At 64.9% G+C, this 46,694-nt stretch carries 47 protein-coding genes, 1 tRNA gene, 1 pseudogene and 1 riboswitch (1 of these 50 only partly in view); of the genes and pseudogenes, 30 read left to right on the top strand and 19 right to left on the bottom strand.

Annotated features, from left to right (window positions below; genetic code table 11):
* From JNJ68_RS00820 to JNJ68_RS00785, 8 genes are all read left to right on the top strand, one after another.
* Window positions 1-2,020, top strand: a 2,020-nt coding sequence (locus JNJ68_RS00820) for an AMP-binding protein (protein WP_294977792.1), incomplete at its 5' end; no start/stop codon positions are given.
* Window positions 2,021-2,159: 139 nt separating this feature from the next.
* Window positions 2,160-3,815 (top strand): energy-dependent translational throttle protein EttA, encoded by a 1,656-nt coding sequence (gene ettA / locus JNJ68_RS00815; RefSeq protein WP_294977790.1) that lies wholly within the window; start codon window positions 2,160-2,162, stop codon window positions 3,813-3,815.
* Window positions 3,812-4,114 (top strand): hypothetical protein, encoded by a 303-nt coding sequence (locus JNJ68_RS00810; protein WP_294977788.1) that lies wholly within the window; start codon window positions 3,812-3,814, stop codon window positions 4,112-4,114. The genes ettA and JNJ68_RS00810 overlap by 4 nt, the downstream gene beginning before the upstream one ends.
* 278 nt (window positions 4,115-4,392) lie before the next feature.
* Entirely contained in the window at window positions 4,393-5,298 is a 906-nt protein-coding gene (locus JNJ68_RS00805; protein ID WP_294977787.1) for an alpha/beta hydrolase, read from the top strand.
* A complete protein-coding gene (locus JNJ68_RS00800; RefSeq protein ID WP_294977786.1) occupies window positions 5,295-6,242 on the top strand; it encodes a hypothetical protein in 948 nt (315 codons plus the stop codon). The genes JNJ68_RS00805 and JNJ68_RS00800 overlap by 4 nt, the downstream gene beginning before the upstream one ends.
* Before the next feature lie 221 nt (window positions 6,243-6,463).
* Window positions 6,464-7,375 carry an alpha/beta hydrolase gene (locus tag JNJ68_RS00795; protein ID WP_294977785.1) on the top strand — a complete coding sequence of 304 codons (912 nt, stop codon included), beginning with the start codon at window positions 6,464-6,466 and terminating at the stop codon, window positions 7,373-7,375.
* A 212-nt stretch (window positions 7,376-7,587) separates the two neighbouring features.
* Window positions 7,588-7,746 (top strand): DUF3309 family protein, encoded by a 159-nt coding sequence (locus JNJ68_RS00790; protein ID WP_294977783.1) that lies wholly within the window; start codon window positions 7,588-7,590, stop codon window positions 7,744-7,746.
* A gap of 146 nt (window positions 7,747-7,892) precedes the next feature.
* On the top strand, window positions 7,893-8,045 hold the full coding sequence (locus JNJ68_RS00785; RefSeq protein ID WP_294977781.1) for a hypothetical protein: 153 nt from the start codon (window positions 7,893-7,895) through the stop codon (window positions 8,043-8,045).
* An 18-nt stretch (window positions 8,046-8,063) separates the two neighbouring features.
* Here JNJ68_RS00785 and aroA read toward each other — a convergent pair whose 3' ends face one another.
* The 11 genes from aroA to JNJ68_RS00730 form a co-directional block, all read right to left on the bottom strand.
* Window positions 8,064-9,410: a 3-phosphoshikimate 1-carboxyvinyltransferase gene (gene aroA / locus JNJ68_RS00780; RefSeq protein WP_294977779.1), complete on the bottom strand. Its 1,347-nt coding sequence runs from the start codon at window positions 9,408-9,410 to the stop codon at window positions 8,064-8,066.
* A gap of 104 nt (window positions 9,411-9,514) precedes the next feature.
* Entirely contained in the window at window positions 9,515-10,201 is a 687-nt protein-coding gene (locus tag JNJ68_RS00775) for a tRNA (guanine(46)-N(7))-methyltransferase TrmB (protein ID WP_294977778.1), read from the bottom strand.
* A gap of 124 nt (window positions 10,202-10,325) precedes the next feature.
* Window positions 10,326-11,492 (bottom strand): methionine adenosyltransferase, encoded by a 1,167-nt coding sequence (gene metK / locus JNJ68_RS00770; protein WP_294977777.1) that lies wholly within the window; start codon window positions 11,490-11,492, stop codon window positions 10,326-10,328.
* A 6-nt stretch (window positions 11,493-11,498) separates the two neighbouring features.
* Window positions 11,499-11,547, bottom strand: a riboswitch (SAM-SAH riboswitch).
* Between the two features lie 36 nt (window positions 11,548-11,583).
* On the bottom strand, window positions 11,584-13,056 hold the full coding sequence (lnt, locus tag JNJ68_RS00765) for an apolipoprotein N-acyltransferase (protein ID WP_294977775.1): 1,473 nt from the start codon (window positions 13,054-13,056) through the stop codon (window positions 11,584-11,586).
* 3 nt (window positions 13,057-13,059) lie between these two features.
* Complete coding sequence (locus JNJ68_RS00760; RefSeq protein ID WP_294977773.1) at window positions 13,060-13,938, bottom strand: hemolysin family protein; 879 nt, start codon at window positions 13,936-13,938, stop codon at window positions 13,060-13,062.
* Window positions 13,939-13,980: 42 nt separating this feature from the next.
* Window positions 13,981-14,481, bottom strand: a complete 501-nt coding sequence (ybeY, locus tag JNJ68_RS00755) for an rRNA maturation RNase YbeY (RefSeq protein WP_294977771.1) — start codon at window positions 14,479-14,481, stop codon at window positions 13,981-13,983.
* A 171-nt stretch (window positions 14,482-14,652) separates the two neighbouring features.
* Complete coding sequence (locus JNJ68_RS00750) at window positions 14,653-15,654, bottom strand: PhoH family protein (RefSeq protein WP_294977769.1); 1,002 nt, start codon at window positions 15,652-15,654, stop codon at window positions 14,653-14,655.
* A gap of 183 nt (window positions 15,655-15,837) precedes the next feature.
* On the bottom strand, window positions 15,838-16,266 hold the full coding sequence (locus JNJ68_RS00745) for a hypothetical protein (protein WP_294977767.1): 429 nt from the start codon (window positions 16,264-16,266) through the stop codon (window positions 15,838-15,840).
* Window positions 16,267-16,271: 5 nt separating this feature from the next.
* Entirely contained in the window at window positions 16,272-16,826 is a 555-nt protein-coding gene (locus tag JNJ68_RS00740) for an OmpA family protein (RefSeq protein WP_294977765.1), read from the bottom strand.
* A gap of 183 nt (window positions 16,827-17,009) precedes the next feature.
* On the bottom strand, window positions 17,010-18,329 hold the full coding sequence (gene miaB / locus JNJ68_RS00735; RefSeq protein WP_294977763.1) for a tRNA (N6-isopentenyl adenosine(37)-C2)-methylthiotransferase MiaB: 1,320 nt from the start codon (window positions 18,327-18,329) through the stop codon (window positions 17,010-17,012).
* Window positions 18,330-18,396: 67 nt separating this feature from the next.
* Window positions 18,397-18,816, bottom strand: a complete 420-nt coding sequence (locus tag JNJ68_RS00730) for a GFA family protein (protein WP_294977761.1) — start codon at window positions 18,814-18,816, stop codon at window positions 18,397-18,399.
* Window positions 18,817-18,960: 144 nt separating this feature from the next.
* Here JNJ68_RS00730 and JNJ68_RS00725 point away from each other — a divergent pair, with 144 nt between their 5' ends.
* The gene (locus JNJ68_RS00725; protein WP_294977803.1) at window positions 18,961-19,830 is read left to right on the top strand and encodes a hypothetical protein; all 870 of its coding nucleotides are present in this window, start codon (window positions 18,961-18,963) and stop codon (window positions 19,828-19,830) included.
* 4 nt (window positions 19,831-19,834) lie between these two features.
* Here JNJ68_RS00725 and irrA read toward each other — a convergent pair whose 3' ends face one another.
* Complete coding sequence (irrA, locus tag JNJ68_RS00720) at window positions 19,835-20,245, bottom strand: iron response transcriptional regulator IrrA (RefSeq protein WP_294977758.1); 411 nt, start codon at window positions 20,243-20,245, stop codon at window positions 19,835-19,837.
* An 85-nt stretch (window positions 20,246-20,330) separates the two neighbouring features.
* Window positions 20,331-21,581 (bottom strand): MFS transporter, encoded by a 1,251-nt coding sequence (locus JNJ68_RS00715; RefSeq protein WP_294977756.1) that lies wholly within the window; start codon window positions 21,579-21,581, stop codon window positions 20,331-20,333.
* An 88-nt stretch (window positions 21,582-21,669) separates the two neighbouring features.
* Between JNJ68_RS00715 and fabA the strand changes: the two genes are divergently transcribed.
* The 5 genes from fabA (at window position 21,670) to JNJ68_RS00690 (ending at window position 25,574) form a co-directional block, all read left to right on the top strand.
* Window positions 21,670-22,179 carry a bifunctional 3-hydroxydecanoyl-ACP dehydratase/trans-2-decenoyl-ACP isomerase gene (fabA, locus tag JNJ68_RS00710; protein ID WP_294977754.1) on the top strand — a complete coding sequence of 170 codons (510 nt, stop codon included), beginning with the start codon at window positions 21,670-21,672 and terminating at the stop codon, window positions 22,177-22,179.
* Between the two features lie 85 nt (window positions 22,180-22,264).
* Window positions 22,265-22,627 carry a hypothetical protein gene (locus JNJ68_RS00705; protein WP_294977752.1) on the top strand — a complete coding sequence of 121 codons (363 nt, stop codon included), beginning with the start codon at window positions 22,265-22,267 and terminating at the stop codon, window positions 22,625-22,627.
* A gap of 92 nt (window positions 22,628-22,719) precedes the next feature.
* A complete protein-coding gene (gene fabB, locus JNJ68_RS00700) occupies window positions 22,720-23,949 on the top strand; it encodes a beta-ketoacyl-ACP synthase I (RefSeq protein WP_294977750.1) in 1,230 nt (409 codons plus the stop codon).
* 6 nt (window positions 23,950-23,955) lie between these two features.
* Window positions 23,956-24,744 carry an enoyl-ACP reductase gene (locus JNJ68_RS00695; RefSeq protein ID WP_294977748.1) on the top strand — a complete coding sequence of 263 codons (789 nt, stop codon included), beginning with the start codon at window positions 23,956-23,958 and terminating at the stop codon, window positions 24,742-24,744.
* A 23-nt stretch (window positions 24,745-24,767) separates the two neighbouring features.
* On the top strand, window positions 24,768-25,574 hold the full coding sequence (locus JNJ68_RS00690; protein WP_294977746.1) for a hypothetical protein: 807 nt from the start codon (window positions 24,768-24,770) through the stop codon (window positions 25,572-25,574).
* Here the strand turns inward: JNJ68_RS00690 and JNJ68_RS00685 are convergent.
* The 3 genes from JNJ68_RS00685 to JNJ68_RS00675 form a co-directional block, all read right to left on the bottom strand.
* Window positions 25,538-26,359 carry an intradiol ring-cleavage dioxygenase gene (locus tag JNJ68_RS00685; protein ID WP_294977744.1) on the bottom strand — a complete coding sequence of 274 codons (822 nt, stop codon included), beginning with the start codon at window positions 26,357-26,359 and terminating at the stop codon, window positions 25,538-25,540. The genes JNJ68_RS00690 and JNJ68_RS00685 overlap by 37 nt on opposite strands.
* A 183-nt stretch (window positions 26,360-26,542) precedes the next feature.
* A tRNA-Gly gene (locus JNJ68_RS00680) sits at window positions 26,543-26,616 on the bottom strand.
* Between the two features lie 273 nt (window positions 26,617-26,889).
* Window positions 26,890-27,849, bottom strand: coding sequence for an alpha/beta fold hydrolase (locus JNJ68_RS00675; RefSeq protein ID WP_294977742.1), 960 nt, complete (start codon window positions 27,847-27,849; stop codon window positions 26,890-26,892).
* 101 nt (window positions 27,850-27,950) lie between these two features.
* Here JNJ68_RS00675 and JNJ68_RS00670 point away from each other — a divergent pair, with 101 nt between their 5' ends.
* The 7 genes from JNJ68_RS00670 to urtE all read left to right on the top strand — a co-directional run bounded on the left by JNJ68_RS00670 (window position 27,951) and on the right by urtE (window position 36,220).
* The gene (locus JNJ68_RS00670; protein ID WP_294977740.1) at window positions 27,951-28,601 is read left to right on the top strand and encodes a TetR/AcrR family transcriptional regulator; all 651 of its coding nucleotides are present in this window, start codon (window positions 27,951-27,953) and stop codon (window positions 28,599-28,601) included.
* Window positions 28,598-29,653 (top strand): saccharopine dehydrogenase NADP-binding domain-containing protein, encoded by a 1,056-nt coding sequence (locus tag JNJ68_RS00665; RefSeq protein ID WP_294977738.1) that lies wholly within the window; start codon window positions 28,598-28,600, stop codon window positions 29,651-29,653. Before JNJ68_RS00670 ends, JNJ68_RS00665 begins: the two co-directional genes overlap by 4 nt.
* A gap of 659 nt (window positions 29,654-30,312) precedes the next feature.
* Window positions 30,313-31,548 (top strand): urea ABC transporter substrate-binding protein, encoded by a 1,236-nt coding sequence (gene urtA, locus JNJ68_RS00660; protein WP_294977801.1) that lies wholly within the window; start codon window positions 30,313-30,315, stop codon window positions 31,546-31,548.
* Window positions 31,549-31,610: 62 nt separating this feature from the next.
* Window positions 31,611-33,551: an urea ABC transporter permease subunit UrtB gene (gene urtB / locus JNJ68_RS00655; RefSeq protein WP_294977736.1), complete on the top strand. Its 1,941-nt coding sequence runs from the start codon at window positions 31,611-31,613 to the stop codon at window positions 33,549-33,551.
* 1 nt (window position 33,552) lies between these two features.
* Window positions 33,553-34,785, top strand: a complete 1,233-nt coding sequence (gene urtC / locus JNJ68_RS00650) for an urea ABC transporter permease subunit UrtC (protein ID WP_294977735.1) — start codon at window positions 33,553-33,555, stop codon at window positions 34,783-34,785.
* Window positions 34,782-35,525 (top strand): urea ABC transporter ATP-binding protein UrtD, encoded by a 744-nt coding sequence (urtD, locus tag JNJ68_RS00645; protein ID WP_294977734.1) that lies wholly within the window; start codon window positions 34,782-34,784, stop codon window positions 35,523-35,525. The genes urtC and urtD overlap by 4 nt, the downstream gene beginning before the upstream one ends.
* Entirely contained in the window at window positions 35,525-36,220 is a 696-nt protein-coding gene (gene urtE / locus JNJ68_RS00640; protein WP_294977732.1) for an urea ABC transporter ATP-binding subunit UrtE, read from the top strand. Before urtD ends, urtE begins: the two co-directional genes overlap by 1 nt.
* 161 nt (window positions 36,221-36,381) lie before the next feature.
* Here urtE and JNJ68_RS00635 read toward each other — a convergent pair whose 3' ends face one another.
* Window positions 36,382-37,386: a LacI family DNA-binding transcriptional regulator gene (locus tag JNJ68_RS00635; protein WP_294977730.1), complete on the bottom strand. Its 1,005-nt coding sequence runs from the start codon at window positions 37,384-37,386 to the stop codon at window positions 36,382-36,384.
* A 311-nt stretch (window positions 37,387-37,697) separates the two neighbouring features.
* Between JNJ68_RS00635 and JNJ68_RS00630 the strand changes: the two genes are divergently transcribed.
* The 9 genes from JNJ68_RS00630 to JNJ68_RS00590 all read left to right on the top strand — a co-directional run bounded on the left by JNJ68_RS00630 (window position 37,698) and on the right by JNJ68_RS00590 (window position 46,152).
* On the top strand, window positions 37,698-38,669 hold the full coding sequence (locus tag JNJ68_RS00630) for a substrate-binding domain-containing protein (RefSeq protein WP_294977728.1): 972 nt from the start codon (window positions 37,698-37,700) through the stop codon (window positions 38,667-38,669).
* A gap of 94 nt (window positions 38,670-38,763) precedes the next feature.
* Entirely contained in the window at window positions 38,764-39,822 is a 1,059-nt protein-coding gene (locus JNJ68_RS00625) for an ABC transporter permease (protein ID WP_294977727.1), read from the top strand.
* 6 nt (window positions 39,823-39,828) lie between these two features.
* A complete protein-coding gene (locus JNJ68_RS00620; protein ID WP_294977725.1) occupies window positions 39,829-40,620 on the top strand; it encodes an ATP-binding cassette domain-containing protein in 792 nt (263 codons plus the stop codon).
* A 41-nt stretch (window positions 40,621-40,661) separates the two neighbouring features.
* Window positions 40,662-41,843, top strand: a complete 1,182-nt coding sequence (locus tag JNJ68_RS00615) for a Gfo/Idh/MocA family oxidoreductase (protein WP_294977723.1) — start codon at window positions 40,662-40,664, stop codon at window positions 41,841-41,843.
* 10 nt (window positions 41,844-41,853) lie between these two features.
* Entirely contained in the window at window positions 41,854-42,753 is a 900-nt protein-coding gene (locus JNJ68_RS00610; RefSeq protein WP_294977721.1) for a sugar phosphate isomerase/epimerase, read from the top strand.
* A 10-nt stretch (window positions 42,754-42,763) separates the two neighbouring features.
* On the top strand, window positions 42,764-43,771 hold the full coding sequence (locus JNJ68_RS00605; RefSeq protein ID WP_294977719.1) for a sterol desaturase family protein: 1,008 nt from the start codon (window positions 42,764-42,766) through the stop codon (window positions 43,769-43,771).
* Window positions 43,772-43,862: 91 nt separating this feature from the next.
* Window positions 43,863-44,987, top strand: a complete 1,125-nt coding sequence (locus JNJ68_RS00600; RefSeq protein ID WP_294977717.1) for a fatty acid desaturase family protein — start codon at window positions 43,863-43,865, stop codon at window positions 44,985-44,987.
* A 31-nt stretch (window positions 44,988-45,018) separates the two neighbouring features.
* Window positions 45,019-45,330, top strand: a complete 312-nt coding sequence (locus tag JNJ68_RS00595) for a MocE family 2Fe-2S type ferredoxin (RefSeq protein ID WP_294977716.1) — start codon at window positions 45,019-45,021, stop codon at window positions 45,328-45,330.
* Between the two features lie 12 nt (window positions 45,331-45,342).
* Window positions 45,343-46,152: a 3-methyl-2-oxobutanoate hydroxymethyltransferase gene (locus tag JNJ68_RS00590; RefSeq protein WP_294977715.1), complete on the top strand. Its 810-nt coding sequence runs from the start codon at window positions 45,343-45,345 to the stop codon at window positions 46,150-46,152.
* Between the two features lie 185 nt (window positions 46,153-46,337).
* Here the strand turns inward: JNJ68_RS00590 and JNJ68_RS00585 are convergent.
* Window positions 46,338-46,578, bottom strand: a pseudogene (locus JNJ68_RS00585) (transposase); the annotation flags it as partial.
* A gap of 104 nt (window positions 46,579-46,682) precedes the next feature.
* Window positions 46,683-46,694, bottom strand: the 3' portion of a protein-coding gene (locus tag JNJ68_RS00580) for a PfkB family carbohydrate kinase (RefSeq protein ID WP_294977713.1). 492 nt of this gene lie beyond the right edge of the window; 12 of the gene's 504 nt are visible here — the last part of the coding sequence; its start codon lies off the right edge, out of view; its stop codon occupies window positions 46,683-46,685.

Raw genomic sequence — 46,694 nt, 5'->3', positions numbered from 1 at the left:
GCGCGGCTTCGACCCGATGGAACTCGCGCGCATGCTGGATTCGGGCGCGGTAAACGCGCTCTCGGCCGTGCCCACACTCTTGCGCATCCTCTTGGCCGACCCTTCGGTGATCGGAAAGGCGGGCAAAGCGCTGCGCTGGCTGGAGATCGGCTCGCAGCCCATGACGACCAAAGAGAAGCGCGGCATTCGCCTGATGTTTCCCAACGCCCGAATTGTCCAGCACTACGGGTTGACCGAAGCGTCCCGCGGCACCTTCCTGCAGATATCCGACGTTTCCGACGATGCACTCGACTCGGTCGGACGGACGGTCGGCCTAAGCGAGATTGACCTATCTGCCGATGGCCGCATCCGGATCCGCGGCCCACATGTTGCGCGCCACCGCATCGACGAAAATGGTCTGCATCCCCTGACCGATGCCGAGGGCTGGCTACAGACCAACGACCTCGGACATTTGCGGAACGGCTACCTTTACTTCGTCGGGCGTGCGGACGATCTCATCAACTGCGGCGGCCAGAAGATCGTGCCCGATCAGCTGGAGGACCGGATACGCGAACGCGCAGGCGCTGGCCTTGAGGTTGCTGTCGCAAAGGTTCCGGATGCCCAGCGAGGAGAAGGCATACTCGTCGCCGTCGTCGGAGCGCAGAGCGAAACGGTCCGGGTCAAGGACATTGCCGCAGCCGCGCTGCAAGAGATGGGCATCGCCGCCGGTTCGGCGCTCCATGTCATGGCTGTCAAGGCGCTGCCCGTCACCGGAACCGGCAAAGTCCAGCGCAGGATCCTTGCCGACCAGTTTGCGTCTCTCTCTCTGTCTGCGCCTGCACCAACCCGCGCGCACTCGGATCAGATTGACGACGTCCTGTCGCTGTTCCGGCACGAGTTTCCCGGTCAGGACGTCCAGCCTGACGACACGTTCGAATCCCTGGGTGGCGACTCGCTGCACTACATCCAGGTCTCGCTCGACTTCGAAGGCCGCTTTGGTCCTCTGCCCGACGACTGGGAGAAGATGACCATTGCCAGCCTGCAAAGCCTGCAGTCGGACACAGTGCCGACGATCTGGCGCAAGCTGGAAGTCGCGACACTCACGCGCGCCTTCTTCATGATCTGTATCGTTGCACTGCACACCGAAGCGTTCATCTACAGCTCCAACTGGGGCGCGGCCTATTTCCTCGTCGTTCTTGCGGGCTATTCCGTTGCGCGTTTCCAGCTGCCGGAAATCCTTCGGTCTGGCAGCGTGATGACCCTTCTAGGCACGATCCGCTTCGTCGCGATCCCGACTATCCTGACCGATGCCTTCCTCGAACTGGTGAGCCACAAGTTCGAACTCCCCTCGCTGGTCTTGGTCTCGAATTTCCAGAATCCGCGAAACATTTTGGGCTTCACCTTCTATTTCATCGAGATTTACATTCAGCTCTTTCTGATCGCAGCACTCCTCTTCTCGATTCCGAAAGTGAGATCCGCCTTCCAGGCCAGGCCGATGCTTTGCTCCATCCTCCTGTTCCTCGCTTTCGTGGCCGTCGATCGCACCATCGAAGCCAACTGGGATGGCAACTACAACTATCACCGCACGCCGTGGCACTACGGCTGGTGCTTTGCCCTTGGCATGGTCATCGCAACCGCCAAGGACCTGCGCGCCAAGCTCTTTGCGCTTGGGATGGTCATCGCCTCGGTGCTTGCAGTGTGGGAGTTCACCTCTGCAGCCTACTATGTCGCCGGGGGCTGCGCGCTGTTGATCTTCGTCCGCTATGTCATCGTTCCCGCCCCGGTGAAGATTATCCTGGGCGAAATCGCCGGCGCCTCGATGTTCATCTATCTTTGCCACTATGAATTGCTGACAGTTGTAACCAAGAAGTTGGGGGAGCCGTATCCCTGGCTCTCCCTGACCCTGTCGATCATCCTCGGTATCATCGGCGCGCATGTCTACATCTGGCTCGAACGCACGGTTCTCCAGCTCTGGCGCCGCCACGCCTCAGGCTTTGCCGGCAAGTCCGACAAAGGCGCTCCGAAAAGCCCGGCGGCCTGATCTGCCCGTCTGTCTTGCCACCTTCGCGGGGCGGCCCTGGGCGGCCCCTGGCCTTGGCTGGTGCTGCTGACCGCTCCCGTTGCCCTTGGCCGGAACAATCGCTACATACGCGCCAACCCAAGGATCCCCGGAGTACGTCATGGCCAGCTATCAATACGTCTACCACATGGAGAACGTCTCCAAGACCTACCCGGGCGGCAAGACCTGCTTCGAGAACATCCACCTGAACTTCCTGCCCGGCGTGAAGATCGGCGTCGTCGGCGTCAACGGCGCGGGGAAATCCACGCTCTTGAAGATCATGGCCGGGATGGACAAGGACTTCAAAGGCGAGGCCTGGGCCGCAAAAGGGGCAAAGGTCGGCTACCTCGCGCAGGAGCCACATCTCGACCCCAAGCTCACCGCCAAGGAAAACGTCATGCTTGGCGTGGCCGAACAGCAGGCGATCCTCGACCGCTACAACGAACTCGCCATGAACTACTCGGACGAAACCGCCGACGAGATGGCCGCCCTGCAGGACCAGATCGACGCCGGCAACCTGTGGGAGCTTGAGGCGACCGTCGGCGTCGCGATGGACGCCCTCCGCTGCCCGCCCGATGATGCCGATGTCACCACCCTTTCGGGCGGGGAACGCCGCCGCGTCGCGCTCTGCAAGCTCCTCCTCGAAAAGCCCGACATGCTGCTTCTCGACGAACCGACCAACCACCTTGACGCCGAATCCATCGCCTGGCTGCAAAAGCACCTGATCGACTACAAGGGCACGATCCTGATCGTCACCCACGACCGCTATTTCCTGGACGACATCACCGGCTGGATCCTGGAGTTGGACCGCGGCCGGGGCATTCCTTACGAAGGCAACTACTCTGCCTGGCTGGACCAGAAGGCCAAGCGGATGCAGCAGGAAGCGCGTGAGGACAAGACCAAGCAGAAGGCCCTGGAAAAGGAGTTGGAGTGGATCCGCTCTGGTGCCAAGGCCCGTCAGGCCAAGGGCAAGGCCCGTCTCAACCGCTATAACGAGATGGCCGGCCAGACCGTCACCGAACGCGCCACCACCGCGCAGATCATCATCCCGAACGGCGAGCGCCTTGGGAACAAGGTGATCGAGGTTACGGGCCTGAAGAAACACATGGGCGACAAGCTTCTGATCGAGGACCTGTCCTTCACCGTCCCGCCGGGCGCCATCGTCGGCGTCATCGGCCCGAACGGCGCGGGGAAATCCACCCTCTTCCGCATGATCACCGGGCAGGAACCCCCGGATGAAGGCACGATCAAGCTGGGCGAGACGGTGAAGCTCGCCTACGTCGACCAGTCCCGCGACGCTTTGGACCCAGCGAAGAACGTCTGGGAGGAAATCTCCGGCGGCGCCGAGGTCATCCACCTGGGCGACATGGCGATGAACTCCCGCGTCTATACGGGCGCGTTCAACTTCAAGGGCACCGACCAGCAGAAGAAGGTCGGCCTGTTGTCGGGCGGCGAACGCAACCGCGTCCACATGGCCAAGCTGTTGAAGTCGGGCGGCAACGTGTTGCTGCTCGACGAACCGACCAACGACCTGGACGTGGAAACGCTGCAGGCGCTGGAGGCCGCCATCGAAGACTTCGCCGGCTGCGCGATCATCATCAGCCACGACCGCTTCTTCCTCGACCGGCTCTGCACCCATATCCTCGCCTTCGAGGGCGATGCCCATGTCGAATGGTTCGAAGGCAACTTCCAGGCCTATGAGGACGACAAGGTCCGCCGCCTGGGCCCCGACGCGCTGGAGCCGAAGCGGGTGAAGTACAAGCGGTTCGCGAGGTGAGGGCCCTCGCCCTCTCCGCCGCGGTCGCTCTGGGCGCGGCCTCCCCCGCCCTCGCGCAGGACGCCGAAACGACGCAGCTCCTCCAGGACGAGGCCACGCTGAACACCCGCTGCCGCGGCGGTTCGGGCGATGATACCGAAACCTGGCAGGCCTGCGGCGCCCGCGACTATGTCGGCTACCTCCTCTTCCGGCGCGGCTGGTGCCTTGGCAAGGAGGGCCAGGCGGGGTTCGAGATGGAGTGGCACCAGTGCACCACCGGCTCGCTGGACTTCCCAAAACCGGATTTCGCCCAGCCGTAGGTCGGGGTTCACCCCGACTCTCTCGCGTGGGGGTCTACCCCACCTCCCCCAGGCTCCGCTTCAGCGCTCCATCACCCCGACTGTCCGTAGCGTGCGATCATCATCGGCCACGACAGCGTCTTTCCCGACCGCCTCTGCACCTACAATTTGGCTTTCGGAGGCGATGCGCCTGTGGAATGGTTCGGGGGCAACTTCGACGCTTGCGAGAACGACAGAGTTCGGAGTCTGCGACCGGATGTGCTGGAGCCTAAGCGTATGACATACAAGCGGCTCGCCATATGAGACTGGCCTGTACGGCACCGGCGCTTTTCGCGATGGTGCTGTCCGCCTGTGCCGCTCGCCCGGTTGATGTGACGCCGCCGCTCTACACCGCTGCGGCCCAAACCCCGACGCAGCCCCGGACGATCACTTTCCTGCTGCCGGGCGCACTGACGACCGCCGAAATCTTTCGCCCGGCGCAGGATTGGGCCGGACCCGAGCATCTGGTGGTCGAATACCGCCTGCCGGGAATGCAGGGGCAGCCAGTTTCACCCGGTCTCGATGTCCAACGATCTGCCGGCTGGGTCGCCGACTATGCGAACCGCTATCCCGACGCACGGATCAACCTGCTCGGATATTCCACCGGCTCGGCCATCGCGCTTGAGGCGGCCTGGCGCATCTCGGACGGCAAGCGGGTGACGGTGGCCGCCGTCTCCTCTCCCACCCCGTTTCCCGGTGCGATTCTCGCGGCGCTGCGCGGCGGTGTCACGGTTGCTGCGGGCGCGATCCGGATCGGCAGTCTCGAGAAGCAGGCAATCTGGGAAGAGTATTACAAGACGCTCTATCTCGGCACCGGTTGGCGCAAGATGCCCGAGAAGCGCGCGATGGCCAACCGGCTCGAGGATATCCTGCTGGGACGGGTCGTGGCCCCCGGCGAAGGTAAGGGGCGCGCCCAGTCCGGCAGTCTCCTCTTCTGGACGCTCTCGCCGCAGGCGACCGGAACCCAGGCACGGATCGCCTTCTTCCACGGCGCAAGGGACCCGGTCTTTCCGCCATCCGGCGCCGAGCGGCTGGCCCGGCGTTTCGATGCCGCCCTTTGCCTTCTGCCAGAAGACGGGCATCTCGTCTTCCAATCAAATTCTGACATCCTGATGCGAATCGGCTCATACTTCGCCGCAGAAGGAGACAGCGGACCCTGCGGATGAAGAAGCCCAAATCGGACCCTCGGGACAAACGCGTCGTCAACCGGCTCCGCCGAGCCTCGAACCTTTCCGATTGGCTGATCTCGACCGGGCTCTTCGCAATCGTCGCACAATGGGCACTTGGTTATCCGGGGGTGTTCGACGGCTTCGATCTCGACGATTTCGACCATTCCCTGCTGATCTTCACCGCAACGAACTACTGGTTTCTGCTCGACCAGTGGCCCGGAATCTTTCTCGCGTTCTCGCTCTACTTCTGGCTCTGGAGCTACCGTGCGCACACCCTGAACGAGATGGACATCCTTGACGGTCTTTACCCGGAAGGACAGTCCCCCACCGATTGGGAAAAGGTGACAAACAAGCGCTACGTCAAGGTTCTGGCCGTCGGAATTGTCGTCGTCTTCGTCCTGCTGGCTGCGCTTTTGAACTATCCATCGCTCTTCGCCCTCGCAATGCTCGCCCTGTCTTGTCAGGACATCTTCGGCAACGAGATCATGCGCGAGAACCTGCGCCGGATCTTCGCGGAATTCGAGTGCGATCTGCCGGAAGAGGATCCCCGCTGCGCGTTGCACCTTGGGCGACAGGCAGCCGCCCGGCACTATTGGCTTGAACGTCCGCACCTCCTTCGCATTGCCTGCATGATGGTGGCAACACTGCTGATCCTCGCTCTGACCGTGCTTCCCGTCTCATTTCCCGAGCATCTCGCCGGCATCGGGATGACGGCGGCCAACTCCAAGATCATTGCAACCCTGGCTCTGATCGCCATCATTCTTGCCAATGAAACGGTCATGCACCGATGGCGCGCGGCGCGGGATGAAGAACTGCTCGCGGTGGAGATAGCCTTTGACGATGCTCAGGCCGCGCGCGCCGCTGCCGCGACGGGTGATCCCGTCGGACCGGTCGCCGGGGAATCGGCTGAGAACGAGGGGGGACCAGGCTCGGCTGCCTGAAGGCGCGCGGTTGCACTTTTGCACGGGCGCAGACCTGTCGGGCGAACGTGCCTTGTGCGCCCGTGCACCTTGCCATTGGCCCTGTTTGCTCTTCAATGGCCCCAACCCTTAACCCCGCCCTAACGCCCACACCCAACCCCTTGATTTCCCTGACCTCGAAATCCTGTCCACCGTGGACAGCCCCCCTTGCGGCCCCTACACTCCGAGGAACGGAGGCTCCCATGACCGACTACCAGACCCTCATCGACGCCCCCACCTGGGCCTTCATCGAGAAAACCAACGCCTCCTACCCGCCCGACACCGCCACCCTCTCCATCGCCGAGCAGCGGGCGATCTACGACCGGATGTGCGCCGCCTTCGACGCCCCCTACCCGCCCGGCGTCACCTCCCACGACCAGCCCATCGCCGGCGTCCCCTGCCGCATCTACCCGGGCCAGGAACCCACCGTCCTCTACCTCCACGGCGGCGGTTTCGTCGTCGGAGGCCTCCACTCCCACGACGGCATCTGCGCCGACATAAGGGCGGCCACCGGCCTGACCGTCGTCGCCGCCGACTACCGCCTCTCCCCCGAGCACCTTCACCCCGCCGCCTTCGACGACGCCTGCGCCGTGGCCCGTGCCCTGGCCGCAAGGGGCCCGCTGATCCTGGCGGGAGACAGCGCCGGAGCCAACCTTGCCGCCGCCGCCTGCCATGCCCTCCGCAAGGAGACCAGACAGATCAAGGGCCAGGTCCTGATCTACCCCGGCCTCGGCGGCGACGAGAACCGCGGCAGCTACCTGATCCACGCCAGCGCCCCGATGCTGACGCGCGACGACGTGCTCTTCTACAAGGTCGTCCGGCATGGCGGGCCCCCGCCCGAAGCCGACCCGACCGTCAGCCCGCTTCGGGATACCGATTTCACCGGCCTGCCGATGACCCTTGCGATCTCTGCCGAATGCGACCCCCTCGCCGACGACGCGAAAGAGTACGCGCAGAAGATCGTCACCGCCGGAGGCCGCGCAGCTTCATGCGTCGACAAGGGCCTCGTCCACGGCCACCTCCGCGCGCGCCACTCTGTCCCGCGCGCGGCAGCAAGTTTCCGGCGGATCACCGAAACGATCACCGCCTTCGCCAAAGACCGCTGGCCGTTCTAGAACCGGCCCCGCAGTGGCCGCAGGGAGCATCGCGCGGTCGGAGTATTTCGGAGACACCTCACCGCGCCTGGCGCTGCCCCTGAGCCCGGCCGAGGGCCCCGACGCCCCGGCGGATGGGTGCGGCCCATCGCCTGCCCGGAACCCATTCCTACCCCTGCGCGTTCTTCCGCCGACCCGGACGCTGTCCGGCCCCAAGCGAAAGGCGACCATCCATGTCTCTCGGTACCATCCTCCTGATCGTGCTGATCCTGATCCTCATCGGCGCGCTGCCGAACTGGGGCTATTCCAGCGGCTGGGGCTATGGCCCCTCCGGTGCGGTGGGGGTGATCGTCGTCATCCTGCTGATCCTCGTCCTGATGGGCCGGGTCTAGCGGTCCTCCAAGCCCCCGAACGCAAACGGGCGCGCCTCACCGGCGCGCCCGCTTTGCTGTCTGCACCACAGATGACAAACCTTAACCCCACCCTAACGGCCGCGATCAACCTGTTGGTGTTGCTTTGAAATCCGGAATTGTCCACCGTGGACACAGCCAAGGGAACCGCCCCGCATCACCCCGCGTTGATCCGGCAACCAACCATCCGAAGGAGTCACCCCATGAAAGGCGTCCTCGCCTGGCTGATCGGCATCCCGATCCCGATCATCATCATCCTCTACCTGCTCGACGTCTTCTGACGCCGGGGCGGGCCGAGGTCAGCCCCGCTCGATCTCGGCCCCAAGGCCCCGCATCAACCCCTCGAAGACCGGGAAAGAGGTCTGGATCGGCGAGCCGTCGTCCACCCCGACCGGGGCCTTCGCCGCCAGCCCGCAGACCAGGAACGACATCGCGATCCGGTGGTCGATATGGGTGGCGCAGGTTGCCCCCCCCGGCACGCCGCCGGGTCCCATCCCGTGCACGATCAGCGTGTCCTCGTCTTCCTCGATCCGCACGCCGCAGGCCTCCAGCCCCCGCGCCATCGCATCGATCCGGTCGCTTTCCTTGACCCGCAGTTCCTTGACCCCCCGCATCACCGTCTTGCCATGCGAGAAGGCCGCGACCACCGACAGGACCGGGTATTCGTCGATCATCGACGGCGCCCGCTCCGGCGGCACCTCGATCCCCTTCATGTTCCCGCTGAACCGCACCCGAAGGTCGGCGACCGGCTCGCCCCCCTCTTCGCGGGGTTGAAGGAACTCGATCTCCGCGCCCATCTCGACCAGCGTCAGGTACAGCCCGTTCCGCGTCAGGTTCTGGCTGACCCCCGGCACCAGGATATCCGACCCCTCGACGACCAGCGCCGCGCAGACCGGGAAGGCTGCCGAGGACGGATCGCGCGGCACTTCCACCGTCTGCGGCCGCAGCTCGGGCTGGCCGGTCAGGGTGATGACATGCCCCTCCCCGGTCTTCTCGACCGACAGCCGCGCCCCGAAGCCGATGAGCATCCGCTCCGAATGGTCCCGCGTCGATTCCTTCTCGATCACCACCGTCTCGCCCGGCGCGTTCAGGCCGGCCAGCAGTACCGCCGACTTCACCTGCGCCGAGGCCACCGGCAGGGCATAGCGCACCGGCACCGGGTTCGCCGCGCCCACCACCGTCATCGGCAGCCGCCCGCCCTGCCGCCCATAGGCGCGGGTCCCGAACAGCGACAGCGGGTCCGTCACCCGGCCCATCGGCCGCTTGCGCAAGGATGCGTCCCCGGTGAAGGTCGCGGTGATCGGCGTCGTCGCCATCGTCCCCATGATCAGCCGCACCCCCGTGCCGGAATTGCCGCAGTCGATCACATCCGCCGGTTCGCGGAAGCCCCCGACCCCCACGCCGTTCACGGTCCAGGCCCCCTCGCCATGCCGCGTGACCGTGGCCCCGAAGGCCCGCATTGCCTTCGCGGTATCCAGCACGTCCTGTCCTTCCAGAAGCCCGGTGATCCGCGTCTCGCCCACCGCCATCGCCCCGAAGATCAGCGAGCGGTGCGAGATCGACTTGTCCCCCGGCACCTCGGCCACGCCGCGCAACGGCCCGGACTTGCGGGATTTCATCGGTTGCGCGTCACCATGGCCGGACATCGTCGTCTCCCCTTGCTTCCGGGATGCCTGATAGCGCAAGCGGATGCGGGGCGCGACCCCGATTTCTTCGAGGAAATCAGTCCGGAGTTTTCGAAACCGGCGGGTCAGGCCCGGTGGAAGGTCAGGTAATGCGGCTCGCGACCCTCGCGCAGGGCCTTCTGCTCGTAGCGGGTGGAAAACCAGTCGTCCCAGGCCCCGCCCGGCCCCGCCTGCCGCACCAGATCGAACCCTGCGGGCGGCACCTCCTCCAGCGTCTGGCGCACGTAGTCGGGGATGTCGGTCGCCACACGGAACTCCGACCCCGGCTTGGTGATACGGGCCAGGGGTAATAGGTAATCGGGTGTCACGAAGCGGCGGCGGTGATGGCGGGCCTTTGGCCAGGGGTCGGGGTAGTTGAGGAAGACCTTCGACAGGCAGGCATCGGGCAGCACGTCGAAGAGGTCGCGCACATCGCCGGGGTGGAGCCACAGGTTCTTCACCCCCGCCCCCCGGATCTTGCCCAGAAGCATCGCGATGCCGTTCACGAAGGGTTCGGCCCCGAGGATCGTCACATCGGGGTTCCGCGCCGCCATATGCACCAGATGCTCGCCGCCGCCGAAACCGACCTCCAGCCACAGCGGACCCTTGACGAAGCCCAGGTCCAGGACCGATCGTGCGGGGTTCTCGGCCACCGTCACCCCGCGCAGGGTCAGCGGACCCAGATCCTCGGCCAGATAGTCCTTCTGGCTGGCGCGCAGGGTCTTGCCGTGGATGCGGCCATAGAAGTTGCGGCGGGTGCCGGTGTCGGACATGAGAAAGGCCCCGGAAGTGATCCGGGGCCTTCAAGCAGAGCACGGGCCAAGGGTCAAGCGCGACCGGAGCCCGAAGTGGCGACGCCGTCCGAGGGGCTCGATGCCCCGAGGACGGCTTCCCGGATCACACCGCTTTTTTCAGCGCCTCGACCAGATCGGTCCGCTCCCAGCTGAAACCGCCGTCCGCGTCCGGGGCGCGGCCAAAGTGCCCATAGGCGGCGGTGCGCTGGTAGACGGGCTTGTTCAGCTCCAGATGCGTGCGGATGCCGCGCGGGGTCAGGTCCATCACCTCGGCCACCGCCTTCTCGATGCGGGAGGCCTCGACCTGGCCGGTGCCATGGGTGTCGACGTAGATCGAGAGCGGCTTGGCCACGCCGATGGCATAGGAGACCTGCAAGGTGCAACGCTCGGCGAGGCCCGCCGCGACCACGTTCTTCGCCAGATAGCGCGCGGCATAGGCGGCCGAGCGGTCAACCTTGGTCGGATCCTTGCCGGAGAACGCGCCGCCGCCATGCGGGGCAGCCCCGCCATAGGTGTCGACGATGATCTTGCGCCCGGTGAGGCCCGCATCCCCGTCAGGTCCGCCAATGACGAAAGTTCCCGTGGGGTTCACATGCCATTCGGTCTTGCGGGTGATCCAACCGTCCGGCAGCACCTCGCGGATATAGGGCTCCACGATCTTGCGGATCACCTTCGAGGTCTGCCGTTTGGAGGTGTGCTGGGTCGAGAGCACGATGGAGGTCACTTCCACCGGCTTGCCATTCGCATAGCGCAGCGTCAGCTGGCTTTTCGCGTCCGGGCCCAGCGTCGGCTCGGCGCCCGATTTCCGCACTTCGGCCAGGCGGCGCAGGATCGCATGGGCATACTGGATCGGCGCGGGCATGAATTCCGGCGTTTCCAGCGTGGCATAGCCGAACATGATGCCCTGGTCGCCCGCCCCGTCGCGATCCACGCCCTGCGCGATATGGGCGGATTGTTCGTGCAGGTAGTTGTGGACCTTGATCTTGTCCCAGTGGAACTTCTTCTGCTCGTAGCCGATGTCCTTGACGCAGTCGCGGACGATGCCGTCGATCCGGCCCATCATCGCCTTGGTCGCCTCTTTCGAGGACAGGCCGACCTCGCCGCCGACCACCACGCGGTTCGTGGTGGCGAAAGTCTCGCAGGCGACGCGGGCGTTCGGCTCTTCCTTCAGGAAGGCGTCGAGGACGGCATCCGAAATGCGGTCGCAGACCTTGTCGGGGTGGCCCTCGGAGACGGACTCCGAAGTGAAGACGTAATCCTTGCGGCTCATGGAAAGTGCTCCGTTGGGTTCATCCCGCCACGCCAGGAAGCCGTTGTGGGGGGTTCAAGATGCGCCTGACTAGACGGGAGGTGAGGTGCCGTCAATGGGCAGCGCGCCGCCTGCGGTTGAACGCCACGGCGGCGAGGCCCGCCAGCAACAGCGCCAGCGGCCCGTCGCCCCAACGGGACCAGGGCGTCGGCGGAAGCGCGCCGGGCACCTGCGTGTCCAGCGCCGCCATCGTGCCGAAGGGCAGCTCCTGCACCACCCGGCCATGCGCATCGACCACCGCCGTCACGCCGGTATTCGCCACCCGGATCAAGGGCAGCCCCTGCTCGATGGCGCGCAGCCGCGCTTGCGCGAAATGCTGGAACGGGCCGGTGCGGATGCCAAACCAGGCGTCGTTGGTGATCTGGAGTATCCAGTCCGCGCGCTCCGGCATCGCGTTCACCTCGCGCGGGAAGATCGCCTCGTAGCAGATCAGCGGCAGCACCTTGCCGAAGGACCCGAGATCCAGCACCTGCGGCCCAGGTCCGTCCGAATAGGTGTTGCCCGCCTGGGCAGCAAAGGCCTTGAGCCCGAACCAGTCATAGGCCAGGTCGCCGAAGGGGATGTATTCGCCGAAGGGCACCAGATGCGCCTTGTCGTATCGCGCGGTTTCGACCGCAGCGCCTTCCAGCACGCGCAGGCTGTTGTAGAAGCGGTCCCCCTCGGCGCGCTGGATGCCCAGGGCGACCGGCTTGCCGCCCGAGGCGCGCACGACCATCCCCGCCACTTCCGGGGCATATTCCAGCATGTAGGGCACCGAGGTTTCCGGCCAGACCGTCAGATCGGCCGGACTGCCCTTCGCGGTCAGGGTCAGAAGCCGGTCGAGGAATTCGCGCGCCCGCGCGGCCTCCCATTTCATCGACTGCTCGGCATTGGGCTGCACCAGCCGCAGCATGCCCGGTCGCGGGTCGGGCAAGGGCTGGTTCAGCCGCCAGAGGCCGAAACCCAGCGCCGCCGCCAGGATCAGCGCCGACCCCGCCGCGCCCCGCCAGCGCCAGAGGACCGGCAGGGCCGCCGCCAGCAGGGTGACAAGGCTGAGGACCGACGGCCCCCCCAGGGCGGCCAGCTGATCGAGCGGCGTGCCGATCCAGACATGGCCCAGCATCGCCCAGGGAAAGCCGGTCAGGATCACCCCGCGCAGCCATTCCAGCGCGACGAAGGCCACGACGAAACCCAGGGCGGGCCGAGGGAACAGGCGCGCCAGCACAGCCGCAGCGCCCCAGAAAAGGCCAAGGCCCGCGGAAAGCAGCACGACCGCGAACGGCGCCATCCAGCCGGTCGCCGCGATGTCGATCAGAAAAGGCTCGACGATCCAGCTCAGCGCCAGGGCGAAATAGCCCGTCCCGGCGCAAAGCCCGGTCCAGAAGGCCCCGCGCCGATCCACCACCCGTTCCAGCAGCCAGATCAGCACCGCCATCGCGGCCAACGTCGCCCACCAGAACCCCCAGGGCGCCTGCCCCAGCGCGGCCAATGCGCCCAGCCCGAAGGCCAGCGCCCCCCGGCGTTTGCCCGTCAGCCAGTCAATCATGCGTCACGCAGCGCCCTGCACCGGCGCCCGCACCCGCAGCCGCTTGATCCGGCGCGGATCGGCATCGACGATCTCGAACTGGACGCCGCTTTCGTGGCCGATCACCTCGCCCCGCGCCGGCACCCGTCCCGAGCGCAGGAAGACCAGCCCGCCCAGCGTGTCGATCTCCTCATCCTCCTCGCCCGCCCTGAGGGGAATGCCCAGCGCGGCCTCGATCTCCTCCAGGGGCGCGGTGGACTGCGCGAGGATCACGCCGGGCTTCTCCTCTTTCCAGAGCGCGCCCTCGGCCTCGTCATGCTCGTCCTCGATCTCGCCGATGACCGTCTCGATCAGGTCCTCGATGGTGACAAGCCCGTCGACCCCGCCGTATTCGTCGATGACCAGCGCCATGTGGACGCGCTCCTTCTGCATCTTCTGCAGAAGGACGCCGGTCGGCATCGAGGGCGGCGCATAGAGGATCGGGCGCAGAAGCCGCTTCAGGCTGAACCGCCCCGTCGCCCCGAAGCCGTGCTGCAAGGCAAGGTCCTTCAAGAGCACCAGCCCCTGCGGATGGTCGAGCGTGCCCTTGTAGACCGGCACCCGGCTGAAACCGTGCTGGCGGAAGACCTCGACCAGTTCGTCCTTGCCGATGTCCTGCGGCACTGCCACGATCTCGGCCTTGGGAATGGCCACATCGTCCACCCGCATCCTTCGCAGGACATGCAGGCCCGGAGGCGCGGCGGACGTGCCGGGCGCCGCTTCGGTGGCGGTCGCGTCGGACCCGGGGCTGAAGGCGGAAAGGAGCCTGCCGAAAAAGCCGCGCTGGCCTTCCGAGGCGGGTTCATCGGTCTCGTCCGGCGGCGCGCTCTGCGCTGCGGGAGACCCGTCGGTGCTACTGCCCATCGGTCCTTTGTCCAGATACCACCCGTCTCGCGGGCGCGGCCCCTAATATGGGTCAGAAACCCCGAGGCTGGCAAGTATCCGCACCTCCAGCCCCTCCATCAGCGCGGCGTCCTCGTCCTCGACGTGGTCGTAGCCCAGCAGATGCAATACGCCATGCACCAGAAGATGCGTGACATGATCCGCCATCGGCTTGCCCTGCGCCTCCGCCTCGCGCGCGCAGGTCTCCCAGGCAATGGCGATATCACCGAGGGGTTGGGGGTCATCCGCGTCCCCCGCCTCCGGCACCTCCGGCGCCTCGCCCGCAAATTCCGCCCCGCGCTCCTCGGAGGGCCAGCTCAGCACATTGGTGGGCACCGGCTTGCCCCGGAAATCCGCGTTCAGCACGGCGATCCGGGTATCGTCGCAGCCCATCAGGCTGATCGCGAAGCCGTCGACAGGCAGTCCCAGCCCGACGAGAACCCCCCGCCCGGCGCGCTCGGCCAGGGCCTCCAGCCCGAAGCCCTCCCACCGCGCATCCTCGATCACAGTCTCGACCAGTTCCATGCGCCCGGCCTAGCCCGAAGCCCTGACAGGCTCAACCCCCCCCACAAAGCCTTGCTCTTTTCGAAATACTCTGGGGGTTTGGGGGTGAAACCCCCATCGCCCGAGGAGGAGGCGAAGCCCGACGACGAGACAAAAGCCTCGCGCGCCAGCGCTCCGCTCAACAACCGCCCCTCACCCCTGCGCTTCGTCGGCCTCGTAAGCCTCGATGATCCGGCCGACCAGCGGGTGACGCACCACGTCCTTCGAGGTGAAGTAGTTGAAGCTCACGCCCTTCACCCCCTTCAGGATCCGCTCGGCATCCGAAAGCCCCGAAGCCGTGCCGCGCGGCAGGTCGACCTGGGTCCGGTCGCCGGTGATCACCATGCGGCTGCCCTCGCCAAGGCGGGTCAGGAACATCTTCATCTGCATCGTCGTGGCGTTCTGCGCCTCGTCCAGCACGATGAAGGCGTTCGACAGTGTTCGCCCGCGCATGAAGGCCAGCGGCGCGATCTCGATCCGCTTCTCCTGCATCAGCTTTTCCACCTGCTTCGCAGGCAGGAAATCGTTCAGCGCGTCATAGAGCGGCTGCATGTAGGGATCGACCTTCTCCTTCGCATCCCCCGGCAGGAAACCCAGCCGCTCCCCCGCCTCCACCGCCGGGCGGCTGAGGATGATCTTCTCCACCGCGCCCGAGATGAACATGGTCACGCCCACGGCGACGGCGAGATAGGTCTTCCCCGTCCCCGCCGGGCCGATGCCGAAGCCCAGCTCGTGCTGGAAGAGGTTGGCGACATAGGCCTTCTGCGCCTCGGTCCGCGGCTCGATCGGCTTTTTCCGGGTCCGCAGCTCCATCCCGGTCGAGAACAGCTCGATCTGTTCCGCGCTGTCCGCGTCCACAGGGCGGCCCATCCGCATCGCGCCGTCGATATCGCCCGCCGCCACGTTGCGCCCCGATTCCAGCCGGGCGTAAAGCGAGCGCAACACTGCTGCTGCCTGTTCCCGCGCCGTCTTGTCGCCGATCACCGCCAGGCGGTTGCCGCGCCGCAGGATGTGAACCCCCATCTGGTGCTCGATCTGCGCAAGGTTGCGGTCGAATTCGCCGCACAGGTCGATCAGCAATCGGTTGTCGGGAAATTCGAGGACGGTTTCCACGATGTCCTCGGCGGACGGGGGGGTCAGCGCGCTGATGCCCAATGGGCGCTCCTTATGTTAAGGGCCATGACGGAAAGTCTGCAACCGGCCACGTCATCTGGCAAGTGAAACCCGATGACTGCACTAACTGTTGTATGGAAACATGCCATTTTCATGTCGGTTCCCGAAACCTGCCAAAGAAAAAGGCCCCGGACCAGCCGGGGCCTTCCGACGGAAGTCGTCCGTTCAGGTCTTCGGCTTTTGCTTCGCCGGTCCCGACACCCGGTCCGGTCCGGGCGCGCTGTCGGTCTCGTAGGGGCCAAGCACAGTTCCCGGCGGATATTTGCCGTCGCAGACCGGCAGTCCGGTCTTCGGGTCGAAACGCGGCGAGGAATAGCCCTCGACGCCGTCGTCGATAATCCACACCTGGCAGCCGTCCGGGTCATAGGCGATGGCCGCCTGACCGTCGACCAGGCCCGCATTGTCCTCGCCATAATCCTCGGCGGTGGCGATCACCGAATCCGGACCCGAATAGGGCTGCGTGCCCTCGAACACCTCATAGAACGACCGTCCGCAGCCGGAGACACCCGTCGCGACCAGAAGCGCGAGCCCCAGGCGCGTGAACCGCGTGCCGGTGCCCGTCCGAACCAGATCCGTCCTGTCTGCAAGCGTCATCACGGTCAGCCTTTCTTGCAGAGCACTTCGACACGGCGGTTCTTCGCCATGCCCTTCGCCGTCGCATTCGACGCTGCGGGCTGGCTTTCACCCAGGCCCGTGACGCTGTCGACCACCGCGCCGACCGAACGCGCGACATCGGCCACCGCCGCAGCCCGGGCTTCAGAGAGGCCCTGGTTGTAGGCGTCCGAGCCGCGGCTGTCGGTGTGCCCGGTGATCGCATAGGAGAAAGCCGCGGTCTGGCGGAAATACTGCTCCAGCTTCGAGCGCCCGGACGCCGTCAGGGTGGCGCTGGCGGTGGCGAAGTAGGTGTCGGTGCTTTCGGTCAGGCAGCTGACCTGTTTCAGGCAGACGGGCTTGCCGGTCTTCGGGTCGCGGCGCGGCACCATGTAGCCCTCGGTCCCGCCATCGGCCCACCAGTGCTGGCAGCCATCGCGGTCGATCCAGACGCCCCATTCGATCTTGCCCGAGACAGCGGGCTCGTTGCCCTCGGCCTCAGCCGTCGGTGCCAGGGCCAGGCAACCGCCGACCACACAGGCAGCCAGGGCGTGCCGAAGCATGCTCCTCAGATTCATCAATGCCCACACTCCTCGATCTCGACCCGGCCGAGTCATTCCTGGTGTCGGAGGCAATAAAGCAGATCAATTCGGTCAGCGAGAAGGAATTCTTCGGGCAAGCGATCTTTTTGCGGCGATTTTTCGCAGCACACCGACAATCATGCGCTTGAGCAACAGTCCACCGGATCAGCTTGCGGGACCGACCGGCTCTGCCGCGAGCGAATTGGCCGCCGAAGCGGTCACCCGCACCCGCTGAAGCTGGCCTACCCGGCCTTCGGGATGCTCGACATGCACCGCGTGCAGGTGATCGGACTTGCCGACCATCTGTCCGGGCTTCCGTCCCGTCTTTTCGTACAACACCTGCACCTCGCGCCCGACCATCGCCTCCTGCGCCGCGTGTTGCTGGGCGGTGATCAGCCCCTGCAATTCCTGGAGCCTGGCATCCGCCTCCTCGGCTGCGACCGGAGGCTTTTCCGCCGCCGGGGTGCCGGGCCGCGCCGAATACTTGAAACTGAAGGCCGCCCCGAAGCCGACCGCGCGGATCAGGTCAAGCGTCGCCCGGAAATCGGCGTCCGTCTCGCCGGGGAAGCCGACGATGAAGTCCGAGGACAGCAAGATATCGGGCCGCGCGGCACGGATGCGATCCACCAGACGCAGATAGGATTCGGCGGTATGCTTGCGGTTCATCGCCTTCAGGATGCGGTCCGATCCCGACTGCACCGGGAGATGCAGGTAGGGCATCAGTTCGCGCAGATCGCCATGCGCGGCGATCAGGTCGTCGTCCATGTCGTTCGGGTGGCTGGTGGTGTAGCGGATGCGCGCAAGTCCCTCGACCTTGGCCAGTTCCCGTACAAGCCGGGCAAGACCCCAGCTGCCCCCCGGTCCCTCGCCATGGTAGGCGTTGACGTTCTGGCCCAAGAGCGTGATCTCGCGCACCCCCTGCATCACCAGCCCCCGTGCCTCGTCCAGAAGACGCGCGACCGGGCGGCTGACCTCCGCCCCGCGGGTATAGGGCACCACGCAGAAGGCGCAAAACTTGTCGCAGCCCTCCTGAACGGTCAGGAAGGCTGTCGGCCCCCGCAGGGCCTTCCTTTCGGGCAGCAGCGTAAACTTGTCCTCGACCGGGAAGTCGGTGTCCACGACACGCCCGCCGCCTTCCACCATCGCCGGCAGGCGATGATAGGCCTGCGGCCCCACAACAAGGTCCACCACCGGCGACCGGCGCAGGATCTCCTCGCCCTCGGCCTGCGCCACGCAGCCTGCGACGCCGACCTTCATCCCCGGCCTTTCCGCCTTCAGCGCCCGCAGGCGCCCGAGGTCGGAATACAGCTTCTCGGACGCCTTTTCCCGGATATGGCAAGTGTTCAGAAGCACCATGTCGGCCTCTTCCACCACATCGGTCGTGACATAGCCCTTCGCGCCCAGCGCTTCCGCCATGCGCTCGCTGTCATAGACGTTCATCTGGCAGCCGTAGGTCTTGACGAAAAGCTTCTTCACATCGGTCATGCGGGTCGCACCATCAGGGGATGGACCGGGCATCTACACCCATCCGCCCGGACCGGCAACGCCGCGATCAGCCCGCCGCCGTCACCACGCCCGGCCCGTCTCCAGCATACTGCGGCAACCCGTCGTCGATCCGGTAGAACTCCGGCCGCCCCTCGGTGCAGATGTGATAGCCCGGATGCAGGCAGTCCGGCCGGTCGAAGGCCCCGGCGAGCACGGCGTAGCGCGCCTCGCCGTTCGGCTTCCAGAACAGGAGCGTCCCGCAGGTGGCACAGAAGCCCCGCTTCGCAAAACCCGAGGCCGCGAACCAGGTGATGTGCTCGGCGCCCGACAGGTCCAGCGCCACCGCCGCCACGCTGGTCGCAGCGAAATAGAGGCCCGACTGCCTCCGGCACTGCGAGCAGTGGCAGAAGATCACCTCGCGCAGCGGCCCCCTCGTGGTGAACCGCACCTTGCCGCAGAGGCATCCGCCCCTCTCGACCTGATCCATCGCATCCTCCCTGATCCGCCCCCCAGTGTCACCCGGTCCGCGCGGGACAGCCTGTCGCCGCCGACCGATCCCGATGCCTTCGCGACACCTTGCATCGCCGGCCCGGATCGCCGACTCTGCCGCTCGACCCCGACCGGACCCATGATGCGCTATCCCAGCCTTGCCGACCTTCTCGACCGAAAGCGCGCCGATCTGGGCCGCGGCCCGCTGTCGCTGGTCCTGGCCGAGGATAATGTCGCCCTGGACGAAACCCTTGCCCACCAGCAGAAATGCGGCTTCCGCGACGTGGTTCTGCTGGCCCCCGAAGGCGTCATCGTCGCGGCCGGTCTCGAAGATCGAATCCACATCGTCACCCATGACGTCTTCGCCGAAGGCGCGCTGGTCCAGGCGGTGAACGCGGTGATCGCCCGGCTTCCCGGTACCTGGCTGCACTACTGCCACAACGCCGAATTCCTGTTCTTCCCCTTCCGCGAGACGCGCCGAATCCGCGAACTCCTTACCTTCCACGCCGAGGAGCGGCGCGAGGCGATGCTGACCTATGTGATCGATCTCTATGCGGGCGACCTGGACCGGAACCCCGACGGGGTCGCGCTGGACGATGCCTGGCTCGACCGGAAGGGCTATTACGCGCTGGCCCGCAAGGACCCCGCGAACGACTGGCAGCCCAAGGACCGGCAACTCGATTTCTTCGGCGGGTTGCGCTGGCGGTTCGAAGAGCACATCCCCCATGCCCGGCGCCGGATCGACCGCATCTCGCTCTTCCGCGCCAAGCCGGGCTTGAGGCTTTTGCCCGACTTCACGCTCAATGACGAGGAGATGAACACCTATTCCTGCCGCTGGCACCACAATCTGACCGCCGCGGTCTGCTCCTTCCGCACCGCCAAGGCGCTGCGCACCAACCCCGGCTCGCGCCATGCGATCCCGACCTTCCGCTGGCCGAATTCGGTCAGGTTCGACTGGACCAGCCAGCAGTTGATGGATCTTGGCCTGATGGAACCCGGCCAGTGGTTCTGAGGCCTCAGGCCTTGCGCAGGCGGATCACCACATCGACGCGGCTGACCGCCATGCCCGCAGGGACCTGCGGCAGAGCGGCGATCTCCAGCTCTTCCGCCGGGGCGTCGGTCAGCGTGTGGCTGTCTTCCCAATAAAAATGCGGATGGTCATCGGTGCGGGTGTCGAAATAGCTTTTCGAGCCGTCAACCACCACCTCGTTCATCAACCCGGCGTCGCAGAAGGCGCGCAGCGTGTTGTAGACCGTGGCCAGGCTGACCTTCTCGTCCGCGCCCAGGGACAGCGCATACAGACTTTCCGCGGTCACGTGACGGTTCATGCCGTCGCCGACCAGCAGTTCGGCCAGCGCAAGCCGCTGCCGCGTGGGGCGCAGGCCCCCCGCCTTCAACCACTCTGCGCTGCGTTCCGTTCCGGTCAAACGCCCGTCCCCAAGGTCGCCCCTGACGTTGCTTTCCCTGATATAGGGCCGCAAACCCGACTGTTTCAATGCGGAATCGTCCGGATCAGCGGGAAATTGCGGCAAATCCGCGCGCAATCGCCCGCCAGACCAGGAGCGTGACCAGAACAGAACCCACTCCGGCCACCCAGAACGGCAGCACCAGCGCCGTGCCACGGGGAACGACCGCCTCGCCCAGCGACACCACCAGCCCGGACAGGACCAGCCCCAGCGGCATCATCCCCCAGGCCAGAAGCCGGTAAAGACTGTTCACCCGGCCCAGCAGCGCATCCGGGATCAACCGCTGCCGCGTGCTGACCGAGACGACGTTCCAGACGAAGCTGCAGAACTCCATCGCCGCGAAGGCCAGGCCCAGCGTCCAGGCCCCCGGCGCCAGACCCATCGCCAGAAAGCTTGGCCCGGACACCGCTAGCATCGCCTGCATCGTCCGCACCGGCCCCAGCCGTGCTGCGATCCGCTCGCCCAGAAGGCTTCCCAGGATGCCCCCCACCGCGCCTCCCGCCAGAGTCAGGCCATAGACCTGCGCCGAAAGCCCCAGGTTCTCCTGCGCGTGGAGGACCAGCGCGACGGCGATCATGTTTCCGAACAGGTTCCAGAACCCCGTCGTCAGCGCCAGCACCTGCAACAGCGGCACCCCGCGCAGGAAGGCGATCCCCTCGCCCAGCTCGGCCCGCCAGCCCCGCCGGTCCGCCCGCACCGCCCGGAACTGCCCCGCCAGCCCCGCCACCAGCAGCATCGCCAGCCCATAGGCCGCCGCGTTCAGCCCGAAGGCCAAGGGCAGCCAGAGCCCGATCAGGAATGCCCCCAGCGCCGGGCCTATCAACGCATTGGTCAGCAACTCCGCGCTCCAGAGCTGGCCGTTCGCCCGTTCCAGCCTCCCGGGCGGCACCAGTGCAGGCAGCATGGTCTGTGCCGCATTGTCGCGAAAGACCTCGGCGCCGCCCACGACGAAGGCCGCCAGCAGCAGGGACCAGTAGAGAACCGGCGCCGACACCCCCTTCTCCGGCGCGACCCCCAAGGGCAGCGCCACCCACAAGGCCAAAGCCGCCCCCAGGAAGGCCATCGCCCGCAGCGCATCCATCGTCAGGATCAGCCGCCGCCGGTCCACCCGGTCCGTCACCAGCCCGGCGGGCAGTGCCAGCAGGAACCAGGGCAGCCGCAGCGCCACCGGCACCAGCGCGACCAAGAGCGCATCCCGCGTCAGGAGCGAGGCGATCCACGCCCAGGCCACCACCGCCACCCCGTCCGCCAGGTTGGTCATCCCGCTTGCTGTGATGAACCGCTGCAACGCCGTCATGCTCAGCCCCTCAATAGTCCGCCAGACTTGCCAGTCTTCGCCCGCGAATGCTAGGGAGGGTGAAGGGGCAAATGGGGGACCACAAGGGATGGCGTCGTATCCGACCTTCTTCGACAAGGAAGCGCTTCTCGCCTGTTCGCGGGGCGAGCTTTTCGGCCCCGGCAACGCCCAGCTTCCCGCGCCGCCGATGCTGATGATGGACCGGATCACCGACATTTCCGAAGACCGGGGCGAACACGGCAAGGGCCATGTCGTCGCCGAGTTCGACATCACCCCCGACCTCTGGTTCTTCGCCTGCCACTTTCCCGGCAACCCGATCATGCCCGGCTGCCTCGGGTTGGACGGGCTCTGGCAGCTCACCGGCTTCAACCTCGGCTGGCGCGGCTGGCAGGGGCGCGGCTATGCGCTTGGCGTGGGCGAGGTCAAGCTGACCGGCATGGTCCGCCCCGATCGCAAGAAGCTTACCTACAAGGTGGACTTCACCAAGGCGCTCCAGACCCGCCGCCTGACCATGGGCGTCGCCGACGGCATCGTCGAGGCCGACGGCGAGGTGATCTACATCGTCAAGGACATGAAGGTCGCGCTGAGCGAGGCGTGAGGTCAGAAATCGCCATCACAAGGCATTTCGCTCGTGCTAGCGTGCCCCCACGATGGTTGGTTATTTCAGGAAACTCCCAAGGTCGATGTGGCTCGTCTGGATCGCCATCCTGGCCGCCGTCTCAGTCTACATCATGCTGAATGACCAGCCATCGCGGGGCATTGGATTGCTGGTGTTCCTGTCCAGTTTCTATGTCGGCATTCTGCTGGGCAGCCTAGTGGGGCACTTCCTCGGCTTGGCACTTCGACTCTCTGCCCCGGTTTGCGCACGACTGTCTGCGTCATTATCCGCGTTTGGCTTTCTTTTCCTCCCATCACTTGTGGGTACATGGACGAATGCGCACCTGAACACGGGCATCGAAATACCGTCTCTGGTCCTGGTCTTCCTTTGGGCCTGCATCGGTGGGGGAGTTTTTTTTCTCGTCAGGGCGCGAGAAGCCAAAAAGTAACCTCATGGGCATCGACCACCGCCCTCCCCCAACCTCCTTGCCCCCTCACCCCCTCTCCCGTAAACAGGCCTTGAGTTACCAAGGGAGGCCCCATGCGCCGCGTCGTCATCACCGGGATCGGGATCGTCTCGTCCATCGGCAACAATGCCGCCGAGGTGGAGGCCAGCCTCCGCGCCGGGAAATCCGGCATCGTCTTCGCCCCCGACTATGCCGAGCACGGCTTCCGCTGCCGGGTCCACGGCGCGCCGAACATCGTGCTGGAAGACCATATCGACAAGCGCGACCTGCGCTTCATGGGCGACGGCGCGGCCTATACCTTCATCGCCATGGACCAGGCGGTGAAGGACTCCGGCCTCTCGGACTCCGACATCTCCAACGACCGCACCGGGATCATCGTCGGCTCCGGCGGACCCTCCACCAAGTCCTTCTTCAAGGCCCACAACATCGTCCGCGAGACCGGCAGCCCCAAGCGCATCGGCCCCTTCGGCGTGACCAAGGGCATGTCCTCCACCGTCTCGGCCTGCCTCGCCACCCCCTTCAAGATCCGGGGCGTCAACTACTCGATCACCTCCGCCTGCTCCACCTCGGCCCACTGCATCGGCAACGGCACCGAACTGATCCAGATGGGCAAGCAGGACATCGTCTTCGCCGGCGGAGGCGAGGAACTGGACTGGACGCTCTCCTGCCTCTTCGACGCCATGGGCGCCATGTCCTCGAAATACAACGACGCGCCGGAGACCGCCTCCCGCACCTATGACGCCAACCGCGACGGTTTCGTCATCGCGGGCGGCGGCGGCATCGTGGTGCTGGAAGAACTGGAACACGCCCTCGCCCGCGGCGCGAAGATCTACGGCGAAGTCACCGGCTACGGCGCGACTTCCGACGGCTATGACATGGTCGCCCCCTCGGGCGAAGGCGGCGAGCGGGCAATGCGGCTGGCGCTCTCCACCCTGCCGCAGGGCCGCAAGATCGACTACATCAACTCGCACGGCACCTCGACCCAGGTCGGCGACGTGACCGAGGTAGAGGCGATCCGCCGTGTCTTCGGACGCGGCAGCACTCCCCCCATCGCCTCGACCAAGTCGCTGACCGGCCACTGCCTCGGCGGCGCGGGCGTGTGGGAGGCGATCTATTCGCTCCTCATGCTGAACGGCGATTTCATCGCCGCCTCGGCCAATGTCGTCACGCTCGACCCCGCGCTCGACAAGGGCGAGATCGTGACCACGCTCCGCGAAGGGGTGAAGCTCGACTCGGTCCTTTCGAACAGCTTCGGCTTCGGTGGCACCAACGCCACCCTCGTCATGTCCAAATACCTCGGGTAACGCATCATGGCCGAACTGATGAAGGGCAAGCGCGGGCTTGTCATGGGTGTGGCGAACGACCGCTCGATCGCCTGGGGCATCGCCTCGGCACTGGCCGCCGAAGGGGCGGAGCTGGCCTTCAGCTACCAGGGCGAAGCCTTCGGCAAACGGGTGCAGCCCCTTGCCGCCTCGGTCGGGTCGGATTTCCTGATCGACGTCGACGTGACCAACGAAGACAGCCTCGACGCCTGCTTCGGCGAGGTCGGCCGCCGCTGGGGGTCGCTGGATTTTGTGGTCCACGCCATCGCCTTCTCCGACAAGACCGAACTGACCGGCCGCTTCATCAACACCACCAAGGGCAACTTCCTGAATTCGCTGAATATCTCCTGCTTCAGCTTCATCGACGTGGCCCGCCGCGCCGAGCCCCTGATGACCGGGGGCGGCACGCTGATCACCCTGACCTTCCAGGGCTCGAACAAGGTGGTGCCCAATTACAACGTGATGGGCGTCGCCAAGGCGGCGCTGGAATCGGCCACCCGCTACCTGGCGAACGACCTCGGCCCGCAGCGGATCAGGGTCAACGCCATCTCGCCCGGCCCGATGAAGACGCTGGCCGGATCGGCCATCGGCGGCGCGCGGGCCACCTACCGCCACACCGAGGACAACACGCCCTTGCGCTCCAACGCCACGCTGGAAGCGATCGGCGGCACCGCGGTCTGGCTCTGCTCGGACTACGGGGCCTGCACCACCGGCGAGATCGTCCATGTCGACGGCGGCTTCCACGTCCTCGGGATGCCGCAGGCCGACAACCTCTAGCCCCCCGCCCGGAGGGCAGGACCATGACGCCAGAGCCGCGCTATCTCGACGGACCGGCGGATCACGGTCTGACCTTTTCGGTCTGCTCGCTGGTCCGCGATGGCTGGAAATACGACCGCCTGCGCGAGTCCTTCCTGCGTTGCGGCTTCACGCCCGCGACCACCGAATTCCTGGCCGCCGACAACCGCAGCGGCAACCGGCTGGACGGCTATGCCTGGCACAAGGCGCTCTTGCCCGAGGCGCGGGGCCGGTATGTGATCTTCTGCCACGACGACGTGGAACTGATCGAGGAGGGCGCAGCGCATCTTTTGTCCTGCCTCGACGATCTGGACCGCCGCGATCCGTCCTGGCTGCTGGCCGGGGTGGCCGGGGGCCTGTGGCGGGCAAAGGCGCAAGGCGCTCCGCCGCTGGCCTTGCACATCTCGGACCCGTTCGGAAACGACCGCCGCCGCGGCCAGCTTCCCGCCCGGGTCGAGTCGCTGGACGAATGCTTCATCCTGATGCGGCGCGCGCGCCCGGTGCTCAGCTCGCATGACCTGAGCGGGTTCCACTTCTACGGCCCCGACCTCTGCCTTCAGGCGGAACTCTCGGGCGGCAGCGCCTATGCCATCGACTTCCACCTGCGCCACCACGGCAAGGGCGTGCGGGGGCCGGAGTTCCGTGCCGCCCGCCGCGCCTTCATCCGCAAGTATCAGGCCTTCTTTCCCGGCCGGACGCTGCATTGCACGACCGGCTCGATCCTGCTTTCCGGGCAGGACCCGGACCCCGCCTCCGAGGCGGCCAGTCCCGAAGGTCAGACCACCAGCCCGACCCGCCCGCTGGCCCGATAGCCCGTTGCCGGATCGCCGGTCAGGACCAGCATCTGCGCGGCCAGTTCCACCTCCGACGCGTCCCGGAAGATCCCGTCACCCGCCAGGCTCACCCGGTCCAGGTTTCCCACGCTCGCCGCATACAACGGCTGCGTGCGATAGACCGCCCGGCATACCGCTTCCGGCAGGGCGAACTGGCTGGTCAGCAGCGCAGCCTTCCCCGAGACCGCCATCTCGGCGCTGGAGAAGACCTCGAAATGGATATGCGGCCAGCGCCCGTCATAGCAGGCCGGGAAGATGGTGGTGAAGCGCACGCGGCCCGCCGCATCGGTGATCCCCACCCCGCGCAGGTAGTTGCGGTCCCCTGCGGCATAGATCGAATAGATGCCCTCGGCGTCGCAGTGCCAGACATAGACCGCCATCCCGCCCAGGGGCGTGCAGGCCCGCCCGACATCGACCAGCGTGATCTCCAGCGTGACCGGCACGCCCTCGGCCACCGGGGTCAGCCCGCCAATGCTGGTGCGAATGTCCTCGCGGATCACGCCCTCTTCCGTCAGGATGTTGACCACCTGCCCTTCGCGGACATTGGTGCCGTCCGCCGGGAACGGCCCCTCGGTTTCCGCCGGGTTCGCCACGCAGACCGACCCGTCCGCCGCCGTGCCCGTCACCGTCGCCGCCCGGCCCCGCGCGGCCCAGAGCGACAGCGCCGCGCCACCCATCGCCAGCCCCGTCACCAGAACCCGCCGCCGCGTCAGATGCGGCAGATCGGCAGCAAGCCCCTCCGGCCCGTGGTCGTGATGGCTCATGCGCAGGTCTCCTTCGTTCCTGTACCATCATACGGACGGAAGATGACATTCCGTCGCCGGTCCCGGTGGGGCAGCTGCGGAAAGTCCTGACAAACCGTTAAGTCCCACGCGTAACCCGTTGAAATCATGTCAGCGCAGAGACTTGTCCACGCGGACAGAGCGGGACATCAAAGAGGGAGAGCATGGAGCGGGCGGCGGGAATCGAACCCGCGTCTCTAGCTTGGAAGGCTAGGGTCTTACCATTACACAACGCCCGCTCTGATCTCGGTAGGTATTCGGACCTAGTGGGCTCGTCAAGGCGCGACCTTCTGATCAGCGCGCCATCAGGAGTCTTTGAGGGGCTAGAAAAGGGCGGAAAGCAGACTGACGGTGGTGCGGCATAGCGGCGGTAGCATGCTCAGCATATTGTCAAATTCTACGCGACGCTCGACGGTTTGTGAGCTGTGCTGATCCGCAACTAGATCGGTCGATATTGGGCCGCAGTTCGGTCTGGGGCTGCCCGTTGGTGTGAGCAGCCTCTCGCTTCGTTCTCAACCCTCGGCGCATTTGCGGGCGAACGGAACGATGGCATCGTGCATCTGTCGCAGGCCCGGCTGCTCGATCGGGTAGTGCCCGGCATTGTCGAGCATGACTTTGCTCACCGGGACCTTGGCAACCCGGTCGAGGAAGAGATTGCTCAGATGCAGCGGCGTCCAGTTGTCCTCGGCCGGCTGTGTCAGCAGGATCGGGCAAACGTCGAAATCTCCCGGCTCCTGAGCAGGTACATAGTCGGCATAGCTGGCGAGAAAGGCCATCGAAACCCAGTTCCCGGCCGAGGTGCGGTCCGCGTAGAAGGCCCGAAGCGCCCGCCCGTCGTTCACGAGCGCGCGCATCTTGCTGGCGAGGGACATCGGCATCCGCAGCGATCCAAGCCCAATCTTGTTGGCCAGCCGCACCTGCGGCATACCGATCCTGTTCATTAGCTTGTTATGGGCGGTTTCATCGCTGACCTGCGGGATCCGCTGATCGAGGAAGGTCATGCCGACGATCCCCTTGACCTTCCGGTTCAGCGCCGCCGCGTGATAGGTCAGCATGCCGCCCGCGCTGAGGCCGTAGAGCACGATGGGCCGTGGGTCGCGCGCCAGCTCGGCGTCGATGAAATCGCTCGCCGCCGCCACCCAGTCGTCATAGGTCACCGTGACGCCGCGCGCGACCTTGGTGACGCCATAGCCCGGCATGTCGATCGCCACCGTCTCGAACCCGCTCCGGGCGAGCGGCGCGCCGAGAATCGTCGACATCTGGCGACCGTTGGTGCCAACGCCGTGGAACAAGATCACCTTGATCGGGGCGTCCGGATCGCGAAAGCGGTCGAGGTGAATGCTGTGTCCGCGCCAGTCCCACCATTCTTCGGCGGGCATGTCGTCAGGGCCGAGCCGGTATTCCGGCGGCAGGAAGCCCTGAATGGTCCGCCAAGCGGGCTGGGCATCGTATCCTTGGGGGTGATCATTCATCTCGAAACTCCTGGTAAGCGGCGGATAGGGTTGCCTTGGTGCAGAATAAATCCTACATATGTTGGATAATGCACAAAGTCAACATTTGTTGGATTTGGTCCATGACTGACAAAAAACAGAATGAAAACAATCGACAATCCCGTGGTCCAGTTCAGGCGCGGTCGCAAAAGCGAATCGACGCGGCCATTGCCGCCGCCGAAGAACTGCTGGTGGAAGTGGGGCCGGACAAGACATCCATCCCCGAGATCGCCTCTCGGGCTGACGTGCCGCGCACGACGATCTATCAGTACTTTCCGGACAAATACGCGCTGTTCGCGCATATGGCCGAGAGTCAGTATGGACGGATCGCCGACGCCATCGGCGAGGCCACCGCCGGGGCCGAGAACACACATTGGCATGAGCTCGTCGGCATCGTGGTGGAGGCCGTGGCCGCCTTTTACAACGCCAACCAGGTCGCTGCGATCCTGCTGCTCTTGGGTCCTTTCGGGAGCGCGGACGGTGCCGCCCATATCGAGAAAGACAAGCTGCTGGCCGATCTGTTCCGTGCCCGCCTGAAGCTTGGCAGCGAAGGTGGCGGCGATACCGCGCCGCCATTGGACAGGATCACACTGGCCATCCAGATCGCCTTTGCCTGCCTGCGCTGGGGCTACATGCTCGATCGTCGCCTGTCGCCGGCGATCCGCGCCGAGGCGGTTCGGGCCACCATCGCTTATATCACGCCTTTCGTCGAAGACGGCGGGCGCCAATCATGAGTGCCGATCGGCCTTGGATGATCTACGGCGCAAACGGCTACACGGGCGAGCTGGTGGTGCGCGAAGCGGTGCGCCGTGGCCTTCGACCAGTAATCGCAGGGCGCAGCGCGGCCAGGCTGGTTCCTCTGGCGGAGGAGTTGGACCTGCCTTGGCGTGCCTTCGGCGTCGAACAAGCCTCGGACGAGATACGGGACATGGTGGCGGTCCTGAACTGTGCAGGCCCGTTCTCTGCGACCGCAGCACCATTGGTAAACGCCTGTCTCGATGCGCGCGCCCACTACATCGACATTACTGGCGAAATCTCTGTGTTTCAGGCGTGCCACGCGCTCGATGCGCGCGCCCGGGAGGCCGGGGTCGTGCTCTGCCCGGGTGCCGGTTTCGACATCGTGCCGACTGATTGCCTGGCGGCGATGCTGAAGGAACGCCTACCGGGCGCGCGTAGCATCGATCTGGCCTTCTCGTTCGGCACACGGCCAAGTATCGGGACAGCCCGCACCATCATCGAAGCCATCGGCGCCGGTGGGCTGATCCGCCGCGATCACCAACTGACTCCCGTCGCCAACGGCTATCGCATCCGGCGCATCGCCTTTCCCGAAGGAGAACGCTGGACAGTCACGATCCCGTGGGGCGACGTCTATACGGCGGGCATTTCCACGGGCGCACCTGAAGGCATGGTCTATACCGCACTGCCGCTCGCCCTCGCCCTGTTCATCAAGCTCTCCAGCCCCCTGCGCGGCCTCATGGAGACCGGCTGGGCGCAGCGCCGGCTCGATCATGTCGCGAACCGCCTGTTCAGCGGCGGACCGGATACGGAGGCCCGCGCACGGCAACGCACCGAGTTCTGGGGCGAGGCTCTCGATCCCTCGGGAAATCGTGTCGCCGCGACGATATCGGCTCCCAACGTCTATGCCCTGACCGCCGACACGGCCCTGGCAATGACCGTGCATTGCCTGACGCAGACCGGACAGTCGGGATATTTCACGCCGTCGATGTTGCTGGGCGCCGGGTTCATCGCCTCGCGCCCAGGAGTAGAGGTCGCCATTCTCGGCTAAATCCGGAAGATCCTCTTGGCTTTCGGTCGTGGTGCCCGCGTCGGACAGCAGGTTGCTTACTATACCGGTCCAGACTCGACCCGGAATGAAACCAATCTCGCTGCAAGGCTCCGATTTGCACGCGAGACATTCTACGCCGCGGACAAAGGGCGGTAAGCGGACATTCCCATGCAAGTAGCCGTTGTCCGTAATCATCAGCGCTCCGATAGCGAACCCAACGGCACCTCGGCGGCAATGCGGCCGCAGAGCTGACCTGAACCATCTGATGTGCCAGACACGAATCACGAAGTCGGGTTGTGTTTGCGGCCTTCCGGCATCGCCTTTTCGAACAGCCTGTTTTCTGCGCTGCAGCAAAATAACCCAGCCAGAAAATTGTTCATCTGATCCCATGCGGGAAGAAGCCGAACGGGCCGCGTTTTATCGCGTTGAACCTGTTCTGTCCTCTGGCTCCCTTGATGTGTCTCGCGGTCGGAGTGTCGAGCCGAGGCCCTAAGGAAATGCTGGTCCTCAGCTACCTGAGGCATTGAAACAAACTAGCGGTCTGCTCGGCGGGCGGGATCGTCTTGATCGGCGAAACGCAACTGCAGGGCTTGAACAGGGGAAATGCAATGAAACTGACCAGACGCGCACTCTTGGCCACCGGGATTGCCTCGTTTGCCATGCCTCGCATCGCCATTGCCGAAGGCGAAACCATCAAGATCGGCGTCCTGCACTCGCTTTCGGGCACGATGGCGATCTCGGAAACCACGCTGAAAGACACCATGCTGATGCTGATCGAAGCCCAGAACGCCAAGGGCGGGCTTCTGGGCAAGCAGCTTGAGGCGGTTGTGGTCGATCCGGCGTCGGACTGGCCCTTGTTCGCCGAAAAGGCGCGCGAACTGCTCACCGTGTCCAAGGTGGACGTGATGTTTGGCTGCTGGACTTCAGTCAGCCGAAAATCCGTGCTGCCGGTTATTGAGGAGCTGAACGGCCTTCTGTTCTACCCCGTCCAGTATGAGGGCGAGGAAAGCTCGAAGAACGTGTTCTACACCGGTGCAGCACCCAACCAGCAGGCGATCCCGGCGGTGGACTATTACCTGAACGAGCTTGAGGTGAAGAAATTCGCGCTTCTGGGCACCGATTACGTCTATCCGCGCACCACGAACAACATCCTTGAGGCCTACCTGATCTCGAAGGGCATTCCGAAAGAAGACATCTTCGTCAACTACACCCCCTTCGGCCACAGTGACTGGTCCAAGATCGTGGGCGACGTGGTGGCACTGGGGGCCGATGGCAAGAAGGTGGGCGTGATCTCCACCATCAACGGCGATGCCAACATCGGCTTTTACAAGGAACTGGCGGCAGCCGGGGTCACCGCCGACACGGTGCCGGTCGTCGCCTTCTCGGTCGGAGAGGAAGAGCTTTCGGGCCTAGACACCACCAACCTTGCCGGCCATCTGGCCGCCTGGAACTACTTCATGTCAGCAGATACCCCGGAAAACGCGGCCTTCATCGCCGCCTGGAAGGCCTTCATCAAGGACGACAAGCGCGTGACGAACGACCCGATGGAGGCGCATTACATCGGTTTCAACATGTGGGTGAATGCGGTGACGGCCGCCGGCACGACCGAGGTTGATGCGGTCTCGGCCGCAATGATCGGGCAGGAGTTTCCGAACTTGACCGGCGGGATGTCCAAGATGCTGCCGAACCACCACCTGACGAAGCCGGTGCTGATCGGCGAGATCCGCGCCGATGGCCAGTTCGACATCATCAGCCAGACCGAGCCGGTCCCCGGCGATGCCTGGACCGACTACCTGCCGGAATCGGCGGTGCTTGAGGCAGACTGGGCCGAGCTGAAGTGCGGTATGTACAACACCGAGACCAAGACCTGCGTTCAGCTGACCTCGAACTACTGATCTGCCTCGGGCGAGAGGGGGCCCTCCCCCCTCTCGCGTCTTGCCCTGTGCTCGGAAACCCCATGCGCCTGACCGCCCTCCTTGCTGCGGCCCTGTTCTGGCTTGCGCCCGTGCCTGCCCTGGCCGAGGGCGAAGCAGCGGCAATTGTCGCGGCGAACCGCGATCAAATCGAAAAGCCCTCGCGTCAGAGCATTGGACAGGTGGTCACCGCCCTTGCCGCCAGCGGCGATCCTATGGCCGACGACATCCTTGCCGCCTGGGCGGAGAAGCGGCTGGTGGTGCGCAAGGCGGATCAGGCCCTGTTTCTGGCGACACCCGAGGGCGACGGATTCGCTCTGACCGCCCTTGATGGCACCCCTGCAGGGACAGCCGCAAAGGCCGAGTTGACCGCCCTGAAGCCCAATGCCGGGGTGCGCAGCGTCATCTCGTCGGCACTGGTGCAGTTCACGCTGTCCGATCCTGACCCCGCAAAGCGCCGCGCCGCGCTGGACAGCATCGCCCGCGACACATCCCCCGAAACGCTGGCTCCGCTCAGGGCCTCGATCCCGACCGAGGACGACCCGGGCCTGCGGGCACAGAAAGAGCGGCTGGAGCGCATTTTGGCCCTGCGCTTCGACCCCGACAGCGCCGCCCGCGTGGCGGCGATCCGCGCGCTTGGCACCGACACCGCGCTGGACACCCGCGCCGCGCTGAACCCTTTGGTCGCCACTACCCGCATCGCCGCCCTAAAGGCCCCCGGTGGAAACGTCGCCCGCGTGCTGGTCCCCGGCCGCGATCTGACCGAGGCCGAGGCCTATGATCTGCTGGTAGCCGCCAACCTTGCCCCGGCGCGGCTGACTGCCGAAGACCAGCGGGCCGCACTTGTGGCAAACATCGTCGAAGGCAAGGTCGGCGGCGTGCCGGTGGCCGATCTGAACACCGAAGCCGCTCGCGACCGCGCCTATACCGCGCTTGAGGCATCGGGCGCGGTCCCGGTTGCCGCCACCGATGACGAGGCCGCAAAGGTGCTGGCCGCGCACCGGTTCTACGACGTCTTCACCGAGCCCGATCCTGCGGTCACCACCGCCGCCACCGACGCTTTGGCAAAGATCGACCGCAAGGTGGCCGCAATGCAGGCGGTCGATCTGGGGCTCGATGCGCTGTCCCTGGCCGCGATCTACTTCCTTGCCGCTATCGGCCTTGCCATCACCTTCGGCGTCATGGGCGTGATCAACATGGCGCATGGCGAGTTCATCACCATCGGCGCCTATACCGGCTATGTGGTGCAGCTTTTCGTGCCCGATTACACGCTTTCGCTGCTGGTTGCGCTGCCCCTGGCCTTTGCGGTGACCTTCGCGGCCGGTGTGGCGATGGAGCGTCTGGTGATCAGCCATCTTTACAGGCGGCCCCTAGAAACGCTTCTCGCCACCTTCGGCATCTCGATCGCGCTGCAGCAGATACTGAAGAACGTCTTCGGGACGCAAGCCCGCCCGCTGACCGCCCCGGCCTGGCTCGACGGTGCGCTCACCTTCAATGACGTGGTCTCGATCAGCTATATCCGAATCGCGATCTTCCTTCTCGCGCTTCTGTTCCTTCTGTTCTTTCTCTGGCTGATGAAGCGGACCCGGCTTGGGCTGGAGGCGCGCGCCGTGACCCAGAACCCTGCCATGGCGGCCTCGATGGGGATCAACCCGGACCGCATAGCCATGCTGACCTTCGGCCTTGGGTCCGGAATCGCCGGGATCGCGGGTGTCGCCATCGGGCTTTATGCCAAGGTCACCTCGGAAATGGGCGCCGACTACATCGTGCAAAGCTTCATGACCGTGGTCGTGGGCGGGGTCGGCAATGTCTGGGGCACGCTGGCCGGGGCCACGATGATTGGGTCCTTGCAAAAGCTGATCGAGTTCCTGAACCCCTCTAACACCCTTGCGGCGCAGACCTACATGATCCTCTTCATCATCCTTTTCATCCAGTTCCGGCCGCGCGGCATCATCGCGCTGCGCGGGCGAGCGGCGGGGGATTGACATGACCCGATCCTTCCTTGCCCGCACCCCCTCGGTCCTGATCTTCCTTGCCGCTCTTGCCGTTTTCACCCTTGCCATCACGCTTCTCTCCGAAGGCTTCGGCGCGGGGCTGATCTCCACCTCTTTCGTCAAGACGCTGGGCAAGACGCTGTGCCTTTGCCTTGTCGCCCTGGCGATGGATCTGGTCTGGGGTTATGCCGGCATCCTTTCGCTGGGCCACATGGCGTTCTTTGCGCTTGGCGGCTACATGATCGGCATGTGGCTGATGTATGCCCGGACCGAAGAGATCGTGGTCACGGCGCTGGCGCAGGGCGGCCTCCCGGCAACGCCCGAGGAAGTGCAACAGGGCATCGCCACCCAGATCTTCGGCGTCGTCGGCTCGTCCGAGCTGCCTGCGATCTGGACCTTCGCGCACAGCCTGCCCCTGCAGCTGACCCTGGCGCTGTCGGTTCCCGGCCTGCTGGCGTTGGTCTTCGGCTGGCTCGCGTTCCGGGCCCGCGTGACCGGGGTTTACCTCTCGATCCTGACGCAGGCGATGACGCTGGCGCTGGCGCTTTACCTTTTTCAGAACGACAGCGGCTTGCGCGGCAACAACGGGCTCTCCGGCCTGCAGAACCTCCCGGGTCTGACGGATACCTCGCAGGATCTGGTCTCGGTCTGGTTCTTCTGGGCCTCGGCACTGGCGCTTGGGCTTGGCTATCTGGCGCTGGCCTGGGTTGTCTCGGGCAAGTTCGGATCGGTGATCCGTGCCATCCGCGATGACGAGGCGCGGGTGCGCTTCCTTGGCTACCCGGTCGAGGCCTACAAGCTTTTCGTCTTCACCCTGACCGCCCTGGTCGCAACGCTGGCGGGCGTGCTTTACTACCCGCAGGCCGGGATCATCAACCCGGCGGAACTGGCCCCGATCGCCTCGATCTACCTTGCCGTCTGGGTCGCCATCGGCGGACGTGGGCGGCTGTACGGCGCGGTGATCGGTGCGGGTTTCGTGTCGCTGCTCTCAAGCCTTTTCACCTCGGGTCGCCTGCCTGACATCCCCCTCGGCCCCGTCAGCATTGCCTGGGTGGACTGGTGGCTGGTGATCCTCGGGTTCAGCTTCGTTGCGGTCACGCTTCTTGCCCCAAAAGGCATCGGCGGCCTTTTCGACCGCTTCCTGCATATCGGCACCCCCGACCGCAAGGGTGCGCCCCTGGGCCCCGATGACGGCAGCCTGCAGGAACAGGAGGCGCAGGAATGACCGCGCTTCTTGAGGTTTCCGGCGTCTCTGTTTCTTTCGACGGCTTCCGCGCCATCAACAACCTGTCCTTCTCGATCGGCCCCGCCGAGCTGCGCGCCATCATCGGCCCGAACGGCGCCGGCAAGACCACTTTCATGGATATCATCACCGGCAAGACCCGGCCCGACAGCGGCACCGTCACTTTCGGCCCCCGGTCGATCTCGCTTCTGGGTCTGAACGAGGCCCGCATCGCCCGCGAAGGCATCGGTCGCAAGTTCCAGCGTCCGACCGTGTTCGAGGATCAGACCGTCGAGGCCAACCTGATCCTCGCGCTGAAGGCCGCGCGCAGCCCGTGGAAGGTGCTGTTCTGGTCGCCGAAACCCGCCGACCTGGCCCGTGTTCGCGCGCTGGCCAATGAGGTGGGCCTCAGCGGCCATCTGCAGCGCAAATCGGGCGAGCTGTCCCACGGCCAGAAGCAATGGCTGGAGATTGCGATGCTTCTGGCGCAGGAACCCCGGCTCTTGCTGGTGGACGAACCGGTCGCCGGCATGACCCCGGCCGAGCGCGCGCAGACCACCGACCTTCTGGTCAATCTGGCGCAAGACCGCGCCGTCGTCGTGGTGGAGCATGACATGGATTTCGTCCGCCGCCTGGACTGCCGGGTGACAGTGCTGCATGAGGGCGCGGTTCTGGCGGAAGGCAGCCTCGACCATGTCACCCGCGACCCGCAGGTGGTCAGCGTCTATCTGGGGCGCGGGTGATGCTGGAAACCACCGGCCTCACCTTGCACTACGGCGGCAGCCAGATCCTGCACGGCATCGATTTCGCCGCGAAGACCGGCGAAATCACCTGCATTCTCGGCCCGAACGGGGTGGGCAAGACCTCCTTTCTCAAGGCCCTGGCCGGCACGCACCCCCGGTCCGGCGGCCAGATCGTGCTGAACGGCGAAAGCCTGCCCCCGGTCCGCGCGCAAGACATGGCCCGGCGCGGCCTTGCCGTCGTCCCGCAGGGCCGGATGATCTTTCCCCTGCTGTCGGTGCGCGAAAACTTGCACACTGCCTTTGCCGTCCTGCCAAAGGCCGAGCACCGGATTCCGGATGAGATTTTCGGTTATTTCCCGATCCTGCGGGATTTCCTGCACCGGCGCGGCGGCGATCTTTCCGGCGGGCAGCAACAGCAACTGGCCATTGCCCGCGCGCTGATCATGCGGCCAAGGGCGCTGCTGCTGGACGAGCCGACCGAAGGCATCCAGCCCAACATCATCCAGGAGATCGGCGAGGTCTTGAAGGCGCTGAAAGCCCGGGGCGACATGGCGATCGTGCTGGTCGAGCAGTTTTTCGAGTTCGCCTACCAACTGGCCGACCAGATCTATGTCATGCGCCGCGGCGCGGTCTCGGCCTCGGGCCGGACCGGCGAATTCGACAAGGCCGCGCTCAGGGCTGCGGTTTCGGTCTAGCGCAGGTTACGCGTTTCCATATGGCCTGCTGCATCATTGCCAAGCCCTTCTCGGCAAATCCGAATGTCCGCAAAGGGCCGTGGCTTGCTACTTCAAGCGTATTGCCAAACGAGGCACGGATCGTGGGTAAGCTGCTCCATCACGACGGTCACAGACCGACACTAGCACGATTCTGCCGTCATCGTTGTAAAGCGGATGGGCGGGTTCGGGACCGGAATGGTCGTCAGGCCAACCCGGTAAAGCACCATGTCCAGCGCGCGACGCGCCTGCACTTCCGGCGCTTGGTCGAGGACCACATCCATCCGTCCGTCACTCAGGGCTGCGGCGCTCCAAGCGTTGAACTCGTGGCCGACGAAGAATATCGCCTTGCCCCTGGAATGGGACTCCAAGACGGGCCCGATCAGCGAGTTGTGGCCGCCGGAGTTGTAGAAGCCCACGATGTCATCCCGCTCTTGCAGGCAGTCAGCGAGCAGGGAAGCGCCATAGGGTCCGTCATCGCGTCCGAACATCAGGCGTTCAAACTGCAGGTCCGGTGAAGGGTGGGCATCAACATAGTCGCTAAACCCTCGAATACGCTCGCGATGAGCCTCGAACTGATTGCCGGGACAAAGGACGACCACTGAGCCCTTCGCCCGGCACATGCGCCAAATGTACATGGCCGCAGTGCGACCCGCACTGTAGTTGTCGATGCCGACATAATCGAGTTCGGTGCCAAAGGTCCGCGTCACGATCTGGATGATGTAGGTTCCGGTCGCGCGCACCTCGGCCAGGGCCGCGCGGACAAGATGATGGTCGGGACCTACAACGATCAGTCCTGCACGCTGCACCCCCGAGCCAGAGATGCGCCTGGCGAAAAGCATGGGGTCGTCGGTCAGGACGGTGCGGTGCAAGGCGACGCGCGAATCCAGGCTCTGCGCGATCTTTTCAAACTCGTGGACCAGCCGGGCGAAGAACGTGGTTTCGGGCCGTGCGATGATGAATTCGACACGCACCACACCACGGTGGACCTCGGGAAGACGCCGGTCCCATCCCAGCCTTACCGCGGCGTTGATCACGCGCTCGGTCTTGTCCTTCTGCACGCCCCCCCGACCGTTCAGTACCCGCTCTACCGTCGCCAGGCTGACGCCGGCATCCTGGGCTATCATCGCGAATGTCGGTCGGCGCATCGTCCTCTTCCCTCGGCCCGGTAGCGATCACCCGTAGCCGACAATTTTGAGGCGATCACGTCAAGTTCGACGTGCGACAACACGTCGCGCCTTGTAACCAGCGGAAAAACAACTGCTTTAAGTCGGCGTCTCTCGTCGGCAACAAAAGTTGCAAATCCTTGATTCCTGCACTTCGGCTGTGCACCATGAAGTTGCGTCGGGTGAATGCTCCCGGCGTGCGGGGAGGAGACCGCCCATTGCCCTAAACGCAGAATCACTCGGAAAGGTCTTCTTTCCGGCAACGATGGGCTGTGCGCAACAGGAGGAAAGACATGAACTTCAAGACAGGGATTGCAGGGTTGGCGCTTTCGACGGCGCTGGCGCTCGGCGGAATCGCCCGCGCTGATGATAAGGACCACGACTGGTCGAGCATCGACATCCTGATGCTGCACTGGTCGCAAGCCTCCAACCCGTTCTTCGAGGCGGTGAACAACGGCGGCAAGGACGCTGCTGCGCAACAGGGCATCACGCTCGACATCCAGTATGGCGAGGAGGATCCGGTCAACGAAACAACCATCCTGGAAACCGCCATCGCCAACAAGGTCGACGCCATCGTGGTCGGCATCGCCGACGACAACGCCTACGACGAGGTGTTGTGCCGGGCCGCAGCAGCCGGGATCGTGGTCCTGACGATCAACATCGACGACAGCAAGGGCGCCGACGGCGGCATTTGCCGCATGGCCTTCATGGGCCAGGATTTCGTCGAGTCAGGCTACAACCTGGGTAAGCGCATGATCGCCGAAGCCGGCATCAAGGAAGGCGATCTGGTCTTCACGCCGGTCGAAGCGCCCGAGGGCACCTACGCCGTCCTGCGTCACGAGGGCGTCCAGAAGGCACTGGATGAGGTCGGAGCGAAGTCGGAGGTTCTGGGCACCGGCAACGACCATGGCCAGGCCCTGAACCTGATGACGCAGTATCTGATCGGCCACCCTGACGTGAAGGCGATCATCGGCCTCGGCCAGACGCCGACCAGCCAGGCGGTTCAGGCGGCCAAGGATGCCGGTCTGACCGTGGCTATCGGCGGGTTCGACATTTCGGAATCGATCCTGAAGGACATCGAGAATGGCGACATGATCGCAGCGGTCGACCAGCAGCCCTATTCGCAGGGCTTCTACGGTGTGACGCAGGCGGCACTGGCGGTCAAATACGGACTGTACCCCTCCGAAATGAACACCGGCGGCGCAGGTCTGGTCGACAAGACCAACTACAAGGCTGCGGTGGAATGGGCCGGCGTGGTGCGCTGAACACGCTGACACGACGAAGGGGGCCGGAAATGGCCCCCTCCATTGCAGGGCAAAGGCCCTGGCAAGAGCGACAATTCCGAGGAAGGACCCGGCGATGGCCACGGCACAATCCGATCACATCCGCGCAGCGATCCAGCAACGCAATCGGCGCAGCAGAAGTTCGCGCATAGTCGATTGGGTACGCACCAAACCGGAAGGCGGCATAGCCGTCCTGTTCCTGGCGGTGCAGTTGGTGGTGATCGCCGTCTCGCTGGCCAATCCCAGCTTTCGCTATCTCGATGCCGCGAATATCGCGGTCACGCTAAAGGCGATTGCGCCGTTGGGTGTCATGGCGCTTGGCGTCTCGATCCTGATGATCGCCGGAGAATTCGATCTTTCAGTGGGCGCGCTCTACTCTTTCTGCTCGATCGTCGCCGCGACCCTGACCATGACCTGGGGCGGTGACAGTGGCGCAGATGTTCCCTCTGCCATCGCGCCCTTCGCCGGGCTCGCCGTCGGGCTTCTAATCGGCGCGCTGGCCGGCGTGCTGCACGCTGTCATCACCTTGCGGTTCAATATCCCCAGCTTCATCACCACGCTTGGCGCGATGCTGATGTGGAAGGGGGCCACGCTGTTGTATCACGGCGCGCAATCCCTGCGCTTCAAGCCGTCGGAACCCTTCAATACGCTGTTCAACAGCTCGATCGGCGTCGTTCACGCTTCGATGATCTGGTTCCTGCTGCTGGCGGTCGCCTTCTATTTCCTTCTCCATCATCACCGGCTGGGCAACCACTTCTTTGCCGTTGGCGGCAACAGGAATGCAGCCGTCGCAATTGGTGTGAACCCGGTGCGCACCAAGATCATTGCCTTCGGCATCTGTGGTTTCATGGCGGCGTTTTCCGGTATCCTGGCCGGCACGCGAGTTATGTCGATCCAGCCAGGCGGCGGTCTGGGGCTTGAACTGCAAGCTATCGCCGCCTGCGTCATCGGTGGCGCAGCGCTGAATGGAGGCCGCGGCTCGATTCTGGGCGTCGTCTTGGGCACCGCGCTGATGTACACGATTCAGGATCTTCTCCTGCTTCTGCGCGCACCCGGCTTCTACTTCGACATGTTCGTTGGTGGGCTGATCGTGATCTCGGTCATCACCAACATGGCCATCCGGCGGAAAGGCTGATCCGAAATGAGCGACCTTCAAATCATCGAACCGGAAGAAAAGCCGATCAAGGGGCTGCGCCCTACCGAGACCCCGCTGCTGGAGATGCGCAACATTACCAAGCGATACGGCGCCTTCGTCGCGCTCAACTCGATGAACTTCTACATCGGTCGCAACGAGGTCGTGGGGCTTCTGGGTGACAACGGCGCGGGCAAGTCGACGCTGGTCAAGATGATGTCGGGGATCAACCCGCCGACCTCGGGCGAGATTCTGGCCAATGGCAAGCCGGTGAACTTCAACAGCCGCGCCGATTCCGAGGCGGCGGGGATCGAGACGATCTATCAGGACATTGCGCTGGTCGACCAGATGTCGATCACCCGCAACATCTTTCTCGGCCGCGAGATCACCAATGCCTTCGGCTTCATGGATCACAAGGCGATGGAGGACAAGGCGATCGACATCCTCGGCTCAGCCGTCCAGATCTCGGGGATCGAAGATCCCGACAAGGAGGTGGGCTTCCTGTCGGGCGGGCAGAAGCAGGCGGTCGCCATTGCCCGCGCGGTCTACTTCAAGCGCAATATCCTGTTGCTGGACGAACCCACCTCGGCCCTGTCGGTGCGTGAGACCGAACACCTTCTGGCCTATGTGCGCGATCTGAAAAACCAGGGCACGTCCTCGGTCCTGGTCACGCACAATCTCTATCACGCCTTCCAGGTCTGCGACCGCTTCGTGGTGATGAGCCATGGCGCCAAGGTCTACGAGGCTCGCAAGGAAGACACGTCGATCGAGGAAGTCACCTACCACGTGATCAGGACCTGACGGGTCCCGAGGTTCACCGAACGAAGAACGGAGTTTGCGACATGGCCCTTGCAGGGACCGTATTCTATCCGCCTGCGCAGCGCCGCCTGCGACTGGGTATCGTCGGCGGCGGGCGTGGCGCGCTGGTCGGCCAGTGGCACTGGACCGGCGCGCGACTGTCCAACCGCTGGGACCTGGTAGCCGGGGCGCTGTCCTCCGACCCGGCGACGGCTGCCGCTTCGGGCCGCGACTGGATGCTGCCCGAGGACCGCATCTATGCAGATTATCGCGAGATGGCACGGGCCGAGGCCGCCCGCCCGGACGGAATCGAGGCGGTGGTGATCTGCACGCCGAACTGGTCGCACCGGGCCATTGCGGAAGCCTTCATGGACCAGGGTATCGACATCATCTGCGACAAGCCGATGACCATCTCGCGCGAGGATTGCGTCGCGCTGGAACAACGGCAGCGCGAGACGGGCCTCGTCTTCGCGCTAACCTACCCCTATCCCTATCATCCGATGGCGCGGCAGGCCGCCGAGATGGTGAAGGTCGGCGCCATCGGCACGGTGCGGCAAGCCCAGGTCGAATATGCGCAGGACTGGGCGACCGAGCCGGACGATCCGAACTCGCGCAGCCTGGCCTGGCGGCGCGACCCTGCGAAGATCGGCCGCGCCTCGGCGACGGGCGACATCGGGACCCATGCCTTCCAGATGCTGGAATTCGTCGCCGGCCAGAAGGTCGTGCGCTTGCGCGCCGACTTCCATGTCTGTGGCGCGCCCAAGGCGATGGAGGACACCGCCTTCCTGTCGCTGAAGCTGGCGAACGGCGCGCCCGCCGCGATGTGGATCACCCAGGCCGCGCCCGGCAACTACTGCGCCCTGCGCGTCCGCGTCTATGGCGACAAGGGCGGGCTGCACTGGGATCAGGAATTCCCCGAAACCCTGCGCTACACACCCCTGAACGCCCCGGAACAGATCATTGTGCGCGGGCATGGTGCAGGCATGGCGGCGCCGGCCGAACGTATGGTCCTGCTGCCGCGCGGGCACGGGGAATCCCTCTCGGATGCCTGGGGCAACCTCTACCGCGAGATCGCGATTGCCGTCGCTGCCCGCCGCAATGGCGAGACGGTGCCCGAGGGGCTGCTCTGCCTGCCCGATATCCACACCGGGGCGCGGGGCGCCCGCTTCGTAAATTCAGCCGCTGACAGCCACGAGGCGGGCAGCGTCTGGGTCGACCTGAACTGAGGGACGCATCATGCGCATCGCACTTGACCCCTTCATGCACCGCCACCTGAGCCTGGAAGAGCTGCCCCGCAAGGTGCGCGAGCTGGGCTATGACTGGATCGAGCTTTCGCCCCGCGCCGACTTTCTGGAATGGTTCAAGGCGCCCCGCGTCTTTCCTGACCGGATCAGGACATTCAAGGCGGCGCTGGCCGCCGAGAACGTGAAGATCGCCAGCCTGCTTCCGATGTATCGCTGGGCCTCCAACGACGAGGCCGAGCGGCAGGCCGCCGTGCGCCACTGGAAACGCGCCATCGAGATCTGCGTCGAGATGGAGATCGACACGATGAACTCGGAATTCGGGCGCGGACCGCACCCCGATAAGGGATCCTGCTATTGCTGCCACACCGGCAGCATGATCGAGACCTGCGAGGATGCCTGGTGGCGCAGCATGGAAGAACTGGTGCCGATCCTGGAGCGGGAGGGCATCACTCTTCACATCGAGCCGCATCCCGAGGACTGGGTCGAGACGCTGCAACCCGCGGTGGACATCATCCGCACGGTGAACAGTCCCCGCGTCAGGTTCCTGTATTGCGCCCCGCATACCTTCTACTTCGGCGACGACACCAGGGCGATGATCCGCGAATGTGCCGATGTGCTGGCCCATGTGCATGTGGGCGACACCTTCAATCACAAGGCCAGCTCGGGCCTGCGCTATATCCTTAACCCGCCCGGCACCCAGGCGCGCGTGCACCAGCACCTGGACATCGGCCAGGGCGAGGTGCCTTGGGACGATTTCTTCGGCACGCTGGCAGAGGTGGGCTTTGACGGGATCATGACCGCCTGTGTCTTCGCCTGGGAGGACAGGGCCGACCAGTCCTCGGCCTTCATGCGCACCGAAATGCAGCGCTTCATCGACAGATACTGGACCTGAGGAGGCTCTCATGGACGACCTGCAATACGGAACCCGGAACAAGCGCGGCGACTGGACCCCGAACGAGCCGCTGAGCATCGCGCCGATCTACCGCCTACCCTGGAAGGCGCGCGACATCCTCGGCTTTCTGAAGGGTTACTTCCTGCCCTGGAACCTGTCGTTCATGGTGCTGGCCGCGATCTACTGGTTCTTCCTGACCCCCTCGGTCGAGACGACCCGGTCGCTTGCGCCTGGCTGGATCCTCTACCTGTTCCTGCGCAACTCGGCGGCGGTGCTGATCTTCTTCGGCGCGATGGAACTGCGGCTCTACGTCCAGCGCCGGCAGGGGAACCAGTTCAAGTACAACCATCGCTGGCCAAAGGAACACCCCTCCGACGTGTTCATGTTCAAGAGCCAGACCATCGACGGCATCATCCGCACCTTCGCGACCGGCGTCCCGATCTGGACGGCCTACGAGGTGCTGATCCTGTGGTGCTACGCCAACGGCATCGGCGCCTGGTCGACCTTCGAGGCGCATCCGGTCTGGTTCACCGCGCTCTGGCTTCTGGTGCCGATCTGGCACGAGGGGCATTTCTACCTGATCCACCGGCCGCTGCACTTGCCGTTCTTCTACAAGCACATCCACTCGATCCACCACAACTCGGTCAATCCCAGCCCCTGGTCGTCGCTGTCGATGCACCCGGTCGAGCAGCTTCTCTTCTTCTCCAGCTCGCTCCTCTACCTGGTCGTGCCCGCCCATCCGCTGTTCGCACTCTACCACCTGCAACTGTCCGGTCTCGGCTCGATCGTCGGGCATATCGGCTTCGACAAGATCGCCCTCGGGGACGAGAAGCTGATGGATACTCACACCTATAACCACTACCTCCACCACAAGTATTTCGAGGTGAACTACGGCGACGGAACCGTGCCCTTCGACAAGATCTTCGGCACCTACCATGACGGCACCGCCGCCTCGGATGCCGTGCTGGACCGCCGGATGAAGCGGCGCCGCGAAAAGATGGCCGCTCGCTCGGGTTGACGGCAAGCGACCACCTTGTGCCGGGCCGCTTCCTCCCTCCCGTCGGCCCGGCACCCCCCTTCCAACCCAGAAACGAATGAAGAGAATACCGATGGCCCGCACCAACCGCGACTATGCCCTGCTTGGACGGGACGCCAGGCTCGCCGAGGAGATCGGGCTCGTGTCGGCAGCCTGGTATCACACCGAGATTCCGCGAAAGTTGATGAAGGATCTGATGCAGCGTGGCGACCTTCCTGCCATCCGCGATACGATCATCCTGTTCGCCACCATGATCGGATCGGCCGCCGCAGGCATCTGGCTGTGGCCGTCCTGGTGGTCGGCACCCTTCTGGGCGATCTACGGCGTGCTCTATGCCTCGGCGATGGATTCGCGCTGGCACGAATGCGGGCACGGCACGGCCTTCCGCACCCGCTGGATGAACGATGCCCTCTACCAGATCGCCTGCTTCTGCATGTTGCGCAACCCGGTGGTCTGGCGCTGGAGCCACGCCCGGCATCACACCGACACCATCATCGTGGGTCATGATCCTGAAATCATCGCCATGCGCCCCGCCGTCGTGGCGCGGCTGATCCTGAACTTCTTCGGCCTGTTCGAGCTTTGGGGCAACGGCAAGGCCACGCTCCAGCTGATCTTCGGCCATATGCCCGAAACCACCTGCTCCTTCGTGCCCGCCAGCGAACAGCCGAAGGCCTTCCGCATCGCGCGCATCTGGGGTTTGATCTATCTGTCCACCGCCGCCCTCGCCGTCTGGCTCGGCTCGATCCTGCCCTTCATGGTGATCGGAATGCCCATCCTGTTTGGCAGCTGGCACATGGTCATGACCGGCTACATGCAGCATCTGGGCCTTGCCGAGAATGTGCTGGACCACCGGCTGAACAGCCGCACCGTCTACATCAACCCGGTCAGCCGGTTCATCTACTGGAACATGAACTACCACGTCGAACACCACATGTTCCCGATGGTGCCCTATCACGCCCTGCCGCGCCTGCATGCGCTGATCCGGCATGACCTGCCGCCTGCGCATCCGTCGATCCTGTCGGCCTATGCCGAGATCATCCCCACGCTCGCCAGGCAGTTCCGCAATCCCGACTGGTTCGTGAAGCGGCAGTTGCCCGCCACCGCCAAGCCCTACCGGCCCGAGTTCCACGGCGACCTCGAACCCGGCCAGCCGACACCGGGTATCGGCGGCTATCCGCTTCCGCATGCCGCCGAATAGCCCGACACGACACTTCTAGACTGGAGCCCAGATGCCCTGGATCACCGCCTGTTCCACCGATGACATCGAGACCGAAGACCTGATGCGCTTCGACCATGCCGGCCGCAGCTTCGCGATCTATCGCAGTCCGGATGACGAATTTTTCTGCACCGACGGCCATTGCACCCACGAGCGGGTCCACCTCGCCGACGGGCTGGTGATGGACTATGTCGTCGAGTGCCCCAAGCACAACGGCCAGTTCGACTATCGCACCGGCGAGGCCGTGCGGGCCCCGGTCTGCGTCAATCTCGCCACCTTCCAGACCCGGGTCGAGGACGGCCAGGTCCAGATATTCATTCCCTGAAGGAGCCCGGACATGGTCCACAAGAACACCCGCCCCACCGTCCATGACATGCGCCAGATGAAAGCGCGCGGCGAGAAGATCGCGATGCTCTATGTCACGACGTCAGAGGAAGCGGCGGCGGCGGCGCAGGCCGGGATCCACATGCTGTCGATCGAGGCCCGCTTCTTTTCACCCGCAATGCGAGAGGCCGCCGGCAACTGCTTCGTCCAGATCGGCTTGCCCTACGGGCCGAACGGGACACTGGTCACCGCCGATGACTACCTGCGCGCGGCCTATCATTTCATGGCGATGGGTGGTGACAGCTTCTATTGTGCTGCCGCCTTCGACATCCAGAAGACCCTTTGTGACAACCATGTCCCGATCGTGGCGCATGTGGGCATGAACCCCAACATCGTCACCTGGACAGGTTGGCGCGCGGTCGGCAAGACGTCGACCGAAGCGCGACGCGTCTGGGACCAGATCAAGCGGCTGGAGGAAATCGGGGCGTTTGCCGCAGAACTGGAATGCGTGCCGGACCGCCTGGGGGCTTTCATCAGCGCAAACACGCCCATGCTGATGCTGGGCATGGGCGCCGGTCCGGGCGCGGATGCGCAATACCTGTTCGCCGAGGATGTGCTGGGCTGCACGGACGGGCACAAACCGCGCCACGCCAAGACCTATCGAAACTTCGCCGCCGAGTATGCGCGCCTTCAGAGCGAACGTATCGATGCGTTCAAGGAGTTCGCTGCAGACGTGATGTCCGGTGGTTATCCGCAGCGACAGCACACCGTTGCCATGGACGATATAGAGTTCGAGGACTTCAGGGCGACCCTCGGACTCTGACCGATTTCGTTACCTGCCGCCTGGGCTCCAGTCGCCAAAGTCAGAACATGACGGCTGCGGCGAGAACGACGGCGGAGAGGAAGGTCTTCGCGTGCCTGGGATGCAAGGACGTATCCGCCGGTCTTTCGATACGTCCCGTAACCAGTCCGCAACGACGACATTCGTCTCCGCGCCTTCTGAGGCCGACCCTCCATCATCCGTGCAAAGACACCTTTGAGCCCTACCGCCTCCAGCGACTATAGAGCGTCTTCGGCGACCCATTCTTTTGGGGGTATCATGCCACAGCAGGTTATTGCGATTGGTAAAGATTATGCCACTTAGAACATGCCCCTCGTCGACATGGAGCTTGTCGTGGATCTTGGGGAAGAAGGACTGAAGGCGGCGCGTCTTTTCGTCCGTCAACCAGAAAAGACTGCTATCGGTCAGTCTCGGTGCCCAAACCACATCGCCTGGGCACAAGCAATGGCTCCTGACCCTAACCAAGATCGCTGGTGCGCCAGGGAGCGAACCAAATGACATCGGCGGTGGGGCTATGGAATGTC

The organism is Tabrizicola sp. (genome assembly GCF_016793705.1).
In the GTDB taxonomy this organism is placed as follows: Bacteria; Pseudomonadota; Alphaproteobacteria; order Rhodobacterales; family Rhodobacteraceae; genus Tabrizicola.
The sequence above is the reverse complement of the archived record's forward strand: the minus strand, read 5'-3'. Positions and strand labels throughout refer to the sequence as shown.

Coding starts and splice junctions, on each gene's coding strand:
- JNJ68_RS00800 (WP_294977786.1), top strand. CDS start 5,295: ATGAAGAAGCCCAAATCGGACCCTCGGGACAAACGCGTCGTCAACCGG.
- JNJ68_RS00635 (WP_294977730.1), bottom strand. CDS start 37,386: ATGCGCCGACCGACATTCGCGATGATAGCCCAGGATGCCGGCGTCAGC.
- JNJ68_RS00730 (WP_294977761.1), bottom strand. CDS start 18,816: ATGGATCAGGTCGAGAGGGGCGGATGCCTCTGCGGCAAGGTGCGGTTC.
- JNJ68_RS00760 (WP_294977773.1), bottom strand. CDS start 13,938: ATGGGCAGTAGCACCGACGGGTCTCCCGCAGCGCAGAGCGCGCCGCCG.
- JNJ68_RS00675 (WP_294977742.1), bottom strand. CDS start 27,849: ATGAATGATCACCCCCAAGGATACGATGCCCAGCCCGCTTGGCGGACC.
- JNJ68_RS00795 (WP_294977785.1), top strand. CDS start 6,464: ATGACCGACTACCAGACCCTCATCGACGCCCCCACCTGGGCCTTCATC.
- miaB (WP_294977763.1), bottom strand. CDS start 18,329: ATGACCGATGTGAAGAAGCTTTTCGTCAAGACCTACGGCTGCCAGATG.
- urtC (WP_294977735.1), top strand. CDS start 33,553: ATGACCCGATCCTTCCTTGCCCGCACCCCCTCGGTCCTGATCTTCCTT.
- lnt (WP_294977775.1), bottom strand. CDS start 13,056: ATGATTGACTGGCTGACGGGCAAACGCCGGGGGGCGCTGGCCTTCGGG.
- urtD (WP_294977734.1), top strand. CDS start 34,782: ATGACCGCGCTTCTTGAGGTTTCCGGCGTCTCTGTTTCTTTCGACGGC.
- JNJ68_RS00790 (WP_294977783.1), top strand. CDS start 7,588: ATGTCTCTCGGTACCATCCTCCTGATCGTGCTGATCCTGATCCTCATC.
- JNJ68_RS00805 (WP_294977787.1), top strand. CDS start 4,393: ATGAGACTGGCCTGTACGGCACCGGCGCTTTTCGCGATGGTGCTGTCC.
- JNJ68_RS00610 (WP_294977721.1), top strand. CDS start 41,854: ATGCGCATCGCACTTGACCCCTTCATGCACCGCCACCTGAGCCTGGAA.
- JNJ68_RS00705 (WP_294977752.1), top strand. CDS start 22,265: ATGTGGCTCGTCTGGATCGCCATCCTGGCCGCCGTCTCAGTCTACATC.
- fabA (WP_294977754.1), top strand. CDS start 21,670: ATGGCGTCGTATCCGACCTTCTTCGACAAGGAAGCGCTTCTCGCCTGT.
- JNJ68_RS00600 (WP_294977717.1), top strand. CDS start 43,863: ATGGCCCGCACCAACCGCGACTATGCCCTGCTTGGACGGGACGCCAGG.
- metK (WP_294977777.1), bottom strand. CDS start 11,492: ATGAGCCGCAAGGATTACGTCTTCACTTCGGAGTCCGTCTCCGAGGGC.
- JNJ68_RS00695 (WP_294977748.1), top strand. CDS start 23,956: ATGGCCGAACTGATGAAGGGCAAGCGCGGGCTTGTCATGGGTGTGGCG.
- urtE (WP_294977732.1), top strand. CDS start 35,525: ATGCTGGAAACCACCGGCCTCACCTTGCACTACGGCGGCAGCCAGATC.
- urtB (WP_294977736.1), top strand. CDS start 31,611: ATGCGCCTGACCGCCCTCCTTGCTGCGGCCCTGTTCTGGCTTGCGCCC.
- ettA (WP_294977790.1), top strand. CDS start 2,160: ATGGCCAGCTATCAATACGTCTACCACATGGAGAACGTCTCCAAGACC.
- JNJ68_RS00620 (WP_294977725.1), top strand. CDS start 39,829: ATGAGCGACCTTCAAATCATCGAACCGGAAGAAAAGCCGATCAAGGGG.
- JNJ68_RS00625 (WP_294977727.1), top strand. CDS start 38,764: ATGGCCACGGCACAATCCGATCACATCCGCGCAGCGATCCAGCAACGC.
- JNJ68_RS00775 (WP_294977778.1), bottom strand. CDS start 10,201: ATGTCCGACACCGGCACCCGCCGCAACTTCTATGGCCGCATCCACGGC.
- JNJ68_RS00740 (WP_294977765.1), bottom strand. CDS start 16,826: ATGCTTCGGCACGCCCTGGCTGCCTGTGTGGTCGGCGGTTGCCTGGCC.
- JNJ68_RS00685 (WP_294977744.1), bottom strand. CDS start 26,359: ATGAGCCATCACGACCACGGGCCGGAGGGGCTTGCTGCCGATCTGCCG.
- JNJ68_RS00630 (WP_294977728.1), top strand. CDS start 37,698: ATGAACTTCAAGACAGGGATTGCAGGGTTGGCGCTTTCGACGGCGCTG.
- JNJ68_RS00690 (WP_294977746.1), top strand. CDS start 24,768: ATGACGCCAGAGCCGCGCTATCTCGACGGACCGGCGGATCACGGTCTG.
- aroA (WP_294977779.1), bottom strand. CDS start 9,410: ATGTCCGGCCATGGTGACGCGCAACCGATGAAATCCCGCAAGTCCGGG.
- JNJ68_RS00665 (WP_294977738.1), top strand. CDS start 28,598: ATGAGTGCCGATCGGCCTTGGATGATCTACGGCGCAAACGGCTACACG.
- JNJ68_RS00745 (WP_294977767.1), bottom strand. CDS start 16,266: ATGACGCTTGCAGACAGGACGGATCTGGTTCGGACGGGCACCGGCACG.
- JNJ68_RS00590 (WP_294977715.1), top strand. CDS start 45,343: ATGGTCCACAAGAACACCCGCCCCACCGTCCATGACATGCGCCAGATG.
- JNJ68_RS00715 (WP_294977756.1), bottom strand. CDS start 21,581: ATGACGGCGTTGCAGCGGTTCATCACAGCAAGCGGGATGACCAACCTG.
- JNJ68_RS00725 (WP_294977803.1), top strand. CDS start 18,961: ATGCGCTATCCCAGCCTTGCCGACCTTCTCGACCGAAAGCGCGCCGAT.
- JNJ68_RS00595 (WP_294977716.1), top strand. CDS start 45,019: ATGCCCTGGATCACCGCCTGTTCCACCGATGACATCGAGACCGAAGAC.
- JNJ68_RS00605 (WP_294977719.1), top strand. CDS start 42,764: ATGGACGACCTGCAATACGGAACCCGGAACAAGCGCGGCGACTGGACC.
- urtA (WP_294977801.1), top strand. CDS start 30,313: ATGCCTCGCATCGCCATTGCCGAAGGCGAAACCATCAAGATCGGCGTC.
- JNJ68_RS00670 (WP_294977740.1), top strand. CDS start 27,951: ATGACTGACAAAAAACAGAATGAAAACAATCGACAATCCCGTGGTCCA.
- fabB (WP_294977750.1), top strand. CDS start 22,720: ATGCGCCGCGTCGTCATCACCGGGATCGGGATCGTCTCGTCCATCGGC.
- JNJ68_RS00615 (WP_294977723.1), top strand. CDS start 40,662: ATGGCCCTTGCAGGGACCGTATTCTATCCGCCTGCGCAGCGCCGCCTG.
- ybeY (WP_294977771.1), bottom strand. CDS start 14,481: ATGGAACTGGTCGAGACTGTGATCGAGGATGCGCGGTGGGAGGGCTTC.